At 41.4% G+C, this 57,671-nt stretch carries 55 protein-coding genes (2 of these 55 cut by a window edge); 29 read left to right on the forward strand and 26 right to left on the reverse strand.

Features of this window, described 5'->3' with window-relative positions; all coding sequences use genetic code 11:
• Positions 1 to 165, forward strand: the 3' portion of a protein-coding gene (locus ACOFKR_RS09615) for a polysaccharide deacetylase family protein (RefSeq protein ID WP_419800583.1). The gene continues 726 nt to the left of window position 1, outside the view; the window shows 165 of its 891 coding nt (coding positions 727-891); its start codon lies beyond the left edge, outside the window; its stop codon occupies positions 163 to 165.
• Between the two features lie 110 nt (positions 166 to 275).
• On the forward strand, positions 276 to 482 hold the full coding sequence (locus ACOFKR_RS09620) for a DUF3820 family protein (RefSeq protein WP_419800584.1): 207 nt from the start codon (positions 276 to 278) through the stop codon (positions 480 to 482).
• Position 483: 1 nt separating this feature from the next.
• Here ACOFKR_RS09620 and ACOFKR_RS09625 read toward each other — a convergent pair whose 3' ends face one another.
• Together ACOFKR_RS09625 and ACOFKR_RS09630 are read right to left on the reverse strand one after the other, a co-directional pair.
• Positions 484 to 732, reverse strand: coding sequence for a hypothetical protein (locus ACOFKR_RS09625; RefSeq protein ID WP_419800585.1), 249 nt, complete (start codon positions 730 to 732; stop codon positions 484 to 486).
• Positions 733 to 837: 105 nt separating this feature from the next.
• Positions 838 to 1,455 carry an acyltransferase gene (locus ACOFKR_RS09630; RefSeq protein WP_419800586.1) on the reverse strand — a complete coding sequence of 206 codons (618 nt, stop codon included), beginning with the start codon at positions 1,453 to 1,455 and terminating at the stop codon, positions 838 to 840.
• A gap of 281 nt (positions 1,456 to 1,736) precedes the next feature.
• Here ACOFKR_RS09630 and ACOFKR_RS09635 point away from each other — a divergent pair, with 281 nt between their 5' ends.
• The 7 genes from ACOFKR_RS09635 (at position 1,737) to ACOFKR_RS09665 (ending at position 10,307) form a co-directional block, all read left to right on the forward strand.
• A complete protein-coding gene (locus ACOFKR_RS09635) occupies positions 1,737 to 2,126 on the forward strand; it encodes a response regulator (RefSeq protein ID WP_419800587.1) in 390 nt (129 codons plus the stop codon).
• Positions 2,123 to 3,205 carry a sugar transferase gene (locus ACOFKR_RS09640; protein WP_419800588.1) on the forward strand — a complete coding sequence of 361 codons (1,083 nt, stop codon included), beginning with the start codon at positions 2,123 to 2,125 and terminating at the stop codon, positions 3,203 to 3,205. The genes ACOFKR_RS09635 and ACOFKR_RS09640 overlap by 4 nt, the downstream gene beginning before the upstream one ends.
• 4 nt (positions 3,206 to 3,209) lie before the next feature.
• Positions 3,210 to 3,908 carry a TolC family protein gene (locus ACOFKR_RS09645; protein ID WP_419800589.1) on the forward strand — a complete coding sequence of 233 codons (699 nt, stop codon included), beginning with the start codon at positions 3,210 to 3,212 and terminating at the stop codon, positions 3,906 to 3,908.
• The gene (locus ACOFKR_RS09650) at positions 3,908 to 6,094 is read left to right on the forward strand and encodes a lipopolysaccharide biosynthesis protein (RefSeq protein ID WP_419800590.1); all 2,187 of its coding nucleotides are present in this window, start codon (positions 3,908 to 3,910) and stop codon (positions 6,092 to 6,094) included. The genes ACOFKR_RS09645 and ACOFKR_RS09650 overlap by 1 nt, the downstream gene beginning before the upstream one ends.
• A gap of 16 nt (positions 6,095 to 6,110) precedes the next feature.
• Entirely contained in the window at positions 6,111 to 7,337 is a 1,227-nt protein-coding gene (locus tag ACOFKR_RS09655) for a glycosyltransferase (RefSeq protein ID WP_419800591.1), read from the forward strand.
• 254 nt (positions 7,338 to 7,591) lie between these two features.
• Positions 7,592 to 9,106: an O-antigen ligase family protein gene (locus tag ACOFKR_RS09660; RefSeq protein WP_419800592.1), complete on the forward strand. Its 1,515-nt coding sequence runs from the start codon at positions 7,592 to 7,594 to the stop codon at positions 9,104 to 9,106.
• Positions 9,084 to 10,307 (forward strand): glycosyltransferase, encoded by a 1,224-nt coding sequence (locus ACOFKR_RS09665; protein WP_419800593.1) that lies wholly within the window; start codon positions 9,084 to 9,086, stop codon positions 10,305 to 10,307. Before ACOFKR_RS09660 ends, ACOFKR_RS09665 begins: the two co-directional genes overlap by 23 nt.
• A gap of 103 nt (positions 10,308 to 10,410) precedes the next feature.
• On the opposite strand, the gene ACOFKR_RS09670 is transcribed toward ACOFKR_RS09665, so the two are convergent.
• The 9 genes from ACOFKR_RS09670 to ACOFKR_RS09710 all read right to left on the reverse strand — a co-directional run bounded on the left by ACOFKR_RS09670 (position 10,411) and on the right by ACOFKR_RS09710 (position 23,286).
• The gene (locus ACOFKR_RS09670; protein ID WP_419800594.1) at positions 10,411 to 11,628 is read right to left on the reverse strand and encodes a glycosyltransferase; all 1,218 of its coding nucleotides are present in this window, start codon (positions 11,626 to 11,628) and stop codon (positions 10,411 to 10,413) included.
• Positions 11,629 to 11,674: 46 nt separating this feature from the next.
• Complete coding sequence (locus tag ACOFKR_RS09675) at positions 11,675 to 12,550, reverse strand: alpha-1,2-fucosyltransferase (protein WP_419800595.1); 876 nt, start codon at positions 12,548 to 12,550, stop codon at positions 11,675 to 11,677.
• A gap of 3 nt (positions 12,551 to 12,553) precedes the next feature.
• Positions 12,554 to 13,522 (reverse strand): hypothetical protein, encoded by a 969-nt coding sequence (locus tag ACOFKR_RS09680; protein ID WP_419800596.1) that lies wholly within the window; start codon positions 13,520 to 13,522, stop codon positions 12,554 to 12,556.
• A gap of 21 nt (positions 13,523 to 13,543) precedes the next feature.
• A complete protein-coding gene (locus ACOFKR_RS09685; RefSeq protein ID WP_419800597.1) occupies positions 13,544 to 14,980 on the reverse strand; it encodes an MOP flippase family protein in 1,437 nt (478 codons plus the stop codon).
• Positions 14,981 to 15,265: 285 nt separating this feature from the next.
• On the reverse strand, positions 15,266 to 16,174 hold the full coding sequence (locus ACOFKR_RS09690) for a PorP/SprF family type IX secretion system membrane protein (protein ID WP_419800598.1): 909 nt from the start codon (positions 16,172 to 16,174) through the stop codon (positions 15,266 to 15,268).
• A 21-nt stretch (positions 16,175 to 16,195) separates the two neighbouring features.
• Positions 16,196 to 16,897: a gliding motility-associated C-terminal domain-containing protein gene (locus tag ACOFKR_RS09695; RefSeq protein ID WP_419800599.1), complete on the reverse strand. Its 702-nt coding sequence runs from the start codon at positions 16,895 to 16,897 to the stop codon at positions 16,196 to 16,198.
• 27 nt (positions 16,898 to 16,924) lie between these two features.
• Positions 16,925 to 20,524 (reverse strand): gliding motility-associated C-terminal domain-containing protein, encoded by a 3,600-nt coding sequence (locus ACOFKR_RS09700; RefSeq protein ID WP_419800600.1) that lies wholly within the window; start codon positions 20,522 to 20,524, stop codon positions 16,925 to 16,927.
• Between the two features lie 158 nt (positions 20,525 to 20,682).
• Entirely contained in the window at positions 20,683 to 21,420 is a 738-nt protein-coding gene (locus tag ACOFKR_RS09705) for a hypothetical protein (protein WP_419800601.1), read from the reverse strand.
• A gap of 147 nt (positions 21,421 to 21,567) precedes the next feature.
• Positions 21,568 to 23,286, reverse strand: a complete 1,719-nt coding sequence (locus tag ACOFKR_RS09710) for an ATP-binding protein (RefSeq protein WP_419800602.1) — start codon at positions 23,284 to 23,286, stop codon at positions 21,568 to 21,570.
• Between the two features lie 453 nt (positions 23,287 to 23,739).
• On the opposite strand from ACOFKR_RS09710, the gene ACOFKR_RS09715 reads away from it, so the two are divergent.
• On the forward strand, positions 23,740 to 23,934 hold the full coding sequence (locus ACOFKR_RS09715; RefSeq protein ID WP_419800603.1) for a DUF6496 domain-containing protein: 195 nt from the start codon (positions 23,740 to 23,742) through the stop codon (positions 23,932 to 23,934).
• Positions 23,935 to 23,974: 40 nt separating this feature from the next.
• Positions 23,975 to 24,952, forward strand: a complete 978-nt coding sequence (locus tag ACOFKR_RS09720; RefSeq protein ID WP_419800604.1) for a Gfo/Idh/MocA family protein — start codon at positions 23,975 to 23,977, stop codon at positions 24,950 to 24,952.
• Between the two features lie 248 nt (positions 24,953 to 25,200).
• Here ACOFKR_RS09720 and ACOFKR_RS09725 read toward each other — a convergent pair whose 3' ends face one another.
• Positions 25,201 to 27,333 carry an LruC domain-containing protein gene (locus ACOFKR_RS09725; protein ID WP_419800605.1) on the reverse strand — a complete coding sequence of 711 codons (2,133 nt, stop codon included), beginning with the start codon at positions 27,331 to 27,333 and terminating at the stop codon, positions 25,201 to 25,203.
• A 255-nt stretch (positions 27,334 to 27,588) separates the two neighbouring features.
• Here ACOFKR_RS09725 and ACOFKR_RS09730 point away from each other — a divergent pair, with 255 nt between their 5' ends.
• A complete protein-coding gene (locus ACOFKR_RS09730) occupies positions 27,589 to 27,693 on the forward strand; it encodes a DUF2147 domain-containing protein (RefSeq protein WP_419800606.1) in 105 nt (34 codons plus the stop codon).
• A gap of 50 nt (positions 27,694 to 27,743) precedes the next feature.
• On the opposite strand, the gene ACOFKR_RS09735 is transcribed toward ACOFKR_RS09730, so the two are convergent.
• Together ACOFKR_RS09735 and ACOFKR_RS09740 are read right to left on the reverse strand one after the other, a co-directional pair.
• Positions 27,744 to 28,259 (reverse strand): hypothetical protein, encoded by a 516-nt coding sequence (locus tag ACOFKR_RS09735; protein WP_419800607.1) that lies wholly within the window; start codon positions 28,257 to 28,259, stop codon positions 27,744 to 27,746.
• Between the two features lie 375 nt (positions 28,260 to 28,634).
• A complete protein-coding gene (locus tag ACOFKR_RS09740; RefSeq protein WP_419800608.1) occupies positions 28,635 to 32,591 on the reverse strand; it encodes a Pls/PosA family non-ribosomal peptide synthetase in 3,957 nt (1,318 codons plus the stop codon).
• Positions 32,592 to 32,736: 145 nt separating this feature from the next.
• Here ACOFKR_RS09740 and ACOFKR_RS09745 point away from each other — a divergent pair, with 145 nt between their 5' ends.
• Complete coding sequence (locus ACOFKR_RS09745) at positions 32,737 to 33,951, forward strand: glycosyltransferase (RefSeq protein WP_419800609.1); 1,215 nt, start codon at positions 32,737 to 32,739, stop codon at positions 33,949 to 33,951.
• Here ACOFKR_RS09745 and ACOFKR_RS09750 read toward each other — a convergent pair.
• The 5 genes from ACOFKR_RS09750 to ACOFKR_RS09770 form a co-directional block, all read right to left on the reverse strand.
• Positions 33,923 to 34,513, reverse strand: a complete 591-nt coding sequence (locus tag ACOFKR_RS09750) for a class I SAM-dependent DNA methyltransferase (protein WP_419800610.1) — start codon at positions 34,511 to 34,513, stop codon at positions 33,923 to 33,925. The genes ACOFKR_RS09745 and ACOFKR_RS09750 overlap by 29 nt on opposite strands.
• A 7-nt stretch (positions 34,514 to 34,520) precedes the next feature.
• A complete protein-coding gene (locus ACOFKR_RS09755; protein ID WP_419800611.1) occupies positions 34,521 to 35,270 on the reverse strand; it encodes a PIG-L deacetylase family protein in 750 nt (249 codons plus the stop codon).
• The gene (locus ACOFKR_RS09760; RefSeq protein WP_419800612.1) at positions 35,254 to 36,351 is read right to left on the reverse strand and encodes an acyl-CoA dehydrogenase family protein; all 1,098 of its coding nucleotides are present in this window, start codon (positions 36,349 to 36,351) and stop codon (positions 35,254 to 35,256) included. The genes ACOFKR_RS09755 and ACOFKR_RS09760 overlap by 17 nt, the downstream gene beginning before the upstream one ends.
• 70 nt (positions 36,352 to 36,421) lie before the next feature.
• The gene (locus tag ACOFKR_RS09765; RefSeq protein WP_419800613.1) at positions 36,422 to 36,781 is read right to left on the reverse strand and encodes a hypothetical protein; all 360 of its coding nucleotides are present in this window, start codon (positions 36,779 to 36,781) and stop codon (positions 36,422 to 36,424) included.
• Between the two features lies 1 nt (position 36,782).
• Positions 36,783 to 37,178 (reverse strand): DUF2614 family zinc ribbon-containing protein, encoded by a 396-nt coding sequence (locus ACOFKR_RS09770; protein ID WP_419800614.1) that lies wholly within the window; start codon positions 37,176 to 37,178, stop codon positions 36,783 to 36,785.
• Here ACOFKR_RS09770 and ACOFKR_RS09775 point away from each other — a divergent pair.
• Together ACOFKR_RS09775 and ACOFKR_RS09780 are read left to right on the forward strand one after the other, a co-directional pair.
• The gene (locus tag ACOFKR_RS09775) at positions 37,135 to 38,472 is read left to right on the forward strand and encodes an MFS transporter (RefSeq protein WP_419800615.1); all 1,338 of its coding nucleotides are present in this window, start codon (positions 37,135 to 37,137) and stop codon (positions 38,470 to 38,472) included. The genes ACOFKR_RS09770 and ACOFKR_RS09775 overlap by 44 nt on opposite strands.
• On the forward strand, positions 38,473 to 39,201 hold the full coding sequence (locus tag ACOFKR_RS09780; RefSeq protein ID WP_419800616.1) for a (Fe-S)-binding protein: 729 nt from the start codon (positions 38,473 to 38,475) through the stop codon (positions 39,199 to 39,201).
• Positions 39,202 to 39,291: 90 nt separating this feature from the next.
• Here the strand turns inward: ACOFKR_RS09780 and ACOFKR_RS09785 are convergent, their stop codons facing one another.
• From ACOFKR_RS09785 to ACOFKR_RS09795, 3 genes are all read right to left on the reverse strand, one after another.
• Positions 39,292 to 39,702, reverse strand: coding sequence for a DUF2000 family protein (locus ACOFKR_RS09785; RefSeq protein ID WP_419800617.1), 411 nt, complete (start codon positions 39,700 to 39,702; stop codon positions 39,292 to 39,294).
• A gap of 27 nt (positions 39,703 to 39,729) precedes the next feature.
• Positions 39,730 to 40,632 carry a bifunctional helix-turn-helix transcriptional regulator/GNAT family N-acetyltransferase gene (locus tag ACOFKR_RS09790; protein ID WP_419800618.1) on the reverse strand — a complete coding sequence of 301 codons (903 nt, stop codon included), beginning with the start codon at positions 40,630 to 40,632 and terminating at the stop codon, positions 39,730 to 39,732.
• 378 nt (positions 40,633 to 41,010) lie between these two features.
• Positions 41,011 to 41,754 carry an SDR family oxidoreductase gene (locus ACOFKR_RS09795; protein ID WP_419800619.1) on the reverse strand — a complete coding sequence of 248 codons (744 nt, stop codon included), beginning with the start codon at positions 41,752 to 41,754 and terminating at the stop codon, positions 41,011 to 41,013.
• A 104-nt stretch (positions 41,755 to 41,858) separates the two neighbouring features.
• On the opposite strand from ACOFKR_RS09795, the gene ACOFKR_RS09800 reads away from it, so the two are divergent.
• Together ACOFKR_RS09800 and ACOFKR_RS09805 are read left to right on the forward strand one after the other, a co-directional pair.
• Positions 41,859 to 42,209, forward strand: coding sequence for a winged helix-turn-helix transcriptional regulator (locus ACOFKR_RS09800; RefSeq protein WP_419800620.1), 351 nt, complete (start codon positions 41,859 to 41,861; stop codon positions 42,207 to 42,209).
• A gap of 73 nt (positions 42,210 to 42,282) precedes the next feature.
• Positions 42,283 to 42,435, forward strand: coding sequence for a hypothetical protein (locus tag ACOFKR_RS09805; protein ID WP_419800621.1), 153 nt, complete (start codon positions 42,283 to 42,285; stop codon positions 42,433 to 42,435).
• A 7-nt stretch (positions 42,436 to 42,442) separates the two neighbouring features.
• Here the strand turns inward: ACOFKR_RS09805 and ACOFKR_RS09810 are convergent, their stop codons facing one another.
• The 3 genes from ACOFKR_RS09810 to ACOFKR_RS09820 all read right to left on the reverse strand — a co-directional run bounded on the left by ACOFKR_RS09810 (position 42,443) and on the right by ACOFKR_RS09820 (position 44,373).
• Complete coding sequence (locus tag ACOFKR_RS09810) at positions 42,443 to 43,510, reverse strand: GTP pyrophosphokinase (RefSeq protein ID WP_419800622.1); 1,068 nt, start codon at positions 43,508 to 43,510, stop codon at positions 42,443 to 42,445.
• A 213-nt stretch (positions 43,511 to 43,723) separates the two neighbouring features.
• The gene (locus ACOFKR_RS09815; protein ID WP_419800623.1) at positions 43,724 to 44,203 is read right to left on the reverse strand and encodes a nucleotidyltransferase; all 480 of its coding nucleotides are present in this window, start codon (positions 44,201 to 44,203) and stop codon (positions 43,724 to 43,726) included.
• Positions 44,204 to 44,208: 5 nt separating this feature from the next.
• Entirely contained in the window at positions 44,209 to 44,373 is a 165-nt protein-coding gene (locus tag ACOFKR_RS09820) for a hypothetical protein (protein WP_419800624.1), read from the reverse strand.
• A gap of 153 nt (positions 44,374 to 44,526) precedes the next feature.
• Between ACOFKR_RS09820 and thrS the strand changes: the two genes are divergently transcribed.
• The 8 genes from thrS to ACOFKR_RS09860 all read left to right on the forward strand — a co-directional run bounded on the left by thrS (position 44,527) and on the right by ACOFKR_RS09860 (position 50,629).
• On the forward strand, positions 44,527 to 46,452 hold the full coding sequence (thrS, locus tag ACOFKR_RS09825; protein WP_419800625.1) for a threonine--tRNA ligase: 1,926 nt from the start codon (positions 44,527 to 44,529) through the stop codon (positions 46,450 to 46,452).
• Between the two features lies 1 nt (position 46,453).
• Complete coding sequence (gene infC / locus ACOFKR_RS09830; RefSeq protein ID WP_419800626.1) at positions 46,454 to 47,023, forward strand: translation initiation factor IF-3; 570 nt, start codon at positions 46,454 to 46,456, stop codon at positions 47,021 to 47,023.
• An 18-nt stretch (positions 47,024 to 47,041) separates the two neighbouring features.
• Complete coding sequence (gene rpmI / locus ACOFKR_RS09835) at positions 47,042 to 47,242, forward strand: 50S ribosomal protein L35 (protein WP_040628407.1); 201 nt, start codon at positions 47,042 to 47,044, stop codon at positions 47,240 to 47,242.
• Between the two features lie 76 nt (positions 47,243 to 47,318).
• Positions 47,319 to 47,663, forward strand: a complete 345-nt coding sequence (rplT, locus tag ACOFKR_RS09840) for a 50S ribosomal protein L20 (protein WP_419800627.1) — start codon at positions 47,319 to 47,321, stop codon at positions 47,661 to 47,663.
• 127 nt (positions 47,664 to 47,790) lie between these two features.
• On the forward strand, positions 47,791 to 48,426 hold the full coding sequence (locus ACOFKR_RS09845) for a peroxiredoxin (RefSeq protein ID WP_419800628.1): 636 nt from the start codon (positions 47,791 to 47,793) through the stop codon (positions 48,424 to 48,426).
• A 131-nt stretch (positions 48,427 to 48,557) separates the two neighbouring features.
• Complete coding sequence (locus ACOFKR_RS09850) at positions 48,558 to 48,755, forward strand: cold-shock protein (RefSeq protein ID WP_419800629.1); 198 nt, start codon at positions 48,558 to 48,560, stop codon at positions 48,753 to 48,755.
• Positions 48,756 to 49,031: 276 nt separating this feature from the next.
• Entirely contained in the window at positions 49,032 to 50,018 is a 987-nt protein-coding gene (gene yiaK / locus ACOFKR_RS09855) for a 3-dehydro-L-gulonate 2-dehydrogenase (RefSeq protein ID WP_419800630.1), read from the forward strand.
• Positions 50,019 to 50,131: 113 nt separating this feature from the next.
• Positions 50,132 to 50,629, forward strand: coding sequence for a CAP domain-containing protein (locus ACOFKR_RS09860; protein WP_419800631.1), 498 nt, complete (start codon positions 50,132 to 50,134; stop codon positions 50,627 to 50,629).
• 27 nt (positions 50,630 to 50,656) lie between these two features.
• On the opposite strand, the gene ACOFKR_RS09865 is transcribed toward ACOFKR_RS09860, so the two are convergent.
• Positions 50,657 to 51,811, reverse strand: a complete 1,155-nt coding sequence (locus ACOFKR_RS09865) for an iron-containing alcohol dehydrogenase (RefSeq protein ID WP_419800632.1) — start codon at positions 51,809 to 51,811, stop codon at positions 50,657 to 50,659.
• 164 nt (positions 51,812 to 51,975) lie between these two features.
• On the opposite strand from ACOFKR_RS09865, the gene ACOFKR_RS09870 reads away from it, so the two are divergent.
• From ACOFKR_RS09870 to ACOFKR_RS09885, 4 genes are all read left to right on the forward strand, one after another.
• Complete coding sequence (locus tag ACOFKR_RS09870; RefSeq protein WP_419800633.1) at positions 51,976 to 53,250, forward strand: MFS transporter; 1,275 nt, start codon at positions 51,976 to 51,978, stop codon at positions 53,248 to 53,250.
• Between the two features lie 31 nt (positions 53,251 to 53,281).
• Positions 53,282 to 54,196, forward strand: coding sequence for an oxygen-dependent coproporphyrinogen oxidase (hemF, locus tag ACOFKR_RS09875; RefSeq protein ID WP_419800634.1), 915 nt, complete (start codon positions 53,282 to 53,284; stop codon positions 54,194 to 54,196).
• Positions 54,197 to 54,507: 311 nt separating this feature from the next.
• Positions 54,508 to 57,195: a DNA gyrase subunit A gene (gene gyrA, locus ACOFKR_RS09880; RefSeq protein WP_419800635.1), complete on the forward strand. Its 2,688-nt coding sequence runs from the start codon at positions 54,508 to 54,510 to the stop codon at positions 57,193 to 57,195.
• Between the two features lie 6 nt (positions 57,196 to 57,201).
• Positions 57,202 to 57,671: the start of a tetratricopeptide repeat protein gene (locus ACOFKR_RS09885; protein WP_419800636.1), read on the forward strand. 643 nt of this gene lie beyond the right edge of the window; the window shows 470 of its 1,113 coding nt (coding positions 1-470); it begins with the start codon at positions 57,202 to 57,204; its stop codon lies off the right edge, out of view.

Genomic DNA, 57,671 nt, shown 5'->3' on the forward strand with positions numbered 1-57,671 from the left:
AACGAGCAGGCGATCCCGGAATTGAAAAAACGGGGTTTTATAGCTGCTTTTCAATTGTCGGAAAAACGCGATCCAACAGAACCTTTGTTCACGATCCGCCGGTTGCTGGCCAGCGGTTACTGGTCTGCGCACACTTTATCCAACAATATCCGGCACAGTTTTTAGTTTTTTATGCTGAAAATAATCCTGGCACAACCCAAACTTAAAATATATTTTTTTGAGCGGATGCCGAAAAATTTGATTATCAAAAAATTTACATCTACCTTAAAATCAGCATGAACCCTAAGATATTGACCGATTTGGTAAAAGTGGAAATGCCGTTCGGAAAATACAAAGGGACAAAAATCTGTGACCTGCCGGTTTATTATCTGGAGTGGTTTAAGCAGCAGGGTTTCCCAAAAGGGAATCTGGGAATGTTGCTGGAAACGATGCTCGAAATTAAAATGAACGGCCTGGAATACCTGATTGCGGCTTTAAAATAGCTTAAAATGCAGGCGAATTGCGCTGATCAATCTGGCTGCCCAATTCTTCCGTCCAGCCGGAAAGATAAGGTTCTGTGCCGCTGATCCTTTTCCATTGGCCGTGTTCGTCTTTGTAAATCTCCATCTCCAAAGAACCATCAATAGAAGAAAATGTGTAATGCCGGCCAAAATCTGAACTAGTCCTTTCACTAACCAGGCCATCTATCAAACCATCCGTACCTGCTAAATTTGTTTCAAAAACTTCCATCATATGCTTCTTTTATCGGGTAAAATTCATCAACAGCAAATAAACGATTCTGTTTAAACCTGCCGTATGATTTTTTAGGCGATAAAAGAAGCATTGCGGATTTTCGGCCTAAATTACTTTAACCCAAGCTTTTTGTGTGGCATCGTAACGCTTGATGATCCGCGCCGGGTTGCCCGCGGCAATGCAAAACGCCGGGACATTTTTGGTTACCACGGCCCCGGCGGCAATAATGCTGTGCTTGCCAACGGTAATCCCGGCCGTGATAACCGCATTGGCACCAATCCAGCAGTCATCTTCAACCATAATCGGGGCGGTGCGCACGCCTTGTGCTTGTATCGGCAGGTTCACATCTTCATAATTATGGTTCAGGCCGCTGATGACCACGTTTTGGGCGATGATGACATTGTTGCCGATTTGTACCGGCCCGATCAGTACGTTGCTCATCCCGATGGTGGCGTCATTGCCGATCAGCACATCGCCAACGCCGTTGTTTACAGTGCAAAAATCTTCGATCACGGCGTTTCTTCCCATCTCAAAGCGGTTGAAAGGAAATACATCCAGGCGCACACGGCGGCGCACAATGCTTCCGTGTTTTTTGGGGTGAAGAAAGGGATTTACAAACCATTTTACCCAGGTACGCGGCCGCGCCTGCCCGGCCGGGATAAGCAGCCGATGGATGATTCTTTTTAGTGAAGCATTGTTTTTAACGGCATCTGTGAAGCCCATTGCCAATCTGTTTTAGTTTTTATTCAATTTTTTTTTGATAACCCTCTGACGCATCACACGTACAAGTTTAAGGGCAGGCAGCAGCAGGAAAACTTATTGTCCTATGTTTCAATCACCTAAAAAAGGGTTATAAAAACAGCATTGCCCAAAGCCCGGTCATGCTGAATTATACGGCAAGGCATGATAAATGTTATCAAAATAAATAGAAGTTAAGTAATTAATAGTTAATGTTTTATAGCTAACTACATCAATAAAAAAATCACCATTAGTCAACAAATAAAATGCAGCAGCTTAAAAAACAGATTTTGGTTGTAGATGACGATTTGAGCATCCTCAAACTGCTCAACTTTATCTTGTCTAAAGATTACGAGGTGGTAATGAAATCCAGCGGAATAGAAGCCTTTGCCTGGCTGGAAGAAGGCCATTACCCGGAGCTGATTATTTCTGACCTGGAGATGCCTTATTTTGATGGTACGTCATTTATCCGAAACCTAAAAATAAGCGGTTTTTACCGCGACACGCCTGTAATTGTGCTTTCGGGCACTGATGATGTGCGGCAACAGGTTGAAAACATGTCGTTTGCGGTTGAAGGTTATCTCAATAAACCGTTTAACCCGGCCGGGCTGAAAGACACGATCCAGCAGGTATTTAACATGATAAAAACAGCATGACCTATAATAACAGGAACGCTTACAGTACCAACAAGCTCCGGGTTGCTTATTCCGGCAATGAGCTGACTGATTTTGTGCATGAAAACCTGGGTGATAAATTTCAGATTTTTTCCAGCGGAACAGCCCGGCAATTTAACGATTATCTGGCCGAACAATCTTTAAACTCTTTGCCCGAAGTGATTTTGATGGAGGCCGATGAAGCCGGAAACTGTTTCAAATTGGTCGAAAATATCCGCAAAAACCCTTTGCTTAAAGGATTGATCATCGTACTGCTGTCTGCCAAACCAAACCCGTCAGGGAGGGAAAAAGCCAGAAAAATGCGGATACATGATTATTACGATTATCCGTTTTCGTGCGAGGAACTGAGCGAGCGCCTTGATTTTTTGGTGCGGTTTAAATTCATCAAACCGGATCTGATCAACTTGTCGGCAAAAGCAAACCCTACCTACAAAATGCCGCCCAGCAAACGCATTTTCGATATTGTTTTTTCCTGTAGCTGCCTTTTTGTGCTGATGCCGCTTTTTTTGATTGTTTCGGCATTGATTGCGATCGAGTCCAGAGGGAGCATTGTTTACCGCAGCAAGCGTGTTGGTACCGGTTACAAAATATTTGATTTTTACAAGTTCCGTTCGATGCGGAGTGATGCCGATGCACAACTCATCGATCTTTCAAACCTTAACCAATATACCCAAACGGACAGTAAAGACCGCAAATCTGTTTTTGTGAAATTAAAAAACGATCCGCGCGTAACGCGTGTGGGCACTTTTATCCGTAAAACCAGCATTGATGAACTGCCGCAACTGTTCAATATTTTAAAAGGGGACATGTCTGTTGTGGGCAACCGTCCGCTGCCGCTTTACGAGGCCGAGCAGCTTACTTCCAACGAATGGGCAACGCGTTTTTTGGGCCCGGCGGGCTTAACCGGTTTATGGCAGATCAGCAAACGCGGCCGCGAAGATATGTCTGAGCGCGAACGCAAAAAACTCGATAATTTTTATGCCCGCAAATACTCTTTCTGGTTTGATCTGAAAATTATTATGGGAACATTCCCGGCCCTGTTGCAAAAAGAAAAAGTTTAACAGCATGTACAAACGCTATACTGTTTTTATCGTACTTTTTTGGGTGAGTGCATTGGGCTACGCACAAGAATCCATTGTGCCGGATATTTCTTATCCTTATCTGGATAAACTTATTACTGCTGCAAAAGCTAATTATCCAAGGGTAAAATCTTTAAATTACCGTTTGGATATGGCGCAATCCGGCGTTGGTAAAGCCGCACTTTCGTGGTTTGATATTTTAACGTTTTCGTACATCTATCAGCCCAACAACACTTTAAATTATACCGTTCCTTCCGGCACAAGCACCAATAATAACCGCTTTTTATTTAACGGGATACAATTGGGGGTATCATTAAACCTGGGCACGCTTTTGCTGAAACCGGCCAACATAAAAATTGCAAAAACCGAAGTAAAAATAGCAGGTGAGGAGCGCAACGAATATTTGATCACGCTAACGGCCGATGTAAAAAGGCGATATTTTACTTATCTGCTGCAGCAAAACCTGGTTAAAATACAAACCCAGGCCAACCAGGATATGCAAACTTCGATCAAGCAAACCAAATATAAATTTCAAAAAGGAGAGATCACGTTTGAGGTTTATAATGCTGCTTTACTGAGTTCATCTACGCGTTTAGAACAGAAATTACAAGCTGAAACCAACCTTTTTATTGCCAAAAGCGAATTGGAAGCTTTGGTAGGTGCAAAATTAGAGGATATACAATAATGGAGCTGAACAAATTTTTACGGCTGATTTACCGGCACAGGTTTGTTTTGGTTGCCGTGCCACTGATTGCTTTGGCGGTAACTTATTTCCTGACCAAAAACCTGCCCAATCAGTATTTGTCCCAAACCGATATCTCTACCGGCATTATCGATCCTTCTAAACAGGTTTTAAGCGACGAAAAAAATGTAATCCAGGAAGCACAGGTTAACCAAAAGTTTTCTAACTTATTGGGCAGCATCAAATTAAAAAAAGTAATGGATCAGGTTTCCTACAGCCTGATTATCCATGATTTGACCAGCAGCCATCCCTTCCGGCCAAAAAGTAAACTGTTGAACCAGTTAAATACGGCCGCGCTGACACATGCTTTAAAAATATATCAAGCCAAATACCACCAGCACGAAGCATTAAATTTAGATAACCCCGACCAGGCAGGTTTGGAAAATGTAATTGCTTCGCAGCGTTATGATGAGGAAAGCCTCAAAAAAGATTTGCTTGTTTACCGTGCAGAAACCAGTGATTTTATCCACATAGCTTTTACTTCGGAGCAGCCACAGCTTTCTGCTTTTGTAGTGAACACGTTGTGCAAAGAATTTATCAGCTACAACACGGCCGATCAGCAAAGTGATAAAATAAATGCCAACCGTTTTTTGCAGAAGCTGGTGGTGCAGAAGCTGGACAGCATGAACGCTAAAGTTGCCGCCTTGCGCAATTACAAAATCAAAAACCGGATCCTGGATTTGAAGGACCAGTCAACTTCCTTGTACGCGCAGCTGAATGATTACCGCGACAAACGTTTGCAGGCAGAAAAAGACATTTTATCGTACAACAGCGCAATTGCCAATATCAGCAGCCGTTTTAACCCGAACGACAGGCGGTATCTGGAAGCCAGTTCATCCAAATTAAACGGACAAGTTGCACAAACCCGCGAAAACCTGGCCGCCTTAAACAACAAGTATATACAGAGCAACTTTAATTTAAAGTATAAAAGAAGCATTGATTCTTTACAAAACGTTTTGGATGAACAGTTGAACCAAGTGTCTGACAAATACGCCGTTAACCCTTTGGCCGGAAAAGAAAGCCTGGTGCAGGAAAAAGTAAAAATGGAAATCAGCCGCGATATGTCGCGCTCCGGGTTGCACAACCTGGATAACCAGATCAGCAGTTTAAACGGTCAGCTTCAACGCATTGTGCCTTTTGATGCGGCCATACAATCTTACGAGCGCGACATTGAAGTTGCCACCAAAGAATACATTGACGTGCAAAACCGGTACAACCAATCTTCTATAGAAGCTGACGTAAAAAGTACGTTAAAACAAGTAGAAACAGCCATGCCGGGTGCCATGTTACCGTCCAAAAAACTTTTCCTGGTTTTGTTAAGTGCCGTGCTGAGTCTGGTTTTTTGTTTTATAGTGCTGTTTATTATGTTTTTGCTCGATCAAACCATTCGGGTGCCCATTGATTTGGCCAATGCCTCACAAACGCCTGTTTTAGGGCAACTAAACCTTATTTCTGCAACCAATGTTGATTTTAAACGAATAGGCAGCAGCAAGCAAAGTACGCAGGAACTGCAGCAGTTTAAAAACCTGTTGCGTTCTATTCGTTATGAAATTGATCAGGAAATGCAGCCATCCGAAACAGCCCATGAAGGAAAAGTGCTTGCCATAACCAGCCTGAACCCGAAAGAAGGAAAATCTTTGGTGGCCATGAGCCTGGCTTCTGCTTATGCTATGGCCAATAAAAAGGTTTTGGTGCTGGATGGAAATTTTGAAAATCCATCATTAACCCTTGCTGCGGCAGATAAGGCTTACCTGGAAGATTTTTTAATAAACGACAACCTGTCCGTTCAATCGCCGGGAAACAGTCTGATCAGCGTGCTGGGCACAACCGGCGGAGAGCAGTCTTTACTTGAAAAAAGCAGCGAAAACATCATCCGCAGTAAAATCGGGCTGCTGAAAAAGAATTTTGATATGGTGATTATCGAAACAGAACCTTTAAGCCTGATGAACAAGGCAAAAGAGTGGATCCAGTTTGCCGATAAAGTGATTGCCGTGTTTGAGGCCAATCAAACAATCGATCAAAACAAGAAGATTTACATCAGTTACCTAAAAACTTTAGGCCCGAAATTTATCGGAATGATCATGAACAAAGTAATTGCCAACCCGGAATTAGAAATAAAACAGGTTTAATTTAACGTATTTTTTGATGGATAATCGTGTCATATTGTTTCTCTGGCAAGCTTTGCAGTTGTTGATCGGGTATAACTTGGTTTTTCCGCTGCTGCTTTATTTTCTTTATCCGGCCGCAAGAAACAAGTTCAAGCTCAACAAAGTCTGGAACCGGGTTACCGAGCCGGATTATGGCATTATTGTAACCGCTTATAAGCAAACACATGCTTTGCCAACAGTAATCAATTCGTTGCTTAACCAAAATTATCAGAACTTTATTATTTACGTTGTTGCAGATCAGTGCGACGTTTCCGCACTCAATTTTAATCATCCGAAAGTGGTGGTTTTGAGGCCGGAAACAGAACTGAGAAGCAATACCAAATCGCATTTTTATGCCATCAGCCGCTTTGTAAGGCCGCACCCGAGGTTAACCATTATTGATAGTGACAACCTGGTCCACCCGGATTATTTAACCCAGATGAATATTTTTTTCAGTAAAGGATATCAGGCTGTGCAAGGGTTGCGTGCGGCCAAAAACCTCAACACAACTTATGCCTGTTTGGATGCTGCCCGGGATATTTACTACCATTTTTACGATGGAAAATTGTTGTTTAAAGCTGGTTCTTCCGCTACCTTGTCTGGTTCGGGGATGGCTTTTACAACAGAATTGTACCGCTTTTGCCTGGAAAACCTGGATATCAGTGGTGCCGGTTTTGATAAAGTTTTGCAGGCCGAAATTGTAAAATACCGCCTGCAGATCGCCTTTGCTAAAAAAGCCATTGTGTATGATGAAAAAACCACGCAGCCGGATCAGTTGGTCAAACAACGTTCTCGGTGGATAAACAGTTGGTTCAAATACTCCGGATTAGGTTTTGGACTGATCAAACTCGGATTAAAAAATTTCAGTGTAAACCAGGTTTTGTTCGGGTTAGTGCTTTTACGGCCGCCATTGTTCATTTTTCTGATTTTATCTGGCTTTTGCGCTGTGGCCAACCTTTGGATCATTCCGGCATACACGCTGTACTGGCTGGCCGCATTGGGCGCATTTATCCTGAGTTTTTTTATTGCCCTGCTGCACTCTGAAACCAATTACCGCATTTACCGTGCTTTGTTTGGCATACCAAAATTTATGTTTTACCAGGTTTTATCATTGCTGAAAATGCGTAAGGCCAACGATCGATCCGTAGCTACGGATCATTATTACCGATCAGATATCGACAACATGGTGCAAAGCAATTATGACAAGGCCGGAAATCTCAAATAAAAAAACCCAACAGACACAGAAAAGCCTGCCCGAAATGCTGGCCGTTGCCCTGGCTTTTGTCAGCGTGTTTATTTTTTTTTTCAAACTTCTGTTTTTTTAGAACCTGTTTAAATTTCATATCAGAAAAAACGTAATGCTTCTTTTACCGTATAAAATTTAGTATTAGCATCAATTTTAAATAAAACACTTACCATTTTTTAGGTGATAAAAGAAGTATATAAATCACGTTCAGTAAAATTTAAGAAGGCTCGTAAATGAAAACAGTTCCGGTTTCCAACCAAACCGTTGTCGGCGGTAAAAACCGGATGCCGGAAATCAGAATCAAATCCGGCAACCCGATACTGCGTTTAAACATTTTTGCAATAGCGGCCATGTTGCTTGCCGCGCTGGTTTTTCCGCTTTTAATTGCCAAGGTTGGTTATGTTGCCGGTGTTTTGCTGATCCTGGCAGTAACAGGGATACCTGTTTTGTACGGCGTGGTTGTGTATCCGGAATTTGGCATCATCATTTTGCTGATTGCTGCTTATTTAGTGATGTGGGTGATCCGGATTGGGGTGAACTTTCCGTTAGGGACGCTGATGGACGCCTTGCAACTACTGTTGATTATCGGGTTTTTTATTAAACAAAAAACCAATCCCGACTGGAGTTTTATCAAAACCCCGATCAGTCTGATAATTCTCGTCTGGATCGGTTATAACCTGCTCGAAGCACTCAATCCGGCCGCATCGTCCCGTATGGCCTGGTTATACACCATCCGGTCTGTGGCCGCTGTAACACTTACTTATTTTGTGTTTGTGTATCAAATCAAAACCATCCGGTTTGTGCGCCTGGCCATAAAAGTATGGCTTTGCTTATCGCTTTTTGCTGCAGTTTATGGTTACAAGCAGGAGCATTATGGTTTTTTTGCGTTTGAACAGGCACAGCTCAATGATCCGCTGATGATGTCGCTGCTGTTCATCAACGGTGTTTGGCGCAAGTTTTCTATCTTTTCAGATCCGGTTTCGTTTTCCTACAACATGGTCATCAGCAGTGTGTTGTGTATTTGCCTGATGACGGGCACTTTCAAAACCTGGAAAAAAATAGTAATGCTGTTTTTAGCACTGTTTTTTTTGCTTAATATGCTTTACTCCGGCACCCGCGGTGCTTATGTGCTGGTTCCGGCGGCTTTGGTTTTGATTGCGGTGATTAATTTTAGCCGGAAAGTGATGATGATAAGCATAATCGCCGGTATGCTGATTGGCGTGATGATTTTTATACCAACCGGAAACCCAACTTTGCTGCGCTTTCAAAGTGCATTTAAACCATCAGACGATGCCTCGTACAACGTGCGCAAAAAAAACCAGAAATGCATTCAGCCTTATATTTTGTCGCACCCGATTGGCGGCGGACTGGGCGCAACCGGTGTTTGGGGCGTTCGTTTTGCGCCGCAATCTTTTTTGGCCGCTTTTCCGCCGGATAGCGGTTACGTTCGGGTTGCGGTGGAGTTGGGCTATATTGGGCTTTTTCTGATCTGCTCCATGATGTTTATCATCCTGAAAACCGGTATCAACAACTATTTCAAAATCAAAAACCCCGAACTAAAAGCATATTGTCTGGCCGCAACAGCTATTGTTTTTGTGCTGAACATCGGCAATTTTCCGCAGGAAGCAATTGTACAGTTCCCAGCCAACATATTGTTTTACTTCGCAGCAGCTTTGATCAGCATCAGCTTAAAGCTGGATCAGCAAGTTGTCCAATCCCCGGCAGATGAAACCGCAACTACTTATTAATCAGGATTTCATCATCGTTGGCCAGCAAGCCTGGGACGTAGAAATTGGCAGTAATTGCAAAAACATTGCGCTCGAATTAAGTAAACACAACCGTGTGCTGTACGTCAACCCGCCGTTAGACAGGATTACGCAATACCGCGACCGCTTTGACGAGCGGGTAATCAAAAGGCGGAAGATGATGCAGGGCGAAAAAACTAATTTGATCCGCATCAACCCAAACTTGTGGAACCTGTATCCTGATTGTATTTTAGAATCTATCAATTGGATCAGGAACAATTTTTTGTTTGATACTTTTAACCGCTGGAACAATGCAAAATATGCTAATGCAATCAAGAAAACAATCTCTTTACTTGGGTTTGAAAACTTCATCTTATTTAATGATAATGATGTTTTCAGAAGTTTGTATCTGATCGATTTTCTAAAACCAAAAACAAGTATTTATTATTCCAGGGATTATTTGCTTGAGGTTGAATATTGGAAGTATCACGGGAAAATTTACGAACCGAAGATCATTCAAAAAAACGATTTATGCCTGTCCAATTCTACTTATTTAACCGAATATTGTAAAAGATATAATCCTGAATCTTACTTCATCGGTCAGGGTTGTGATCTTGAATTGTATCAAAATCTTCCTGCTGAAAAACCTGCCGATTTGCCAGATAATGGTAAACCGATGATTGGTTACTCTGGCGTGCTTTGGGGTTTAAGGTTGGATATAGAAATACTATTGTATGTAGCCAGAGCAAAACCTGATTGGAACATTGTTTTGATTGGGCCGGAGGATGAAAATTTCAAACATAGTGAACTGCATCAGCTTGAAAACGTGTATTTTATAGGCTTAAAAGAAGCATCCAACTTGCCGGTTTACATCAATGCAATGGATGTTTGTATCAATCCGCAGCTGATTAACGAAACCACAATCGGCAATTATCCGCGCAAAATAGATGAATATTTAGCCTTGGGAAAACCCGTTGTTGCCGTTAAAACACCCGCTATGGAAATGTTTTTAGCACACCTTTACCTGGCAGAAAACAAAGAACTTTTTTTAGAAAAGATTACTCTTGCGCTGGCCGAAAACAATATAACCAAACAACAGGAAAGAGTTACTTTTGCCCGGTCGCATAGTTGGGAAAATTGTATTCAAAAAATGTATGATACAATTCTAAGTTTAGATACAAATTTTAATAAAATCAACCTTTAACTTTCTGCCTGTATTTAAAATTTGTTTATGCAGATACTTCTTTTATCACCTAAATTTTATGCTGATAAAAGAAGCATGGTACATATAAAATTCTAACTATAATTTACTTAAAACCCTGCTCGGCCAGAATATTCCAAAACCGCTCAACACGGGCTTCCCACGTATTTTTTTCGGCTGTTTTGATCCGTAACTGTTTCTTTTCTTCAGAATCTTCCCTGATCGCCAGATCAATGTTTTGCAAAAATTCTTCGTCCGTTTCTGCAATATAAGCTACCTCGGCAAAACCGCGTATGTCCTGCGAAAAAGCCGTGGCCACAACCGGTTTTCCGGCACTTAAATATTCGTTTATTTTAAGCGGATAAATGCTTTTCGTCAGCACACTATACTCAAACGGAATAATTGCACAGTTGATATTTTGAAGATAAGCAGGCAGTTCTTCCATTTTTTTCTGACCGGTAAAAACAACATTGGGCAAATTTTCCAAACCAAAATCCTGACACAAAGTACTGTCTTTCGGGCCAACCATCAACAGTAATTTATCGGTATGGCACAAGGCAACCTGCTTTAGTAAACCGTAATTAATCCTGGTTCCGATTACGCCAATATAACCAATTACCGGCTGCGATATACCTTCCAGTTCTTTTGGTTTTTGCAAAATTTCATTGAATGCTTTTGCAAACAGCGAAAAATCTGCCGCGTTGGGTAAGCAAAAAACCTTATGGGTATAAGCAGACATCAATCGGGTTAATTCTGTAGAAGTTGCTAAGCTGAGATCGGCTTTTTTAAGGGCTTCTTTTTCCAACCTTACCCCGTGCCTTGCAATATATTTTTCCTGGGTCATGTCATCTATTGTTTGATAAATGCTGATGGCCGGTGCAATTGCTTTCGGAAAACTACGAAAGAAATAAGGATCAAAAGAATTGATAAAAATGTATTCTTTTACCTGATATTTTTTAATGGTTTTCTTTAAAGCAGCTAATACAACTTTATCATTTAAACCGGATAAAAACTGATACATCCAACTATCATTTAACCAATTGATTGGAAAAGTTAATTTGGGTATAACAAGTGTAAAGTTGTCTTGTGACCCTTCAATTTTACGAAAGCTTTTTTTGCCAAACAATAATGATGTTAAACGTGATTTTACTTTGTTGCCCTGCTTAAATTCTTTAATTATATCTTTTGCAGAAAATGGATGATCGATATAAAAAACACGATTTTTTTTAGAAAATTCTTTTGCCAAACAATATCCAACTGATGAATACGGATTGTCCCATCTGGATTGTGCTATAATAAAAATATCATATTCTTTTACAGACATTTTCAGGTTGTTTACTTTATTGCTTGTATTCGTAAATTATAAATATTCAAATTTTAATCCAGGTATCCGGAATCAAATCTTCTGTGTTCCAATCCGGCTGATTTTTGTAAAACCGGGCAGGGGCAATTACCAATTTTTCAATACTTGGATTTAACCATGCGCCCCACCAACTGTATGAACTATTGGCCATAATATGATGTTTGCAAGTGCTCATCAGCTGCAAATCATCAATATCCGTATCATTTCCGGTGGTTTTTACAAAAACATCATCCGAAGAAAACGGAAAATTATTTTCAACCCAGTCCCGATCATCACTAAAAATAAAAAACCGATAATTATCAAATTTAGATTTTATAATATCTATTGCTTTTAAATAATAATCCAAACCAATAAAACCAAAACTTTTGCTAAACTCTGGATGGTTTACATAATCGCCTCTCCTGATATGGATTGAAATTGGATTTTCAGCTTGTTGAATACTGTTTTTATAAGCTAAAAAATCAACTTTAAAATTCGGTTTAAAAGAAAGTTCTTTTCTGATGATACTGCCAATTATGGTAAAATATTTTTCGGATTGCCAGAAGCCTTTCAAATACACAAATATTGCTTTTGCATCAAAAATAGTTCTATCAAAATGATGGTGTTTTTCATTGACTAATTGAAAAAAAGGCTTGCAAGTTCTGCCAGGAAAAAGCTTGGTACTTTTAGATAATAACACAAGTAATTTATTGTTGTCAAAGGTTTGTTCATCAATATTAAAAAAATTTAATTTGCAGGTCCTTAAAGTGTCTGTGGTATATTGATGATCGAAATAACGGGTATCCAGATATAAAGAAGAATTGGTTTTTATAGCAAGACTTTTGGCCGCGGCATATTGAAAAAGTTGGTTCCCTAAGCCACTTGTGATTTTAGAAATAACCATAAGTTAGTAATAACGTTCTAAGTAATCAAAAACTTCGGATGCTTCTTTTGCATGTAAAATTTTTGCATTGGATAATTTGGGGAACAAGTTTTCATATTCATTAAACAAAGTTTCCATTCCCCAATTTGGGTTGGAAAGAATAATGTTTGTACCCCCAAAACAACTTGCAAAAGCGGCCGTACCGCCATGTATGGAGATAAATTTATCGCAGTTGGCGTAAACCTGCAATTGTAAATGATTGTAGTTGTTTAACGTAGATTGATGTTGAAGATATAAATCATTCATCAGTATCACTTCAGGATGGTTTTGGCTGATGAAAGTATGTTCATCTAAACTTAAAATTTCACTGTTGTCTAATACTATTTGTCCGGATAATGGCCGGTTGTAAATAATCTGATAGTGCTGTTTGTATTTGGTTATGATTTGATCTAAAGTTGGGACATCAAAAAAATTTATCGGTGGCTGGTCCCATTCTATGTTGTATTTATTTGCAATGATAAGCAGCGGTTTATCATATACAAATTGGTTATTTTGATAGTAAGATTTATACGGAACTTGTAACCATTTTTTAAAACTATAGGTGTTACTGTGCGTCATGTTTGGCACGTTGTAATGTTTATAAGTTTCGGTCCAAATTCTTTTTTCAAATTTTTCTTCGTGATTATTGCTGAAAAAATAAAGTTCTTTTGTGTAACTGCTGGAGATGGTTTTATCCAAAGTACCGTTGATATGATGCCAGTAAGCAAACGGGATCACGTACCGTATTTCCTGATCAAACTCGCCCTGATAACTGATTACTTTATATGGTTTTTTATGATGGTAATCTTTCAATAAATATTTGATTTGCAATATTTTACAAAAATAGTTATCGCGTACAAAGTATTTTAAATCAGCCCTGATTTTTGGATACTTTGCTGCTGCAAAAACATATAAAAGTTTTAACGAAAAGGTTTTTAATGCTGTTTTTACCACTGTTTTTTCAGAATAATTTTATCAAATGGTTCTCTTAAAGTTTTTTATTTCAACGATGGAATATTTAAAAAAGATCGTGAGCAGCAAATAGATGAAACCTCCGATTACAATTTCGGCAGTTGTGTTGAGCAAACCGCTGTACCCTATAAAACCTTTATAAAAATAAACCACCAATACCATCAACACACAAAACAAAACGGGTTTGTAAAAATTGGCTAAAAAATCTTTTAAGTAATTACCAATTAAATATTGTACAATAAAAAAATTCAAGATGGTATTAACCATTGTGGCCAGCAAAAAGGCCGTAGCAATGCCGGTAACGTTCCAATATTTGCCCAGATAATAAACCAGTGGAACTTTTACAATTAAAGTAATCAGGTTTAAATAGAAAAGTAAATTTGGCCTGCCCTTGGTATAAACCAATGTAAACAAGGGATGGCTGAGGCAACTGAAAACGCTTACAAATACAAAGATTTTAATCAGAGGAAAAGTTGGTGCCCAGCCCGGGCCATAAATCAAAGGCACCACACTTTCGGCCGTGATATACAAACCCGCCAGCAAAGGAAGGTTAAAATAACTGATCAAATCCAGTATTTTCAGGTAATATTTTTTAAGTTCAGACGGGTTTTCTTTCATCCTTGCAATCAGCGGAAAGGCAACTTGCAGGATGATCGGGTTGATTTTGATCACCGGAAAAATGGCAAGCTGGTAGGCAAGCGTGTAATAACCCAAAACTTTGGCACCCAACAATCGGCCGATGATAATATTGTCCCAGTTGCTTTGGATAAAACCGACAATACCTTCCCCAAAATTAAAAACCCCGAACCTTAAATGTGCTTTGATTTCTGAAAAAGAAAAATGCAAGTTTGGCCAAAAAAATTTCCTACCGAGGATAACTTGTAAAACGGTTTTGCAAAAATCTGTTGCCAGACCACCATACACTAATGAAAGTTCTTTAAAGCCATGATAAGCCAAAAATATAGTTAAAGATACGCCGATTATATAGCCTGCAATATCAGTTATGGCAATTGATTTAAAGTTAAGTTCTTTTTGTAGCATTGCCGAAAATACAGTGCCAAAAGAAGTGATCAGGAAAATACAGGAAGCCAATTGTATAACTTTTGCCAAACGGATTTCGTGGTAGAAACTTACAATTAAAGGCGAAGAAATATATACAAGTAAAAAGATAATTGTGCCCAGAAATATCCCCAGGAAAAAAATGCTGGATAATGTTTTTTTGTTGGTTTCCTGTTTGGAAATGATGGCGTTTGAAAACCCAAGATTGGCAAATAAACTGAAAAATATGATTACCGTGTTGCTGATGGCAACAATGCCAAAATCTGCTGGACTTAATAGCCGGGCCAATATAGAGATTTGCAGAAACTGTAACGCAGTTTGTAAGATAGTTGAAAAAGTAACCCAGGAAACACTTTTAACAGCTTTTTTTTGATTGCTCATATCAATTACAAACACGCAAAGGCAACAAACCAACGTTAAGCCCTGAAGAAGAAATGCTGTTTTTAGCACCTATTTTTTCGCCCCGAACCAGCCTGAAATGTTATAAATATAACAGCAGCATTGCGCTTCGTTATACTTTCAAAAATCAAAAATGGTTACAAAGTTTGTATGGTAATGAAAGAAAGCCTGAAGTAGCGGAACTTGTAAAATTGTTAAAGTAAAACGGGCATTTTTAATTTTAAAACAAATCAAAAAAAGCCCGGACACAGGTAAATTTCCTGAAAACTATTTGTTTAATAAATGCAATCGCAGGTTGAGTTCAAAGTTGCCATTGGTATAATTGTTTATGGCGGCTGTTTCTGTGGTGTAAAATGCCAGGATAGAAAACGTGTTTTTATTTAACCCGAAACCGAAAGTTGCACTTTTTGTAGAATGATAAATCCCCTGAAAAGACAACTGATTGTTGGCCAGCATCAGGTTTGCACCGACGTCCAAAATATTGGTATAACCTTTTACGCCACGAAACACAACTTTAGGTTCGAGCGAAATTGCATTAATTGTTTCTCCGAAATCAAACTTGTAACTCGCTGCCGTAAAATAGATTGACCGATCTACGGTGTAATAATTATACTGGTTAAAAACGCTTCGTAAATTGGGCAAAGCAAACTGCAGGCTCAGGTTGTTGCTGGTGTAGGAAGTGCCAAAATCCCCGTCCAGGTAGCTTTGCCGTTCGTTATAACGGGCAATAGACAGATCGCCCGCATCGCCGGAAACCTGATCCAACGGTACGCGCTGGGTTAAAATCCCGGCCGAAACACCAAAGTTCAGTTTCTGGTTGTTTTGCCCTAACGGGATATGGTAAGCGTAAGTTGCCACCGCGCGGGTTGATTTGAGCAAGCCGGACTGATCGGCATAAACATTTACGCCAAACGCAGCTCGGCCAAGCAAATAATCTGCAGAAATGGCCTGTGTTGCCGGTGCACCGGGGATGCTGCTCCATTGTTTGCGCACGTTTAAGTTAATGTTCAGGCCTTCATCTATGCCGGCCATTGCCGGGTTAAACAGGTACTGGTTTTGAAAATACTGTGCAGCCAGCGGGTTTAACTGCGCTTTTACATCGGTTTGCAGCATTACAATCAACAGCAAAACAGCGATGGCAATGCTTCTTTTAGGGTATATTTTTTTGTGGTCCATTTCTCGTTTTTCTTTTTTTGATCAATCCCGGACGATGGTGATAAAACCTTTAAAAACCAGGTCTTCACCTTCCCCAAAATCAACCACGTAATAATAAGTTCCTTGTGCAAGCGGGCCATTGTTATAAGTTCCGCCCCAATCGTTGTTATAGTTTTTTGCACTGTAAACAACATTGCCCGATCTGTCCATCACCTTAACCGTGTTGTTGGGGTACTGCTCAATGTTTTTGATGATCCAGGTATCGTTGCGGCCATCACCGTTCGGCGTAATCATATTGTTGGCATCCAGGCGGTTATTGTAGGAGGCAAATCTGCCTGAGGTGGCTTTCCCTTTTAAAACAACAATTTTGCTGTCTGCACCTGTGCTGATGTTTACAACACTATCTGCATAATTGCCAATTCTGGTTGGTTTAAATTTGATATAAACGTTTTGTTTTGAAGCCAGTTCGGTGCTGTCAAAGCTGATTGTAGAATTGAAAACCACACTGTCCTTTGAAATAAAAAACGGCGGATTTGTACTTACCGTAACCGTGGCAGTTAAATGCATACCGCGGATGGTAAAAGTTTGCACGGCAGAACTGGTGCTGACTTTTTGTGCCGGAAATTCGATAGTTGCGGCCGGAATGGTTTGGCCTGAAGCGTTTGCAGTAAAGTAGGTTGATGCAGCGGTCATAAAAATAATCAGGATGCTTCTTTTATGGCACAAAAATTTGGTAAAATACACGGACGGGTTTTAGTATGGATAATAAATCTAATCTCTGATAATGGTGATATAGCCTTTAAACAAACCTAAGCCTGCGCCAAAATCAATTATGTAGTAGTAGGTTCCTTCAGTTAGCGGACTGTTGTTGTAAGTGCCGTTCCAGTCGTTGGTATAACCATGTTTTTGGTAAACCAAGCGGCCTGCCTTGTCAAAAACCTTCACAATATTGTTTGGGTAATAATCAATGTTTTTAATCACCCAGGTATCGTTTTTGCCATCGCCATTTGGGGTGATAACATTATTGGCCACCAGCTGGTAATCATCTTTTACAGTAATAGTTATGGTTTGAGCACTGCTGCAGCCGGCCGCATTGGTGGCCGTAACTTTATAAGTTGTGTTTGTTTTTGGGCGAACGGTTAACGTGGCAGTATTTTGTCCGCTGACAACATCTGTAGCACCGGGCCAGGTATAACCCTGACCGCCGGTTGCCGTTAAATTAACCGTTGTGCCTTTAGATATTTCCATGCTTTGGTTACTGCTGATCAACACATCGGGCAAAGCATTAACCTGAATGGTAAGTGTTTGGGTAAATGTATCATTGCCGCCATACAGCGTGCCGCCATTATCTTTAACAGTAATTGTAATGGTTGCCAAACCAGTTGTATTGCTTCCGATATGGTAATTTATAGTACCCGTTCCGTTGCTGCCTGCCGTTATAGTAACACCATCAATCAAACCCGGATTAGAATTGCTGATGGAAAGGGTAGTGGTTTGCCCGCTTTCCGGCCCGGCAGTAATGCCACTTAACGTAATGGTTTGCAGACTGTTGGTATAGCAAACGTTTTGATTGGCTACCGCGTTTAAGGTTGGCGGCACATTGCCAAAAGCATAGCGCGTTAAAATGGGATAATGATCGGTTGTGGTATTGCTGTAATTGCTTACCAAACCGGCCACACTGTTCAGCACTTCGGCCGTGCCGTTTACATACAGCGTGTTCATGGTTTTGGATACAATTACGTTATCAATCACGCTGCTGTAGCTTACGGTAGATTTTTTTCCAGCGATGCTGAGCGGCAAGGTCAGCGGAAAATAGTTTGCCGGATCATTGGTAAAAGAACTGTACGAAGTTGTTGGCGGGGTAATACCGGCCGTAACTGTTTGATTCAAATCATCATTAAAATCACCTAAAACCACAAAGTTTTTGCCCGGATAATTGGCATCTAAAACCGCTTTCAGGTCATCGGCACCGCTTTTTCTTCGGTTGTATGAAGTTAAAGTCGGGCTGGTATTGGCTTTGGCATGGATCAGCACAAAGGTTACATGCTTGGTAACGCCGTTTAAAGTTACATCGGCATCCATTACGTAAGGAAACCTGCCGCTTGACCAGTAGTTGAAATCCGGACAATTCTGCGCTTCCGTACAGCGTAAAAAATCAGAAATTTTTACGTTTTGAAACATCGCCGTTTTGTAAACAAAAGCCAGCTTTTGTGCCCCGCCATAATCCGGATCGTTGGCATTGTCTGCATAAGAACCAAAATCAGATACAACCATGCTGTAACCCGGCATGGCGTTAACAATGCGCTGCAAACGTGCAATGTCCACTACTTCCAGCAGGCCAAAAATATCAGCTTTGATACTGCTTAGGATGGTTTTGATATTTGCTTCCTGCAGGTTTTTGTCTGTCGGGCCTAATCCGGCCTGCGTGCTGCCAAACCACTCGATGTTGTAATTAACCACTTCCAGCGTATTATCGGGGTTATAAGTATTGCCTGAAAGCGGTATGCTGATGCTTGCCACGCCGGGAGAAGCGATTCCGATGTTTCCCGTATAATTAACCAATGCTTGTGTCGGGCTAAAACGGACGGTTACCGGTTTTGTAGTGCCCGATGCTTCGTTTACCGTATAATTTATGGTGGTGGCAAATGTAATTCCGTCTTTGGATAAAGTATAGGCCGGATTGTCGGCAGTAAGCGTAACATTGCCCGTTAAATTACTGAAAGAAGTGTTAAAGCTTTGGCTTGAAGCAGTATTTTGTGGTTGATAAGCAAAAGAAACACTTGTTGGATTGGTGAAAATTGCAGGCGGCGGCGCAATCGGAGAATTGTACAGGCTGATGTCGTCCAAAGTCCAGCGTGCACCGTCTTCAGTAGTCGAATTATATACAAAAGCAACATAAACGCCCGCTTTTTTGTAAGCAGATAAATCGATGTTTCTCGTTTGCGTCCAAGTATCGCTGGCCTGGCTGGGGAAAGGTGCATCAATATCTGTCCAGGTGGCCAAAGCCGGGCTGCCATTTCCGCTGTAATCCGTAGAAACCCGAAGCTTTAAAGTAGAGCCATTAAAAGCAGTACGGCTCCAGAAAGAAAACAGCGGATAATTAAAACCCGTCATGTTAAGCGCGGGCGAGATCAGCCAGTCTTCATTTGTATTGTTGCTGCCACCGGCATAACCGTTGATCTGCACACCGTATGGAAAAGCGTTTGAGCCGGTTGGCGCACTCGGGTCGCGGCCAAAAGTAGTACATGCCCAAACCTGTGCTCCAGCCACACTGTATTGTGTCCAGCCATCTGCAAGTGCAGCGGTGCCGGTACAGTTGTCAAAGTTATAGAGCAGGTTGTTGGGGTCAACACCCGTGCCGCTCAGGTTAACGGTAGAAGTGGCAGAACCTACACTCGAATTGGTGATCGTTCCGCTAAAATTACCTGTAGCTGTTGGATTGAATTTTACATATACTGTTTTTGCGGCGGATAATTCTGCGGAAGTATAAGTTGCTGTTTCAGAAAAAGTTACATTGTCTTTTGATATGGTAAAAGGGGCATTTGCCGTAATCGTGCTGTTGCCTGTCAGGTTACTTCCGCTCAACGTATAAGTTTGTGCCGCAGATGTTGTGTTGATGTTTTGCGCCGGGAAACTTATCGCCGTAGGATTGATGTTTAATGTTGGCGTTCCGATCGGTGTGTCCGTCCAGGTTAAGCTGAAATCATCAATTGCAGATGTTGGCCGGTTGCCGGAAAAATCGGTTGTTTTCAGGGTTACAATCCTGATCCAAACGTTTTGATTCTGATTGTCCAGCGCACTGTTAAAATTTACGGTAACTGTGTTGTTGCTGAAATTGCCTCCGCCGGTAGTCAGTGTTCCGGTAGTTGTCCCTGCTGAAAATGTAGTTGGATTTGTGCCAAAACCATATTCAACCGCCCAGGTGGCCACACGGGGAGAGGCTGCATCCAAAGATTGCAGTTTAAAACTCAGCTTAAAACCTGTGCGCCCCGTGGTGTTTAAAATTTGGGCTACAAACGCACCTCCCGGATCGCCCAGAGTACCGGTTTGCCGCAAACCTAAAGCCCGGTTTGTAGCATTGCTTTGATTAACGGTCGAGGCCGTGCTGCCCAAACCATCCGCAGAAGCTAAGTTTTTAAAAGCACCGCTCGTGTTGCTCCAGTTTGTGGCGGCGGTAGTTAATGTTGCCGGTGTGCCGAGTGAAGAAGCCGTTGCACCGAACCTAACCGTGAAACCTTCAGGCAAACCGCTGGCAAGCCCGTCAAAATTTTGAAAATAAGAACCTGAAGTACCGAGTACAATCTGTGCAGATAACGACCGACAGGTTAAAATCAGCAAAAAGAACACTAAAGCTGGTAAATTTTTTTTCATAAAAGCAACTTATCTTTCAATATGTTAATTTTTTTGCTAAAAATAACATTGCCAAATGAAAATTCGGGTAATAAAAAGTTAAGAAATTAAATTTTTTGAAAAAAACGGCAGATCAGGCGGCATATAATCCGGGCAATGCTTCTTTTATAGACCTAAATTCAGTTTTGATTTTTATAAAAGCTGATGTATCTGCTCTGAAAAAACTGGAAACTGTTGAAATCGCGGCTTAAAGTTGTGATGGGAGCCTGGCCTATTTTTAATCCGTCGGTGATATTTTTAATTAGATTCAGGTTGGTTTTGACCAAAAAATAAATAATGCTGTAAGCAATCGTGTACTGGTCGGAATAAGTGGTTTTATCACCGGCCCATTTGGTTTTGTTGTTTAAAAATGTGGGCAGGTGCAAGGTGCCTTTTTCGGCCATTTCTTTAATACGTTCAATCCGGCCCGTTACCGGCGTATAAAATATCTCGTTTTTATCTACAATCAATGATCCTAAATAAGTGGCCAAACCTTCATCAAACCATTGCGGTGGATCGGTTATATTTTGATGAAGGATGGCGTGGCTAAGTTCGTGCAGCAAAGCACTGTTAACGTGCTCTGTTTTCAGCACATATACATCATGCGTCCCGGCTAAAAAGTAACCGTCTGCACCAGCGTTTATGGCGTTTGTACCGTCAGGTGTTTGCAAAAAATCTTTTTTTCGGCCATAAACCCGTACGTTGATGGTCAGGCTGTCGTTTTTTTGGGTTTCAAAAACAGCATTGTAAAAAGCCACTTCGTAACGGGCTATTTTTTTGATCGATGCGGTATCATCTTTACTTAAACTGCAACGTATTTTTTCGATTTTAAGGATTTGTGCCGAAGATTTTTCTCCGCAGAAAAAAAACGCGGACAAACAAAAGAAAATGAAAAACGGTTTAGGTAGCCAACAAACTTTTGTACCGTAAAAAAATTTGTTGACTGCTGGCATACTGTTTTTACCGGTAAATTTTACGTCGGCAAATGTATCAACCCAAAAACGTTTAACAAACCTTAATGGGTTTTATTGCAGGTTCAGAGCGGGTACTAAAGCGTATTTTAAAATCTGATCAAGCAAAACCGGTGCCTGAAAAGGTTTCATGATGCAATCTTTAAAACCAATGGCCTGTAGTTGGGCAAGCGTTTCCGCATCCACCATGGTTGCTGTAAAAGCCAGGACCGGCAGGTGTTGCCAGCGCTTTTTTATCAGTTCGATTGTTGCATAACCGTCCATCACCGGCATTTCCAAATCCATCAAAACGATATGGAACGAGGCCGGGTTTTCTGTTAAACAGGCAATGGCTTCTTCACCGTTAAAAGCACTTACCGTTTTTGCCTCAAAACTGTCGAGCATCTTTCTGGCAATCAGCATGTTGATGTGATTATCTTCTACCAATAAAATTTTGGTACCACTTAAAGTTGCCGGGTTTATGTCGATTGCTTTTTTGGGAAGAACCTGATGAACTGGCAGGCTGAAACTGATGTTGAAACTAAACGTGCTGCCAACACCTTTTTCGCTTTTGAGTTGCATTTTACTGTCCATCAGGTGCAATATTTGGTTGCAGATGGTCAAGCCAAGACCGGAACCGGTGATTTTCCGGGTTTTGCGGTCGTAAACCTGACCGAACGTATCAAACACGCGCTGCTGATCTTCTTTTGCAATGCCATTTCCGGTATCTTCAACACCAATTTTCACCTCAACGCTATTGCTGTTTTTACCGATGATTTTTGCGGCCAGTTTAACATAACCCGTGTTGGTAAATTTGCCTGCGTTGGACAGCAAGTTGTTCAGGATCTGGATAATCCGGACATCATCGATCATCAAAACCTGATCCAGTTCCGGGTCGATATCCAACAGCAGTCGCAGGTTTTTTTCTTCAAACAGATTGATAAAAGGCATCACTGATTTATCCAGCAGTTGTTTCAGGTTAACTTCTACCGGATGGATTTCCAATTTGCCGGCTTCGATTTTATTAAAATCCAAAATATCGTTTACCTGAAAAAGCATCTGATCAGAACAATATTTCAGGATGTTGAAATATTCCTGCTGGCCGGGCAAACCATCAGTTTTTTTAAGCAGGTTAACTGCCCCGATAATACCGTTTAAAGGCGTGCGCAATTCGTGGCCCATTGTTGATAGAAACTGGGTGCGGGCATCTATGGTATTGTTTTTTTGATCAATCAGCTGCTGCAGGTATTTTCGCTCTAAAGAAATATTGATGTAGGCAAAACACATGGTGGCCGCAACGGAAGAAACAGCATTTATAAAAAATAAACGCGATCTGTTCAGTTCAGAAATGTACGTCCAGGGCTGATGGAAAACACCAATCAAAATGCAAACAACAAAGCAAACAGCACTTATTACAAAATACATTAACACCCTGTTTACAAATGTTTTATGGTTACCTAAAACTATTGGGATAGAGATTATGGCCGGAAAAAAATATAAATACTGCCCTGTGCCATACCCTTCATTGGCAGCAAAAACAATAAGCGACAAGCCTACATAAGCAACGAGCGGCAGTTTAAAATTTCGGGAAAAAATTTTGGTGCGTAGGTAAAACAACAACGCCAGGCCGCAGCAAAAAGCAAATACCAGCAGCCCGTTTTGGTACAAACCCAGCAAAGCGTAAACTGTAGCCAAAAAAAAACCAATCCCGACAGTTGTTAAAGCAATTAAATCAATACGCTTGCTTATCTCGCTAACGTTGTGCAGAAGATAATCCGGGTTATTGCCTTTCATTGCGGTTTTGTACGGTAATTTCTGTATAAAAGTTGCTTTTCAGTACAAAAGGAAGCATAAATAATCCGTTGATTTTGACTGCTGTCCAACAAAAATAGCAAGCTTTGCATCAGCAGTTTCAAACCTGATCAATTTATAAACATTTGGCTTTTTAAGAGTGAAGTTATTGATCGATCATTATCCAGAAGCATCGGTATCTGCTACTGGTTTGCAATGCTTCTTTTATGCCATTAATTTTTGATTTTTGATTTTTGTGGTTGAAAAAGATATTAAATTCCACCAAATTTTGGGTGGTAAAAGAAGCATACAGAAACTTTGGACCAAAATCAAGCAATACTTATAATCCGATATATTATTTTGATCTGCTCAAAATAACGTAGGGCCACACTTTTTCTCGGCAGGAAACAAAACCGGAGCGGGCGGGTTTATCGGGCTGAACCAACAACTATTATCATGGCAAAATATTCTAAAGAAAGTCAGGAAGATGTGAAAGATGCTTTGCACGAGATGAAAAAAGGCGAACTGAAAATCGGCAAAAGCAATAAAAAAGTAACCAACCCAAAACAGGCCATCGCAATCGGCCTTTCTGAAGCCCGTAAAGAAGGCGAAAAAGTGCCGGAACCTAAAAAATCAGCCAAGAAAAAGTAATTTTATACCGATAAAAACAGCATTGATCATTTTAAAACTAATGCAAAAAATAAACTGGGGCATAATTGGCTGCGGCAACGTGACGGAGAAAAAAAGCGGACCGGCGTTTAATAAAGTGCCCGATTCCGGATTAGTTGCCGTAATGCGCCGTGATGCCGCCAAAGCCGAAGATTATGCGCGCCGCCACCAGGTGCCAAAATGGTACAGCAATGCCGATGAACTGATAAATGACCCCGAAGTAAATGCCATTTACATTGCCACGCCGCCACTGCAGCACGAAGATTATGCTATCCGCGCAATGGCTGCCGGAAAGCCGGTTTATGTAGAAAAGCCGGTTTCGGTTTCTGCGGATGCGGCAAAACGAATGTTGCAGGCTGCCGAAAAATACCGGCAAAAAATTGCTGTTGCGCATTACCGCAGGCAGCAGCCGGTTTTTTTAAAGCTGAAGGAATTGCTGGCCAACAAAGCGATCGGTGAGGTGCGTTTTGCAGATTTGAAAATGCTGCAGCCACACAAATCAAAAATAGTTGCGCCCTCAGAAGAAAACTGGCGCGTAAACCCGGCCATTTCCGGCGGCGGTTTATTCCATGACCTGGCACCGCACCAGCTTGATTTGATGCTTTACTTTTTTGGGGCGGTAAAAGAAGCATGTGGTTTCGGGCTGAACCAGGGCGGGTTTTATCCGGCAGACGATCTGGTCAGCGGCAACATTTTGTTTAAAAACGGCGTTGCCTTTAACGGTACGTGGTGCTTCAGCGTTGCTGATGGCAGGCAAAAAGATATTTGTACCCTGATCGGCTCCGAAGGCGAAATCAGTTTTCCGGTGTTCGGGATGGAAATCACCCTGAACAAAAACGGAAAGGAAGAAAAACTGACTTTTGAGCCATTGCAGCACGTGCAGCAACCCATGATTGCGCAAGTAGTTCAGTATTTTCTGGGGCGAAGGGACAACCCAAGTACCATCCAAAACGCCATTGAGTCAATGGAAATTATGGACCGCTTTACGGCAAAAAAATGAGTTTATAACTTTAGCGGCAATTCGATATCGTTTGTAAAAAACCGATGCTTCTTTTAGCACTAAAAATTTGGTGTTCGTATTTTTTAATCTGAAAAAATCAAATTATGCTTCCCAGTTTTTTAGGTGATAAAAGAAGCATTGGCTGATAAATCCGGTAAATTAAAACAGGCTTTAATTCAACAAAAAAACCCCTTTCAGAAAAAACTGAAAAGGGTTTTTGAAATATACTGTTTTTATCGGCCTAAAACTTACTTGCTGTAAAGGTTTGAATTTACACGGTAACCGCTTGTTAAATTGCTGTACCAATCGGTAAAGCTGTTTCCGCCCGAAGCTGCCCATTCGGCAAAATGCGGATAAGCATCGGTTATTTTAACGGTTTCTAAAGGATATTTAAAGGAAGTATCGTTAAAGCTAATTGCCCAGGGCCAGTTTTCCCTGGAAGTGTAATAGCTTCTGCCGTTGATCAGGGAAGCATCGTCTGCAGCACCAAAAAACGCGGTTGTGGCTTTATCTGTTGGCGCGTAACCCGGCAAATGCACTTCGTAACCTCTGCGTAAATTACTGATCAGGAACGGGTTGATGGAAGAAGTGCTCAAACCGGAAACAGAAACCGGGTTTACAAAGGTAACCAGCACAGAATCCGCCGATCCCTGAACTTTGTTTTTTGCATTAAGCGTGTTGATAAAGTAGGAGTTGTCGGGGTTTTTGATCATGGCTTCGTGGTTATCAAACGGAATAATAACCGCTTTCCTTTGGCCTGCCTCAACACCATTGCCGGCAAACTGAATGTAATTGCTGATGGTACGCTGGCCAGTCACTGATTTTACAGTCGAAGCATCAAACGGCAACTGCACGCCAAAACCATTATGGTAAGAAGCTCCTGCTGCCACAACATTATATAACCCCTGCATGGTAACTGCCTGTGCCTGTGCATTTAAAATAAACGTGTAGCGGTAGTTTACAACCAAATCGTTCATGTCATAATCGCCTTTTGTTGGCCAGTTATCTTCAAAGGCCAGTTGGGCAAAACCGTTTTGCGACGGAAAATAAAACACATAAGCCCGTGTCGGATCATTCGGGAAAGCATCGTAAACATCCAAAACGCCATCGCCATCGGTATCTCCATTTTTGTCAATCTGCGCTACACCTGCGTTTGATACCGCTGTAACGGGGTTGGCACTGGCGTAAAACACAATGTCGTTAAAATCATTGTCAGAATTATAATTACTTGGATTGGTTGACGGGGTTTCGCGGTTTGTATCTTCAAACCCAAACAAATAAAGCTTGTGCACATCATCATACAAAACCACCGAATGTTTTCTTAAAGCAGCGGTACTTTCAGGGTTTAACCTGCTGTCTGAGTAAAATTTTTGTTTGTTTAGATTTACCCCGTTGCCTGTCCATGCATCTTGCAGCACTACAAAAGCAATGGTTGTGCCTGCATTAAAAGTCCCTAATTTAACTTTATCACCTGATCTTAAACCGCCTCCGGAGCCTACACCGGAAGCATTCGGGAACACCATCGTGATTTTATTGATCCCGTTGTTACTGGTTCCACCGGAAGTGGCACTTGGCGGATTATTGGTATTGTAAGTATAATAAGCCAGGCTGTTTTGATAACCGGCACCTTCTGATACATAGGTTATCCAAACATCTGCCGTAGCGGTAACATTGATATTGGACGTGGCCGAACTGCTCAGATATTCCGGATGTTTGCTTGCTACAGATTGGGTTTCCGGCAGCGATGCATTGATATAGGTCAGCAAAGAATTATCGATCACGTCCGGCGTAGCTTCCAGGTAAACCGGGCGGCCCAAATTTGTTGGGTAAGTTGAGGTATTGACCACTGCATCTGCCGTGGCTGTGTATGGAGAAGGATAGGCATATTCGGTAGAATTAAAACCCAAAGTACCCAAAACACCGGCAGAAGGGGCACTGTTATTGGCCGCATCAGGTACAACGTCTCCGCTGTAACCTGTTGTGCCACCGATAGTTGCCGTTACTGCACTGTTGTTGATATTTACTTTTACGTTGTGCATCAGGCCGATGTAGTTCGGGTCTAAAATTAATTGTGTAAAAGAAGCATCCAGGTTTAAGGTGGCTTTTAAGTTTCCGCTTGCATCGGTTACGCCCTTATAAATGGCATCCCCGGGCGTGGTACCGGTAGTGGCATAAACGCTTACAACGGCACCGGCAACAGGCTGGTTATTGTTGGTCAGCAGTTTTAAATTCAGGTTCACATCTTTAGCCGTTTTGAAGCTAAAACCATTTGGGGCGATTTTGCTGATATTACTTTCGTCCTGACCGGTTGAACGGTCTTTTTTGCAAGACGAAACGACCGCAAAACCGGCAATTCCCAATAAATAAATAAATTTTTTCATAAGCAGTAAAAGGATTTTTCCGGTCTCTTTTACGCTTTTTGAAAGAACTGGGTTGGGTTAAATTACTTTCGTCACGTTCAGGCTGGCATTAACTATAACGGAAAACAGGCACAAATCCTGGTTTTACACTGATTTTTTACCGATAAAAGAAGCATCGGCAACAGCTTGAAAAATTAATCAGAACGTTTTTTCCAAGGTAGATAAAAGCACAAATTTGACGCGCTTCGGATTTATATAATAAAGCCTGTAATTTCAATGTCCGGCAAAGCTAAGTTAAATCTGCGCGGCTACATCGGTGTTTCGCTTTTTGGCCGCACCGAAACCTGGAAGAGGGAAAAACAACAGCAGTTATTTAATTAAACAATGCTTCTTTTACCGGTATAATTTTAGTGTGGTAAAAGAAGCATTGGTTAATTATCGGCATTCAATCTTTCCCATTTTACATAATCTTTTTGTTTTTTGGTGTTGGTGATCGGGCCTTCCATCCAATTCAAATCATCATGCAATTTCAGCTTGTAATACACATAAAATTTGCCTGAAGGGTAAGCTTTATTTTGCTTGCGGAAACTGATTTCCTGCCCGTCAAACAAAATCCGGTCTATTTTATACTTGTTTTTATTGGTGCAAACCACGCTGATTTTTCCGGCATCATCCAACTGGATTTTGTACAGATCATTGTAGTTTACGTTGGTTTCTACACCTACGCCCCAATGTTCTTTCCATTGGCCAACCAGGTTTTGTTTTTGGTTTGATGTTGATGGATTTTTATCCGTTACGGCTGATGGACCAGTCCTTGTGGCCGTAGCTTTTTCCGCATTACCAGAAGCCGCCGAGGAAGTTGAAGTTATCGTTTGACTTTTTTCCTTTTTGTCATTTGTGCACGAAAACACCGTAAGTACGCCCAATAAAATATATATTTTTCTCACTTTATCTGATACAGTTTTTGGTAAAGATAAGCTTCATTTTCCTTACCTTAAATTTTTGACCGGATTTTGAAAAAACTTTTGACCGCAGTCAACGCCATTACTGAAATTAAATCAATTGGCTTTGGTACTTCTTACATTATGATTAGGGCTTGTTTGAATTTATGTCAAAAAAAACATCATGCTTCTTTTATGCCCATAAATCTTGCTTTTCAATTTTAGGCCGATAAAAGAAGCATGGATATTTCCGTTTTTTATAGGATAAAAGAAGCATTGAAAAATAGATTGGAAAAATTTAAACAGGATCCAACAGCAATAAATCCTTCTAAAATTTAATTAAAAAACGAAAATTCACATGCTTCTTTTATCGGCATAAATTTAGGCTGGCTGCACCGGGCTGCCGGTCCAGTCGGTCCCGGGGGCCAGCCTTTCGCCTTTCATCACTAAGGATAAAGCTTCTACTTTGCAATCCGTGCCAATTTCGGTATCGTATAAAATAATCGTACCGGCACCAACAGAACTGCGTGCACCGATTTTTACCGTGCCAACTTTCATCACCCGGTCTTCAAATAAGTGTGTTTGCGGACCGCAATCTTCGTTCAACGCAACGTCATCACCCAGGGAAACCATGTCAAACTCGGTAATATCGGTAGTGTTCATCCAAACGCGTTTGCAAACTTTTACACCCAAAATACGCATGGCAATGGGCAGCCAGGGCGTACCGCGCATGTAATCCAGCAAAAACGGGATCGATAAAGCTTCATAAGTGGTGGTAATGGCTTCGCTCCGCCAAACGCTCCAGGTCCACATCGGGCGTTGTTTGATTTTGAATTTCCAAACCAAAGCGTACTTTAAAATTACCGTCGTAAAAAAAGCAGGCAATCCCATAAAACCCAGATAATACAACGGGAAATACAGCAGGATTTTGTACCAGGGATACTTCGTTACCAAATCATGTGCGTAGGCGATAAACAGAATGGAGAAAATAATAATTGCAGTTTCCGGCAAAATGATACGGATAAATTCCACTATTGAGCGGGCCAGAAAACGTAAAGTTGAAGGATCGGAAGTCAGTTCTGCCGAAAAAGGATTGCTTTCCTGGCGGCGCGGCAAGGCAATAGCGGGCGAACCAAACCAATCTTTTGACTGGTTCTTTTCCAATTCGTTTGGTTCCGGCGGGATGGACAAAACACCGATCAGCATGTTGCCCGGCAAATGATAACCTTGCGGGATGAGCGCACTGTTGCCTACAAAACTGTTGTTGTCGATCTCGGTATAATCCAAAATCAGTTGCTGTCCGCGCACGTCAGATTCGCCCAAAGTAACCGCATCGGCCACAAAAGCACCGCTGCCGATTTTTAGCAAAGGATGCGTAACACTGCTGGCGGTAGAAATTTCGGTGTTTTTCCCGATTTTGGCACCCAGCATCCGAAAGAAAGCCGAAACATAAACCGTGGCATAAATTGGATGCAGCACAATCAAACTGATGGACATTAACTGATCGGCAAACCATTTCCGGTAATAAAACAAACTGTAAACAGGATAGGTGCCAGGCTTGATGCCACGCTGCAGCAGGCGCGAAAGCACAACCGTTTCCAAAGCGAAAAGCACAATGTACACTACTGCCAGCGATGGTACCAGCACCATGTAAGTAAAATCGTAATCATCGGCGGCGTTGTCCAGCTTGTTGATGGCAATAATGGTGGGCAAAATCGGCAGCAAAATCACGAAAGGAAAAACAATCAGCGACAAAGAGAACAGCAATTTATATTTATTTCTGGTTGGGCCCGAAACAAATAGTGGCTGCGGCAGATCTTCTACACGTTTGGTTTCTTTTAAAACAGCCGGGCTGCCGCGCCAAACTTCACCGGTTTTAACGATTGTTTTTTCCTGCAGATAGCTCAAATCCTGTAGTTCTGTCCAAGGTTCCATCACTACGCCGCCGGAAACAACAGAGCCCGTGCCGATATAAGCATGATCGCCAATAGTGATAGAACGGACTTTCATCAAACCATCTTCTACCACCACGTTATTTAGGTTTACACCGGAACTGATGCTGACATCGCTGCCAATTGTGATTAAATCTTCGGCCCCGACAATAAATGTGCTCAGCTGGGCATCGTCAGCAACTTTCATCCCCAGCAATCTTAAGTAAACCGGATATAAAGGCGTGCCATTTAAAAACTGAACAGTGAGCAGGCGTTGTACCGTTTTGGCAAACCACCATCGGAAATAATAACTGCCCCATAAAGGGTAATCGCCTTCTTTGATTTTGCCGAGCACAAGCCATTTGGTGCCAATGGAAACGAAGGAAAACAGAAATGGGATAAACGCGAACATCACAAGTGCTGTAAGAATAGCATAACTCAAATGGTCGGTAGCCTGCTCAACATAATAATAACCGAGGTAAGGCACAAAAATTTGTACCGCAAAAACAGTATAAATAAAGCCGAGCGCAAGGGTTTGCGCCAGCCAGCAGGCATAATACCGGGAAGGTTTTATTTTATGGAATTTGCGTTCGGGCTTTTTATCAACGGGTGTTTGCTGCTCCCAAACTTCGGCCAGTTTTTGTAATGGGCGATGCAGGTAAATATCGCGTAATGAAGCTTTTGGCACACCTCCTTCGCGCCGCAGCCTCGAAACCAAACCGGCAGCCAGCAGCGAGTGGCCGCCCAGGTCATCAAAAAAATCCATCGACAAATCAATGGTTTTGTTAGGGAAAGTTTTCCGCAGCAGATTAAGCAATCGGATTGCCAGTGGCGCGTTCATGTCCAGCGTTTCTTCGGCGGCGGTGTTGGTGTTTTCCAGTAAAGATCCTGGCGTAGGCAGGGCTTTGCGGTTTACTTTTCCGCTGGGCATACGCGGCATTTCGGGAAGCTGGACGATGGTTGCCGGTACCATGTAGGAAGGTAAAACTTTGGATAGTTCCAGCCGGAGCAGGTTTTCTTCCAGTTCAATGCCTCCATCGGTTACCACATAACCAACCAGTTGTTCCTGTTCAGCTGCATCTTTTTTTACGGCCACTGCTGCCGCAGAAATATTTTGCAACCCGGCCAGCTTAGTTTCGATTTCGCCCAGTTCAATCCGGTAACCCCGCAGTTTTATCTGATCGTCAAATCGCCCCAAAAACTCAATACTGCCATCACTTTTAATCAAAGCTGCATCACCGGTGCGGTAAATGCGGTCGCCGGGCAAATCTGTCAGCGATGCTGTTTTTAGCACAAATTTTTCCTGGGTAAGCTGCGGCAGCTTCATATAGCCCTGTGCCACGCCCGGCCCGGATATCACCAGTTCGCCGCGCTCGCCAAATGGCAACGGGTTTAGTTTTTCATCAACAACGGCCAGGTTGTAATTGGGCAGCGGATCGCCGATGGTAATGGCATCGCCTGGTTTTAAGGCGGCAAAAGTAGCACTTACCGTGGTTTCGGTTGGGCCATAACTGTTGTAAAAAATGCGGTTTTGGGTTGACCATCTGTTTAAAACCTGCACTGTGCATGCTTCGCCACCGGCATTTACCAAACGTAAAGTTGGGATTTCATCATCCATTACGGCCAGCAAACTTGGTACGGCGTGCAGCACAGTTATTTGTTCGCGGTTAAGCACATCGCTCAGTTCATCAATGGCTTTAGAAGTTGTATTATCGGCCACCCAAAGCGTGGCCCCGGCAAAATAACTTACCCAGGTTTCCTCGCACCACATATCAAAAGAAACCGAAAAGCCCTGGTAAACGCGGTCCGTTTCTTTGATGTTGAGCACGCTTTGCTCAGACCGGACCAGATGGCAAATCTGCCGGTGGCCGATTGGGATACCTTTTGGTTTGCCCGTGCTGCCGGAAGTGTATAAAACGTAAGCTAAATTATCCGGGCCCGGGCCTTCGGGAACTGTAATTTTTTCTGTTGAGGAAGGTTGTGGCCGAACAGAAAGCATGGGGAAACTAAGGTTCAGTAAATCCTCAGAAATATAAGCCGATGCTTCCACTTCGGTAAAAATCGTTTCCACGCGTTCTGCCGGGATTTCCCGATCTACCGGAATATAGGCTGCACCAGCTTTTATAACGCCCAAAATAGCTGCATGAAGCTCCAGTCCGCGCTTGTGCCAGATGCCCACATGATCGCCTTTTTTGATTCCGTTAGCGGCCAGATCGGCGGCAATGGCATCCGTCCAGCGGTCTAACTGCTGGTAACTGAGGCTGTCATCGCCAAAAACCAATGCTGTTTTTACAGGGTATTTTTTTGCCGATTGCCGAAAAAGATCGGCCAGGGTTTCTTCACAGATAAAATCGGGGCGAACAGTACCTTTAAGGATGCTCAGCTGGTTTGCAAGAGTGATTGGCATAATATGGAGACGGACAGCTACCGTAAAGGTTTGCTGTGCGATATTAGAATAATTTATTGTAAAATTTCAACAATTATAACAGATTTTGGTTATTGCCCTGTACTGTTTTTAGCAACCTAAAAATGATTTTTCATCTACCAAAAAATTGAGTTATTTACAAATGTACGCTGACTGTATTCAGGTTAAAAATATTTCTACCGATTATAACTGTTTGTTCAGCCATATCAAAAACCCTGCTGAAGGTTTAAAAATTTCTGTAATTGTACCGGCCCGTGATGAGGCAGATAACATCTGCAAAACCCTGAATGCACTGCGGCTTCAAAAGGATGAAAACGGTTTTGCGCTGAACCCTCAGCTTTATGAAGTTTTGGTTTTGGCAAACAATTGCACAGACGATACTTTTGAAACTGCACAAAATTACCAGCAAAAATATCCTGATTTTTCTTTGCATGTAGCCCGGGTCCAGCTTCCGCCGCAAAAAGCAAATATTGGTTTTGTGCGGAGGCTTTTGATGGACGAAGCTTACCGCAGGTTGTGCCAAAAACCGGATCACGAAGGTATAATTGCTTCTACAGATGGTGATACACAGGTAGATAGCTGCTGGGTTTTTCATATCATACAGGAAATTGCCAAAGGCTGCGATGCGGTTGGCGGCCGTATTTTAACCCGTAAAGAGCACTGTATATCACGTTTGTATCACCTGCGCGATGTGGCCTACCGAAGTTTGCTGGCCCAGGCCGAAGCCTTGCTTGACCCGGAAGCGCATGATCCCTGGCCGCGGCATTATCAGTATTTTGGGGCGAGCATGGCCGTAACCTGCAGCACTTATCATCAGGTTGGCCGTTTGCCGCAGGTGCCTTTTTTGGAAGACAATGCTTTTTACCAGGCTTTGCAGCGGATGGATGCGCGCATCCGTAAAACGCCTGCGGTAAAAGCTTATACTTCCACGCGTTTGTCTGGCAGGGTGGCCATTGGTTTTTCCGAACAGTTAAAAAAATGGTCGTGCTATGATGAGCATGGTTTTAATCAGGAGGCGGAGCAGGCAAAAGCCTGGCTGATCAAGTTTAAAAACAAAAACCTGCTTCGTCAATGCTGGCGTTCCTATTTGGCCAATGGCTTTTATGAGGAAGAACTGCTGCAGCAGATTGCTGAAGATTTTTTCTTAGACCCAAAATGCCTGCACCTGGAAATCACAACCAATGTTTATTTTGGCGAACTTTGGGAAAACGTCCGCAAAAAAATCAGTAAAGGTAAATGGGGGAAAAGCTGGGAACTGGTGCACATTTCGGTTGCCATAAAAGACCTGAGGGCGTTTGTAAACAACCCGATCCTCAACATCTCTCAAACAAATCCAGCCTAAACTTTTCTTCCTGCTGATGATATAAATGTTGCAGATGCTGTTTTTGCAGGCATAAATCCATGAAATAATTATGCACTTCATCGCCGGTTTGCGGGTAATCCGGCACAAAAGGCGTCCAGTGCACCAACAATAATTGTCCGCCGTTGTCCAGGTGTTCTATCATTAAAACGGCCAGTTTTTCAAGGTCATTTTTGCTGAGGTAATAACCAACTTCCGAAAGCAAGATCAGGTCAAAATTTTCCTCAGGAAATTCTTGCGGCACGGTCATTTTTTCAACCTGTACCTGCGGGAAATTTTTTAAACGGACTTTGGCTTTGGCCAGTGCCAGATCTGCCACATCCACAGCTAATAATTTTTTGCTGCGCGATGCCAGTTTTTCACTTAAAACCCCAATTGAGCAGCCAATCTCAAACACATTTTTATAAACCGGATTTGGCAATGCGCTCAAAGTTGCTTCGTACTTTTGCTGTTCGTACGGACTGTTTTCAAAATCCCAGGGATCTTCATTCTGCTGATAAACGCTATCAAAATAATCAGAAGAAAGCGAATTTTTTTCTGGCATGATCAAATTATTTTTGTTCGATAAAAAGCTCGTCGGTATAATCAAAATGAGCCAGGATTTCGGGCGATAAAATAAACCCTTCCGGGTCATCATCGATCAATCGGCTAACTTGGGAAACATGCGCGGCAATTGCTTGTTTTTTTTGCTGAGAAACATATGCTGTTTTTACCCTATAAATTTCAGTGTGCTGATTTACAACCAGATCGGATTGTTTTCCTAATTCCCAAATCCAGATTAAATATTGCAGGATGCGGGGTTTTTGATGAAGTAAAGCCACCGCCTGGTTTAAAATCTGCCATGATGCGCGATGATCCGGATGCGGGTCTTTTTCCCAGGTTACCAAAATCGTGTCCGGCCTTAACTTATTAAAAATCTGCAGCATTTGCAAAACACAAGCTTCAAAACCAGCCTGCCCCGGATTTGGCACGGAGCGGTCTTTTATCCGCATAAAAGAAGCATTGGCAGCATCAACCCCCAAAATATTTAAAGCTTTAACTGCTTCTGATTCACGTAGTTCCCGCAATTTTTCTGCCGGGTATTTTTTAGAATTAGGGTGAGACAACGTACCATCGCTCACAAAAAGCACATAAACCGGCAAACCGGCTTTCCGCAGCAATGCAATTGTGCCGCCGCAGCCCAAAGATTCATCATCCGGATGAGGCGCAATCACAAAGGTTGTTCCGAAATCTGATAAATTCACCAGGCTGATTTCCTGCGCTTGTAGCTGCCAGTTTTGGCGTTCAGTTCCAGAGATCATCGGTTTTTTCCTGGTTTAAAACATAAGCACCAATGCCGGTTAAGGTTGCATCCGGTGCGGGCTGCCGTAAATAAAAAGTTAAATCCCGATGGATGCGTTCCAGCGGGTTTGGCCGCATTAAGCCGCGCGCGCCAACGCATTGCTCAGACAAATGCATCACGCGTGTACAAATTTCGGCTATTGCCGTGCGGGCCATACCAGTATAAACCATGATTTTTTCTGCGGAATTTGATTCTTTTATCCAGTTATCGGTATTGTTTCCTGCCTGGTTCAGCCAGGAATTCCCACTCTCAACCAGATAAGTCATTTCAGCAATCCTGGCCTGCTGAAAAGGGTCGTCCGTTCGGCCAAGCATCCGCAGAAACCCTTGTGTTTCGCTTAAAACAGCTTCGGCACCGCCCAATTGCACTGCCGCAAAACGAATGGCTCCACCACTAAAATACGGTTGTTGGTAATACTGGTCTGGCTGGCCCAATAGATCTTTTTCCTGTATTTCCACTCCGGTAAAATCCATTTTAAAACTCGCCGAAGCACGCATCCCGAACGGTTTCCAAAAACTGGAATCAACAGCGATCGGTTTAACTTTTTCTGTCGGGACGATGCACATTTGCCAGCCTTTTTTATCCGCAGAAATTAGTTCGCCGGTAATCAGCGGACGGTCAATCCAACCAGCGCCGGAACAAAAAGTTTTGCAGCCTTCCAACCGGTAAAAACCATCGCCCAGATCATGGATTTTTATACCATTATCGGCCTGTGTATTCCAAACGCTAAACAGTTTTTTTTCTGATTTTACTTCTTTAAACCAATGTATTTTTTGGCTTTCATTTCCGTATAAATCAATCAATTTCAATGCGTTAATATGGCCTTCATAAATCCTTCCAACAGATAAATTGGCATTGCCAACCCTTTTGAGTAGTTTCAGAACCGATGCTGTTTTTATCGGGTATTTTTCAGTGTCGGCGATTGTATTCCCTAATAAGCCTGCCGCGGCCATCCACTTAAATTCCTGCTCCGGGAACGCGCCTTCTGTATCAATTCCGGCTGCATTTTCTTTGATGTTCTGGTAAAGCTGATCTGTCAAAACGAAAAATATTTTATGCTGATTGTATTTTCGATATACCTTATCCGAAGCTGATTTGTTTGCGGGCAATTTATTCAACCGGCCTGTTCATCACCCAAAAATAAAAGCAGCCGCCGATAACGTAAAGCAAAGCATCCGTCCAATCCCCGGTAAAAATTTCGGGATGGTATTTGGGCAGCAGCCACTCAAAAACCACCGATAAATAAAGCACGATGAAAATTACGTGGCCTCGCTTTAAAACATACGTGCTTCTTTTATAGATAAAAATCCGCTGAAACCACAAACCTAAATTTGCAATGACGGGCACAGCCAGAAAATCTGCCAGGTGTCCGTTTAAATACAAAATAGGATGATGCGTGATCCTGGCCAGATACAAAACCGCCCAGGCCGCGCAAAAAACAACAAACCAGGGATTAAGCAGCGTTTTCATATCAGGCAGACAGCATCCCGATTAACCACAACAAGGTGCTGATAAAAACCACAAAACCAATTTGGAAATAGTAAAAAAACTGACGGGCAGGCAGTAAAAAAGTTTTCAGTTTTACCACAAACGGGCTATCGTTTTCGCGGATAAACAAAAAATCCTCTTCCTTTTGTACTTCTTTTTTAATTTTGGTCTCTACGGATTTGGTAAAATCTTCCACCTGCAAAAAGCCGTTGCAGTACAAACAGCGGTCGTCCATCCGGCCGAGCCACAACGTCCACTCATGGCAGTGCGGACATTTTATTTCCTGTTTGATACTCAATTTTTGTTGTGTTAAATTATACCTATTTTGCAGCAGTATGGAGATCAAAAATAACAAAAAGACCATCCGGGCATGGGCCATGTTTGACTGGGCAAATTCTGCTTACAATTTAGTCATCACCTCAACCATTTTCCCGGCCTATTATACTGCTATTACCACAACGAAAGAACAGGGCGATAAAGTTTTTTTCTTCGGAAAATCTTTTGTCAACACGGCACTTTCCAACTACGCGCTGGCGGTTGCTTACCTGGTGATTGCTGTTTTAACGCCCATTTTAACATCCGTTGCCGATTATAAAGGCAACAAAAAAATATACATGCAGTTTTTTACCTGGCTTGGCGCGCTGGCCTGCTGCTGTTTGTATTTTTTTAAGTTGGATACGCTCGAACTCGGTGTTATCTGCTTCGCCATTGCGGCAATCGGTTACTGCGGCGGCCAGGTTTTTTACAATTCTTATTTGCCCGAAATCGCTTCAATCGATCAGCAGGACAGCGTAAGTGCCAAAGGTTTTACTTACGGCTACATCGGCAGCGTGCTTTTGCAGATCATTTGTTTTGTGTTTGTGTTATCGCCCAAAACCTTTGGCATTACCGATGGCACATTTCCGGCCAGGTTAAGCTTTTTGCTGGTTGGTTTATGGTGGATTGGTTTTTCCCAAATACCGTTTAAAGTGTTGCCAAAAGGAAGCCCGAACTTTGATAAACTGAACCAGCAGAAAGTGCACAACGGTTTCCAGGAATTGAAAAACGTTTGGCAAAAAGTAAAGCGTATGCCGTTACTGAAACGTTTTTTACCGGCATTTTTTTTCTATTCCATCGGTGTGCAAACCATTATGCTGGTGGCGGCCAATTTTGGGGAAAAGGAACTGCATCTGGGCACTGCTTCTTTAATTTCGATCATTTTAATTATTCAATTAGTTGCCATTGGCGGTGCTACATTGATGTCTAAACTGTCCGAAAAATATGGCAACGTCCCGGTGCTGATGGCCGTGGTTTTGCTTTGGATTGTGGTTTGCATTTTTGCCTATTTCATCACCACGGCTACTCAGTTTTATGCTTTAGCGGTGATTGTTGGTTTGGTGATGGGCGGCATCCAGTCGCTTTCCCGATCCACCTATTCCAAGTTTTTGCCCGAAAACATTCCGGATACGGCTTCCTTTTTCGCTTTTTATGATGTAACCGAAAAAGTGGCCATCGTTGCCGGTTTATTCGGTTTTGGTTTTATTGAAGAACTGACCGGCAACATGCGCAATTCGATACTGTTTTTAACGATATTATTTATAGTCGGGCTGATATTATTGTTTTCTTTACGCTTGGGCGAAAAAAATATCGGCCAAAATCCTGAATTTTACGCCCTTGAAAATCCGGAACGTTAAATGAAAGTTGAACTATTTGTCCCTTGTTTTATCGATCAGCTTTTTCCGGATACTGCTTTTAGCACCATAAAATTGCTGGAAAAAGTGGGTTGCCAAGTGATTTATAATCCTGCACAAACCTGCTGCGGCCAGCCTGCTTTTAACGCCGGTTTTTGGGACGATGCCAAAGCCGTGGGCAGCAAGTTTCTGGAAGATTTTAGCGATCAGCATTTTATCGTTTCGCCATCGGCTTCCTGCACCGGCATGGTCAAAAATTATTACAACGATCTGTTTACCAACACGGCCGTGCACAACAAATGCCGTTCGATCCAAAGCCATATCCACGAACTTTCGGATTTTTTGGTGAACGTAATGGAGCAGGATTATTTTGGTGCCGAACTGGAAGGAAAAGCCGTTTACCACGATAGCTGTGCTGCTTTACGCGAATGCAAGATCAAAGCAGAACCCCGAAAATTATTAGAAAAAGTACATGGATTGGAACTGATGGAACTGCCCGACAGCAGCACCTGCTGCGGTTTCGGCGGTACGTTTGCCGTCAAGTTTGATGCGATTTCTACCGCTATGGCCCAGCAAAAAGTAGATCAGGCGATGGCTTTGGATGCCGATTATATTATTTCTACCGATGCTTCCTGTTTGCTGCATTTGCAAAGTTATATCGATAAACAAAATTTACCCATAAAAACAGTACACCTGGCCGATGTTCTGGCTGGCGGTTGGGGGAATATTTGAGGTGGATTTTTAGGTGGTAAAAGAAGCATTGCCCGATACAGAATACTTTTTTTATATGGCTTGTTGATCGGTCAATTTCTATCCTTTTGGTTAGGGATGAAGTTTTAACTTTTCTACAGCTTTATCTACTTTTTTGCTTTCGCCATAAATTAAAATACCAGCCAAGTTTAAATTATCATCATTCTGTTTTGCAATTTCAATCAAATTTTGTTCTTCGTTTTTGGTTACAAATAACTCTTTGGTGTAAATGCCAATTTGTAGTTCCCTTTCTTTGGCCCTGTTAAAAGCCCTTTGTAATTGTTCCTGAGTTTCTGCAGCATAAACCAAAACGGGCTGTTTCATAAATGGAAGATATGCTGTTCCCGATGCAGATACTAATGCGGCACCATGTATATCCGGAAAGGCAATAGCCATAGAACTGGCCAAAAAAGCTGTTACATTTAATTTTTGCCAAGTAGCCAAATCGGCCAAAATAACTAAAGCAATTTTATTTTCGTGCATATTTTAAATGAATAAAAAGTTCATATTTTACTTCAAATCAACCGACATTTGGATATTGCAACGTTCGTAAGGTGAAGCATGGCCAGCTACCTTTTGAAAACCAAGTTTATGATACAGGTTAATGGCAGGTTTTAAGATGGTGTTGCTTTCTAAATATACTTTTTTTGCGCCCATTGCACCGGCTTTTTTTAAAGCAGCTTGTCCCAGTAAAAAGCCAATGTTTTTTCCCTGCGCTTTCGGTGAAACTGCCATCTTAGCTAATTCATAATCGTATGTAGGACTGTCCATTTTCAACAACGCGCACACACCAACTGGTTGATGATCGTATAAAGCAACTATAATTTGTCCCCCGTTATTCAAAATATATCCCTCCGGGTCGTCCAATGCTTTGTAATCGGCTTCTTCCATTTTAAAATATTTTGAAATCCACTCTTCATTAAGCAACTTAAATGCTTCTGCATATTTCGGCTTGTAATCAACAATCTGTACCTTATCGCTTTCGCGATGTTTTTGTTGGTCTTTTACCCGTTGCAACAATGTTTTTTGTTCTAACAAAAATTCCCATTCTTCAATAGCTTTCCAAAGGTTGTGCGTAGCCAGGGCAGAAATTTGTTCAATAGCATTGTTTACATCTTTGTATTGGTCTTGAATTTTGAAAGTAATTTCCATTCCTTTTTCGGAAAGGCTAACGATGTTTTTTCTACCGTCTGCAGCATCTTTCTTCTCCGTAATCAAACCGTTTTTCAACATTTCGGTAATAATTTTACTTACAGAAGGATGGGAGTGGCCAATTTCTTTTGCAATGGCCGTAATTGTTTTTTCCTCACCTTGAGAGAGTACAAAAAACACCGGAAACCATTTTGGCTGCATTTCAATTTGATAGAGCTTATAAATTTGAACTGCATCTTTGGTAATCTTTTCGGTTAACATTCGTAGTCTGCTACCTATTGCGGTTTTACCTGCTTTATTAAAAAATTCCATTAATAATATTAGATACGTAATGAGTAACGTAAAGCTATTAGATAAAAATTAAATAACAAAATTGAATATTGAAATATTTAAGTGTAGCTTTTTTGAAGCTAATGATATTATTTCTACTGATGCTTCCTTCATTTATAAGATTATATTGATAGGAACAATTTACCGATAAAAACAGTACACCTGGCCGATGTTCTGGCTGGTGGTTGGGGGAATATTTAAGGTGGATTTTTAGGCGATAAAAGAAGTATCATAACTATCTTATCTATTACAAGCACATAAAGCGGCCTTTTGCCGCTTTATGTGCTGTTGATAATTGTTGTTGCTGATTTACTTCATTGCATAATTGAGGTAGCCACCATCAATTTTTATTTCTGTCCCTGTAATAAAACTTGCATCGTCGGAAGCCAGGAACAGCACTGTTTTAGCAATTTCATTAGGCTCGCCCAGTCTTTGCAGGGCTGTAGCGGCAGCTACATGCACTTTGGCTTCCGCAGGCAAGGCTTTCTCTAATGCTGCTGTTGCAATCGGTCCAGGACTGATTATATTTACACGGATTTTTCTTTCCGCCAATTCGTTTGCCGCAATTTGGGCAATTTTATTTAATGCTCCTTTTGTTGATGAGTACACGCTTGATCCCAAACTTGCAGCTGTTGCGTTCCCGGAGGAAGTAAACACTACCGCCGCTCCGTTTGCTAAATGGGGAATTAGCTTTTGCAACGTGAAGAAATGCCCTTTTACATTGGTATTAAACTGCGCATCAAAATCTGCTTCTGATACTTGCTCAATCGGGGCAAACATAGCTATCCCTGCATTCAGAAAAAGAACGTCTAATGTGTTTCCGCTTTCTGCAACTGCTTTTTCCAAAACTGCAATGCCGGCCAGATTTGCTGTGTCTGAAACCAATGTTTTCAATTTCGGGCTGCTGATTTCTGCGGCTGCTTTTTGTAAATTGCCGGCACTTCTACTTGTAATCCAAACGTTTGCTCCTGCGCTGATAAATGCTTTTGCAGTTGCTAATCCAATTCCTGTGCTTCCGCCGGTAATGACTACATTTTTATTTGTAAAATCCATTTGTTTAATTATTTTATTGTTACAATGCAAAATTAAAAAAGAAAATTTACTTTAGTAACTTTGTAACGAAAAGTAACAGTAACCTTTGCGTAACCAAGTAACTTATGGCTGACCAGGAATGTAAAAAAGAACACAAAAGAGAAATTATGGCTGTTCACGATGCGATGGACATACTAAGCGGTAAATGGAAAATTTCGATCATTTCCTCTATTTGCTATTACAAAGAAAGAAGGTTTTCTGATATATTAATTGATGTAAGCGGAATATCAAACAAAATGCTGAGCAAAGAATTAAAGGAGCTGGAAACGAACCAACTGGTTAAACGAACTGTTTTAGACACCCAACCCGTAATTGTTAAATATAACCTAACGGAATACGGCAGGACACTACAGACTATCATAGACAACCTTTCTGATTGGGGAATAGAACACCGAAAAATAATTAGTGGCAAATAATCATTAGCAATATGTTCAAATGATTGTTTGTACATAATGATTTTTTTAAAAGTCAACGAAGCATTTTCTGCCAATGTTGATAGAAGAACTACTATCGAGAGTTGTAAAAAAACCAGGGATTTATTCTGTTTTTGCCCAAAATTATTTTGTAGGTGACAAGAATAATTTACCGCTAAAAACAGTACACCTGGCCGATGTTTTGGCTGGCGGCTGGGGAAATGTTTAAGGTGGAATCAATAATATTCAGACGTCTCATATTTTTTATATAGGTTTAAAAAAGAATCTAAATAACCAAAGTCAAATTTTGCCTCAATAAAATAATTTTTTATTGCATCCTCATTTTGTGTTCTCGATACCAAAAAATTTAAAAAATAAATAATTGGAGTATTCCATAAAAGTTGTAATTCGGAATTAAGGCGATCATTTACATAGAATTTTAGAAACTTTAGAAAAGATTCTTTTTCAGCTGTTAATCTATCTTCCAATTGTCCGATTGTATCAAACTTACAATATTTAATACTTTTTATGAATGTATCTGATAACGCTTCTTGAGGCAATAATGGATGTTGTATTTTTTGTTCAATAATACTTTTAGCTGATTGTAAAATAGGATTCGTCTTTAAAAAGGAAGTTATAGATGCTTGATTAATATCCACAAATTTCGGTTCTGTTTTAATTAAAGTTGGAACATTAATTTCATAATTAGCCAATTCTGTTTTTAATCTATCAAATTCAATGTCAGCTGTTTCCAGCAAAGCTGAAACCCTATTGAACGATCTTTTATACTGCTCGGGTATTGATATTTCTCCTTTATAACCTAAATCGTGTTCAATTTCTGCCCAAGCATGTTGTAATATTGATCTAATTTGTATTTCACACTTTAAATCTTTATAACGTTTATATTCTTTAAGATTTATTCTACTACCATTTAAAGAAACAACAACATGTAAAGATTTATAGCCGAATCGATCAGCTTGTAATTTTCTTTTATCTATAGAATTTTCTACATCTTTTATAAATTCTTTTCCAATTAATTCAGCAATCGGATCAATATCGCTTTCTAAATAAGTTATAATTCTAATTCCAATAATATCGGTGATATCATCAATTGATTTGTATTTACCATTTTTATCATCTATTTTTTTGGATAGACTTTCCAAAGATTTAGTTCTTCCAACTAACTGATGAACCACTAACCTTTCTGTAGAAAGTAAATCATTTAACAGATTGATGATTCTCTCTCGAAAAGCATGATAAGTTTTTGTATTCTTTTTATAATCTTCCAGTATCGATTCTTTCATATTCTGAAATCAGGTATAAAATCTTTAAAAGTAATCAAATTATCCTACTTTTGCCCAAAATCACTTTGTAGGTGATGCATACTGTTTTTACCACATAAAAATCTCAATCATAGTTGTAGATGATTCACTTAACACTGCCGGACGGCTCTGTCTAATTTTAACAAAATATTAAACCAAGTTTTAGCGGATAGAAGAAGCATTAAATTTTACTTTTTAAAAATCTTCCCTTAATTTTTTAATCTGCTCAAGTGCAACCACATCGACTTGATCTTTCGGTCGGTTAACTATTTTTTTGTTTGCAATCAACTGGTTAAGATGCAGGAACGGAACTTTTACTTCATCAATATCAGCAACAGAGGCCATTCCCAAACATTCGTCAAAACTATAACCTTCTAAACCTTTCATATCAATTAAAATATCCAAGATTAGATTGTTATTTAGATGAAATTGTGTCCATCCTGGCACAAATTGCATGTGTTCTATCATTGGGAAATCACTCATTTCACAAGTTACAAAAGCTTTGCGTAATTGCTTTCTATTTTCAAGCGTATCTTTTATCCAAATATCTATGTCTCCAGTAAAACGTTGATATCCGTGCAAGTTAACGGCAAAACCACCAACCATAATGTATTTTACATCATGTTCTTGTAACGCTTTCCAAAAATTTAATATTTCTTCATCAAAAATATCCACAACTGTTATTTCGCGATAAAAGGTTTATGAACGATAGTAGCCCGGTTCATTGTTTGCTGGATTTTATATAAACGCGTGCACATTTCAAAACGTTCTTTATAACTTAATTTCAAATTGGCTTTTAAACGTTCCAATTCAGCAGCATCCATTACTGGTTTAAAGTTTTCCATACTTTCAAATATAAGCGTAAATCTCCATACTTCTTTTACCGGCATAAATTCTTCCTGCAAAAAATCCCTCTTAAAACCTTACTTTTGCCCAAAATCACTTTGTAGGTGATCTATACTGTTTTTACCACATAAAAATCTAAATCATAGTTGTAGATGATTCACTTAACACTGCCGGACGGCTCTGTCCGCGAGTACGACAAAGGCATTACTGCGATGCAGGTTGCTTTGTCCATTTCTGAAGGTTTGGCGCGAAATGTATTGGCCGCCGAAATTGACGGCCAGGTTTGGGACGCCAGCCGCCCGATTGAAAATGATGCAAAAATCCGTTTGCTGACTTGGAACGATGCCGAAGGAAAAGCAACTTTCTGGCATTCTTCCGCGCATTTAATGGCTGAAGCTTTGGAAGCTTTGTATCCGGGCGTAAAACTCGGCATTGGCCCGGCCATCGAAACCGGTTTTTATTACGATGTTGATTTTGGCGACCAGGATTTTTCTTCGGATGATTTTGAAAAGATCGAAGATAAAATGGCAGAACTGGCGAAAACTAAATCAGAATATATCCGCAAACCGGTTTCTAAAGCAGATGCAATTGAATACTTCACCGAAAAAGGCGATGAGTATAAATTGGATCTGATCAAGGATTTGCCGGATGGTTCTATTACTTTTTATTCTCAGGGCAACTTTACGGATTTATGCCGCGGTCCGCACATTCCGAATACTTCTTTTATCAAGGCAATTAAGCTGATGAGCGTGGCCGGTGCTTACTGGCGCGGTGACGAAAGTAGGAAGCAACTCACTCGTATTTATGGTGTTACGTATCCAAAACAAAGCGAACTAACTGAATATTTAAAGTTTTTGGAAGAAGCCAAAAAACGTGATCACCGGAAGTTGGGCAAGGAATTAGAATTGTTTGCTTTCTCCGAAAAAGTGGGAATGGGTTTGCCTTTGTGGTTGCCAAAAGGTGCAGCACTTCGCGAAAAATTAGTGAGGTTTCTGCAAAAAGCACAGGAAGAAGCCGGTTACGAGCAGGTAATTACGCCGCATATCGGACATAAAAATTTGTATGTAACTTCCGGTCATTATGATAAATATGGAGCCGATTCCTTTCAACCGATCAAAACACCGCAGGAAGGAGAGGAGTTCTTCCTGAAACCGATGAACTGCCCGCACCATTGCGAAATTTACAAAACCAAACCACGTTCTTACAAAGATTTACCGGTTCGTTTTGCAGAGTTCGGAACGGTTTACCGTTACGAGCAAAGCGGCGAATTGCATGGATTGACCCGCGTTCGTGGTTTTACACAAGATGATGCACACTTGTTTTGCAGGCCGGATCAGGTAAAAGAAGAGTTTAAAAAAGTAATTGACTTAGTGCTTTACGTTTTTAAAGCGTTGGGATTTAACGATTATACCGCACAAATTTCTTTACGCGATCCGGAAAATAAAACTAAATACATTGGTTCTGACGAAAACTGGTTGTTAGCCGAAGCTGCAATTATTGAAGCTGCACACGAAAAAGGTTTGCCAACAGTGATTGAATTCGGCGAAGCTGCTTTTTATGGGCCAAAGCTGGATTTTATGGTAAAAGATGCTTTAGGCAGAAAATGGCAACTGGGGACCATCCAGGTAGATTACAATTTACCGGAACGTTTCGAGTTGGAATATACCGGAAGCGATAACCAGAAACACCGGCCGGTAATGATCCATCGCGCACCTTTTGGTTCGCTGGAACGTTTTGTAGCGGTTTTAATTGAACATTGTGCCGGTAATTTTCCGTTATGGCTTACGCCGGAGCAGTATTCAATTTTACCCATATCGGAAAAATATGAAGATTATGCAAAAAAACTTTCAGATACCTTAAAAAAATCCGATATTCGCGGTCTTATTGACTTGAGAGATGAGAAAATCGGACGAAAAATCCGGGATGCTGAGGTCAAAAAAATACCGTACATGTTGATCGTTGGGGAAAAGGAAGCGGCAGAAGGAACAGTTTCTGTGCGTAAACACGGAGAAGGCGATTTAGGCAGTATGCGGATTGAAGATTTTGAAACATTAATAAAAAAAGAAATAAATATATAACTTGGCATTAAACAAACCAAATTTCAGCAGAGGTCCGCGGCCTCCTTTTAAAAAGAAAGAAGCTGAACACAACATCAATCAGTTTATCAGGGTCCCGGAAGTTCGTTTAGTTGGCGACAACGTAGAACAGGGGATTTTTACCACCCGGCAAGCTTTGGCCATGGCCGAAGAACAAGAACTGGATTTGGTAGAGATTTCGCCGAACGCTACGCCGCCTGTTTGTAAGATTATAGACTACAACAAGTTTATTTACGAGCAAAAGAAAAAGCTGAAAGAAATAAAGAGCAATGCCAAGCAAACCGTTATCAAAGAAATCCGCTTCGGCCCGAACACAGATGACCATGATTTTGAATTTAAGCTGAAACACGCACAAAAATTTCTGGAATCCGGTGAAAAAGTCAGGGCATACGTGCATTTTAAAGGACGAGCAATTGTGTACAAAGAGCAGGGTGAAATCCTGTTGCTGCGTTTTGCGCAAGCCGTAGAAGAAGTTGGAAAAGTGGAACAATTACCAAAATTAGAGGGTAAACGAATGTTCCTGACATTAGCGCCTAAAGCAGTAAAAAAATAAATTTTTAACAAAAAGAGTATGCCAAAAATGAAAACCAATTCCAGTGCAAAAAAGCGTTTTAAGCTTACTGGAACCGGCAAAATCACCAGAAAAAATGCTTACAAGAGCCATATTCTGACTAAAATGTCAACCAAACGTAAACGTGCACTTGGCCACACCAGTTTAGTATCTGATGCGGATTTAGGCAACGTAAAACGGATGCTTTGTATCGGTAAATAACACAAATTTTTAACCAGGTATTCGGGTCTGCAAGCTTTCACTTAACTGAAACACCCACTACCAAAATCACAACAAAATGCCACGTTCAGTAAACGCAGTAGCGTCCCGCAGACGCAGAAAAAAAATAATGAACCTCGCCAAAGGTTATTGGGGTTCGCGCAGCAAGGTTTATACTGTTGCCAAAAATACAGTTGAAAAAGGCTTACAGTACGCTTATCGCGACCGTAAAACCAAAAAAAGAGAGTTCAGGGGATTGTGGATCCAGCGTATTAACGCAGGTGCACGTCAGTACGGTATTTCTTATTCTCAATTAATGGGGAAACTGAACGGCGCAAAAATTACTTTGAACCGCAAAGTTTTGGCCGATCTGGCGATGAACCATCCGGAGGCTTTCAAAGCTGTAGTTGATTCTATAAAGTAAATTAAAGCTGCTTTAGCTTGAAAAGGGAACTCCGATGAGTTCCCTTTTTTTATGACTTATAAATTTGCAGGACTAATAAATCTCTACTAACTTAGTATAGTATTTTAATACATTAAATTAAAAAATTATGAGTTTACGATTGGGTGATCAGGCACCAAATTTTCAGGCAAAAACCTCTTTAGGGGAAATAGATTTTTACGAGTATTTAGGAAAAAGCTGGGGCGTTTTGTTTTCGCACCCAGGCGATTATACACCGGTTTGTACTACAGAATTGGGCAAAACGGCAGCATTAAAAGATGAATTTGAAAAGCGAAATGTAAAGGTGATTGCTTTGAGTGTAGATGATATTGACTCGCACCAGGGCTGGATCAACGACATTAATGAAACGCAGGATGTGGAAGTAACTTTCCCGCTGATTGGTGATAAAGACCGCAAAATTTCTGAAGCTTACGACATGATCCACCCAAACGCTTCTGTAAATGCAACCATCCGTTCGCTGTTCATCATCGACCCGAATAAAATTGTAAAATTGATCATCAGCTATCCGGCATCAACCGGAAGAAATTTTCAGGAAATTTTGCGCGTAATCGATTCACTGCAGTTAACGGCTTATCACAGCGTTGCCACACCTGCCGATTGGAAAGACGGAGAAGATGTAGTGGTTTTGCCATCTGTCAAAACAGAAGATATTCCATCTAAGTTTCCTAAAGGCTTTACCGAAGTAAAACCATACTTGCGGATGACGCCACAGCCTAATAAATAGGTTTTCAATTACTGCTAACGAATACTGTTTTTATGCCTATAAAAACAGTATCCGTTTTTTGTTTTAAATATTTTTTGTTTTACAGTTTAGTTTTTTAAATTAAACCACTAATTTAATTATACCTAAATGCTATGAAAACTGGAAAAGTAAAGTGGTTTAACACTCAAAAAGGTTATGGTTTTATCGTTACCGATGATGGTAAAGATCTTTTCGTTCATTTTAAAGATGTTCTGGGTGGGGTGAACGCCATTAAAGACAACGATAATGTTGAATATGAAGTTGAAGAAGGAAGAAAAGGACTGCAGGCTGTAAACGTGAAAAAAATCTGATTTAAACATATACTGGACCTAAAATCAAAAGTCTTTCATTTATACTGAAAGGCTTTTTTTATGCCCGAACTTTTGGTTTGAAGATTGAGAACCAATTCAAAACTGTCCGATGTATTTTATATACTTCTTTTATCACCTGAAAAATGATAAGTTTTATTTAAAATTGATGCGGACACTAAATTTTACAGGGTAAAAGAAGCATTGCATTTTTTCCGATATAAATTTTTAACAAGCTCTGATCATGCCTGAAAATTCATCTCTAACACCGTTCAAAAAATGATGCAGATATCTCATCAGCAATTAAAGTCAACCTTTGAAAATGTACTTTTAAAAACCAATTTTAGTGCGGTAAAAGCAGCATTATGTTCGAAGATTTTTGCGGACAACAGTCTGGATGGAGTGTATTCGCATGGCCTAAACCGCTTCCCGGTATTTATCGAACATATAAAAAGCGGCTTGATAATACCGGAAGCAGAGCCGGAATTACTGAGCGAAAATGGTTCGCTGTGCCATTACGACGGCCATTTTGCACCCGGAATGTATAACGCAACAATAGCCATGCAAAAGGCAATTGATATGGCCAAAATAAATGGGATTGCCTGCATCAGCATAAAAAACACCAACCACTGGATGCGCGGCGGCACGTATGGCTGGCAAGCTGCAAACGCTGGTTGTATCGGGATTTGTTTTACAAATACCATTGCCAACATGCCGCCCTGGGGAGGAAAAGAACCGCGTTTGGGCAATAATCCGCTGGTGATTGCGGTGCCGAAAGCCGGTGGCCATCTGGTTCTGGATATGGCCATGTCGCAATATTCGTACGGCAAATTGCAGGAACACGAACTTAACCACGAACAGCTTCCGTTTGCAGGCGGTTATGATACAATAGGAAATTTGACAACCGATCCCCAAAAAATCAAACAAACACAACGGGCTTTGCCGATTGGTTTATGGAAAGGCTCAGGCTTGTCATTCATGCTTGATGTGTTGTTAACGGCTTTAAGCGGAGGAAAATCAACCAGCGAAATCACAACTTCTGGTAAAGAATCCGGCGTTTCGCAAACGTTTATTGCCATTTACCAGCCTGATCTGCATCAAAGTTTGATCGAACAAATAATAGATTTTACAAAAAGCAGTGCAACCGATGGGAATGATGGGAAAATTCGTTATCCGGGAGAAAAAACCCTGATCACCAGAAACAAAAACCTGATGGAAGGAATACCGGTTGACCCAAAAATATGGGAACAGGTTTGCAGACTTTAACTTAGAAATACCTTTAAACTTTTTAATACGTTTGACATCCAAAAGGTTCAAAATTGATGCTGCGCATGACAGTCCGTTTAAAACTTTTCCTACTCTTTATTTTGTTTTTTTGTGTGTCTTTTTCGGAGGATGCTTCTTTTACCGGTAAAATTTTCAGTTTTAAAGCTGAAGTGTTGGATCGGATAAACGCAGTCAGGGTTCGCGGTTGCAATTGCGGCAATCATTTTATGTCACCCGTTGCGCCCGTAGTTTGGAATGATCAATTAGCGGTTGCCGCGGCCAGGCACGCACAGGATATGTTCAATCAGCATTATTTTAGCCATGAAAGTAAAAACGGCGATCATATCCAGGACCGTTTTCAGAAAGCCGGTTACGGCACGGCAGGTTTTCAGCGTTATGTCATCGGCGAAAATATTGCGCAAGGGCAGCAGTCCGTCGGGCAGGTAAACCAGGATTTATTTAAAAGTGAGGCACACTGCAAAAACCTGATGAACCCGGATTTTAAAGAAATCGGTGCTTATGTTTACAACAATTATTGGGTAGAGGATTTTGGCGGAAGATATCCGTTTGACCGTGATGTGGCTTCCTCTAAACCCAAACAGCAGCACTAAAATTTTACCGGTAAAAACAGTATCGGGTCACCACATCAGTTCAAGCAGCGTTTCATAATCTTTGTCCGTCATTTTGTAATTGCTCACCGTAATTTTATTTCGTTGAAAACTAAGCAGGATTTCCTGTTTCTGTGTTTCATTTACGCCAGCTTCTGATAACCGTACCGGAACCTGGACGTAGCGATAAAATTCTTCCATTTTTCTGATAAAACTGGTAGCCGTGGCGTCATAATCAAAGCCATCCAAACCAAAAACCTGCTTCGCCAAAAACTTGATCCGGCTTAAATAACGGTACTGGTGCATTTTTAACCAGGCACATAAAACAATGGCCAGCGATGCACCATGGCCAATTTCGCAGCACATATCCAAAGCAAACGCAATGCAGGTAATGCTTTTATCGGTATAATTTCTGCCGGCACTCAGCGTATCGTTTAAAGCGATAGTTGCCAGCCACATCAGGTTGGCGCGCAGCTTGTAATCCTGCAAATTGCCGGTAATTTCTTTTCCGTTTTGGATAGATAAACGGATCAGATCCGCCGTGATATAATCGGTTAAAAGGGCATCGCCTTCGTTTAAAAACTGCTGAACGGCATAGGCAATCGTAATGGAAACACCCAGCGTTGTTTGTTTCAGCGGAACAGTAAAGGAATAATAAGGATCCAGAAAAGCGGTTTTCGGGTAGATTAAATCATGACTGAATTCTTTTTTTACCCCGGATTTTTGATCGCACAGAACTGAAACATTGTTCATGACCGAACCGGTGGAGGCAATTGTTAAAATATTTAAAACCGGTAAGGCTTTTTCGGGCGATGCTTCTTTTACCATGAAAAAATCCCAAACAGAGTTTTTGCTGTAAACGCCTAATGCGACAGCTTTTGCCGTATCAATTACCGAGCAGCCACCGATGGCAATAACCACTTCGGCCTGATAATCTTTTGCTTTTTGCACAGCCGCGTCCGCATCCTGATAAGTGGCATTTGCTTTTACGCCCGAATAAGTAACATGTTCAAGCCCGGCCATGTTCATTAATGAAACAACCCTGGCATACAAACCGTTGCGTTTTGCAGAATCCTCGCCAATGATCACCAAAGCCTTTTTCCAGGAAAGTTCTGTAGGTAGCTGATCTGTAACTTCCCGCCCGAAAATAACTTTTGTAGGATTATACTGCGTAAAATTTTCCATCAGGCTAAGATAAACCGAATTTTGAAAATTTAAAGTCTGCTTTTAAAATGTGCTGGCGGGCCATTGCTTCTTTTATCATACTTTATTCAGAACAGCAATTGCCTGGCATCGTTTGAAATAAATATATTTACAGCCGATATAATTTTGTAAATCATACTTTTAATATGCCATCAGCATCTGCAAATAAGAGGAACATCATCTTTTTGGTCATCGTTGCCGCACTCGGTTATTTTGTGGATATCTATGATCTCGTGATTTTTTCGATTGTGCGCTTGCAAAGTTTTAAAGATATCGGCGTAAAACCCGAAAACATGCGCACCGATGGCGAATTTGTGCTGAACATGCAAATGGGCGGCCTTTTGCTTGGCGGTATTTTGTGGGGCGTTATTGGTGATAAATTTGGCCGGATCAAAGTGCTTTTCGGTTCAATTCTGCTCTATTCTGTTGCAAATGCTTTAAACGGATTGGTGCAAAACGTAGAAATGTACGCGATCGTCCGTTTTGCGGCAGGTATTGGTTTGGCCGGAGAACTGGGTGCCGGCATTACTTTGGTCAGCGAGACCATCAGCAAAGATAAACGCGGTTACGGGACAATGATTGTTGCCGTAGTTGGCCTTTTCGGTGCTGCTGTTGCGGCTACCGTTGCAAAACATTTTACCTGGCAAACCGCCTATTTTGTGGGCGGCGGATTAGGGGTTATCCTGCTTTTTTTACGTTTGGGGACTTTTGAAAGCGGGATGTTTAAACAAGCCGAACACAGCAGCGCAAGCAGAGGGAACATGCTGATGTTGTTTACCGATCGGAAACGGTTTTTTAAATACCTGTATTGTATTTTGATGGGCGCGCCGCTTTGGTTTGTCGTCGGGATTTTGGTTACCCAGGCCCCGGAGATCGGTAAAGCACTGCAATCACCAACAGTTTTAAGTGCCGGGACCGGGATTTTATATACTTATTTTGGCATTGCTGCCGGAGATTTGGCGGCTGGTATGCTGGCACAGCTAACCCGGTCGCGCAAAAAAACGATGATGCTTTTCCATGTTTTGTCGTTGGTCAGCGTATTTATCTACCTAAAAACAGTAGGCATTACCGAGCAACAATTTATATGGCTTTGTTTATGTATGGGTTTTTCCTGCGGATATTGGGCCACTTTTGTCACCATTGCTTCAGAGCAGTTTGGCACCAACATCCGGGCAACGGTTACCACTACGGTGCCCAATTTTGTGCGTGGCGCACTGATCCCGATTACTTATATCTTTGAAAAAATCGTAGCTCATTATGGCATTATCAATAGTGCACGCATGATGATGGTGGCTTTAATTGTGATTGCATTTTTCTCCATTAATCAACTGAAAGAAAGTTTCGACAAAGATTTGGATTATTTAGAAATTGATGAACTTAATCCAAACACAAACAATCCGGTCAACGTATCAATTAAATAAATTTCCATTTGGATAATTAAAATTTGTGCTGATGATTACGAAAGAACAGATTGCAGAACGATACCGCCTGATCCAGGATGAAATTTGTGCTGCTTTAGAACATATGGACGGCGGCGCAACTTTTGAGCAGGAAGTTTGGGAACGGAATGGCGGCGGCGGCGGCCGGACACGCATCCTGCAAAACGGAAACATCATTGAAAAAGGTGGTGTAAATTTTTCGGCTGTAGGTGGTGAGTTGTCCCATGTCCTGAAAAAATCCCTGAACGTAGATCAGGATGATTTTTTTGCGACCGGTGTTTCCATTGTCATTCATCCAAACCATCCGCTGGTGCCGATCATCCACATGAACATCCGTTATTTTGAAATGCCATCTTCTGTTTTTGGCGATAAACCGTTGCGCTGGTTTGGCGGCGGGATAGACCTCACACCGCATTATATCGTTGAGGAAGATGCACGGTTTTTCCATCGGCAGCTTAAAAATTGCTGCGATAGTTTTAACCCCGAATTTTATCCCCGTTTTAAAACCTGGGCAGATGAGTATTTCTGCATCAAACACCGAAGTGAAATGCGCGGGATTGGCGGTATATTTTTTGACCGCCTGGCCGCCAATGAAGAACTGAGCTGGAACGAAATATTTGAATTTTCGCAAGCTGTTGGCCGCACTTTTATCCCGATTTATGCAGAGTTGGTGAACCGCAACCGACATAAAACCTTTAGCCCGGAACAGCAGGAATGGCAATACCAGCGCCGTAGCAGATATGCCGAATTTAATTTGGTTTACGATGCCGGGACAAGATTTGGGCTGGAAACCAATGGCCGGATCGAATCCATCCTGATGAGTTTGCCACCGCAAGCCCGCTGGGTTTATAACTATCAACCCAAACCCGGAAGCGAAGAAGCCAAAACTTTAGGTTTGCTGCGCAAAGGGATTGACTGGGCAGGCTGATGAGATCCTTCTTTTATCGATCAAAAAAACCAAACTTGCTTTTTTAAAGTTTTCTTCGGATTTTCTCTACACAAGTTTTTGGTTGATAAAAGAAGCTTCGACCCAAAAACCGAACTCGATTTTTCAAGATTTTCTTCAGCTTTCTTGTACACCGGTTTTATACCGATAAAAGTAATATCTGATCTTCTTTTTCCGCTGTGATAATTGCTTTTTGATACTGTTTTTATCGGTATATTTTCGTAATTTCGCGTGTAAAATCGTGATATTTGGCAGGTTTGCCAGGTATTATTTTAAGAACCTATAACACAAAAATGGCCGAAGAAACAGGGAACGAACAACAGCCGGAAGACAGAATAATTCCGATCAATATTGAAGATGAAATGCGCTCTGCCTACATTGATTATTCTATGTCGGTAATCGTTTCCAGGGCTTTGCCCGATGTCCGCGACGGTTTGAAACCGGTACATCGCCGGGTATTGTTCGGTATGCTCGATCTGGGTTTAAATGCCACCAAACCTTATAAAAAATCTGCCCGTATTGTGGGTGAAGTAATGGGAAAATACCATCCGCACGGTGATTCATCGGTTTATGATACGATGGTGCGTATGGCGCAGGACTGGAGTTTGCGTTATCCGCTGGTTGATGGACAAGGGAATTACGGTTCTATTGATGGCGACAGTCCCGCTGCCATGCGCTACACCGAAGCCCGTTTGCGGCGGATTGCAGAAGAAATGCTGGCCGATATTAATAAAGATACGATTGATTATCAGCTTAATTTTGACGATTCGATAGAAGAACCAACCGTTTTACCTGCCCGTATCCCTAATTTATTAGTTAATGGCGCGTCCGGCATAGCAGTAGGTATGGCCACCAACATGGCACCGCACAATCTTAGTGAGGTGATTGATGCCACAATGGCTTATATCGATAACCACAACATTGAGGTGAGCGAACTGATGCAGCATGTTAAAGCACCGGATTTTCCGACAGGCGGAATTATTTATGGTGTGGAAGGCATCCGCGAAGCTTTTGAAACAGGCCGTGGTAGAGTAGTGCTTCGTGCAAAAGCCGAAATTGAAACTTACGGCCATGACCGTGAGCGGATTATAGTAAGCGAAATCCCTTATCAGGTAAACAAATCGATCATGATCAAGGCAACAGCCGATCTGATCAATGATAAAAAAATTGAAGGCATTTCTGATATCCGTGATGAATCCAACAGAGAAGGTATCCGCGTTGTTTATGAGATTAAAAAAGATGCAAATGCGGCCATCGTTCTAAATAATCTGTACAAATATACTTCGCTGCAAACCTCTTTTAGTGTCAACAACATTGCGCTGGTAAAAGGCCGGCCAATGCAGTTGAACCTGAAAGATTTGATTGCTTATTTTGTAGAGCACCGCCACGAAGTTGTGGTCCGTCGCACCCGCTTTGAACTGGCCGATGCTCAAAAACGCGCTCACATCCTGGAAGGTTTGCTGATTGCATTGGATCATCTGGATGAAGTAATCAGGTTGATCAGGAATTCTGGTACGCCGGACGAAGCCCGCGAGGGTTTGATCGCGCAGTTTGAATTGAGCGACATACAAGCCCGTGCAATCCTGGACATGACACTTCGCCGTTTGACGGGATTGGAGCGCGATAAAATCAAAGCTGAATATGCCGAACTGATGAAGCAGATCGATTACCTGAAATCAATTTTGGCGGATGAAAGTTTGCGGATGGAGATCATCAAAACAGAACTGCAGGAAGTTAAAGACAAGTACGGCGATAAGCGCAAAACCGAAATCATGCATTCCTCCGCAGAAATGATGACAGAGGATTTTATCGAGAATGAAGATGTTGTGATCACGATTTCGCGCGAAGGTTATATCAAACGCACGCCGCTAACGGAATATCGTACGCAAGGCCGTGGCGGCAAAGGTGCAATAGGCAGCAACAGCAGGGACGAAGATTTTATCGAACATTTGCTGATTGCCTCAAACCATAACTACATGTTGTTTTTTACGGAAGCAGGCCGCTGCTTCTGGCTGCGTGTTTTTGAAATCCCGGAAGGAACGCGTACTTCCAAAGGCCGCGCCATCCAAAACATCATAAATATTCCGAAAGAGGAAAACATTAAGGCATACATCAAAATTATCAATTTGAAAGACCGGGAATACCTCGAAAACAATTTTATAATTATGTGTACTAAAAAAGGTATCATCAAAAAAACATCGCTGGAAGCTTATTCCCGCGTGCGTTCCAACGGTATAAATGCCATCAATATCAATGACGGCGACCAGTTACTGGAAGCACGCCTGACAACTGGTAGCAGTGAGATTTTAATGGCATTGCGTTCCGGCCGTGCCATTCGTTTTAATGAAAGAACCGTCAGGCCGATGGGCAGAACTGCAACCGGCGTCCGGGGGATTTCTTTGGACAAGGACAACGATGAGGTTGTAGGAATGATCGCTGTGGACGATAAAGAAACTACGGTTTTAGTTGTATCTGAAAAAGGGTACGGTAAACGGACTGATATTGAAGATTACCGTGTGACCAATCGTGGTGGAAAAGGAGTGAGAACGCTGAACATTACTGAGAAAACAGGTTTATTAGTGTCCATAAAAGATGTAACCGACAAAGATGACCTAATGATCATCAACCGTTCGGGCATCATTATCCGTATCGCCATGAATACTTTGCGCTCAATGGGCAGGGCAACGCAAGGCGTAAGGCTGATTTCTTTAAAAGAAGGGGATTCCATCGCTTCTGTGGCCACCATAGAAAGGGAAGAAGAAGTTACTGCTGATATTGAAGAAGCAATCGAGCATTTGCAAGATGCAGAAAACCCGATGATGGATGGTCCGCGTACTACCGAATCTGAAAATGATGAAATTGTGCCGGAAGAAGATTTTGATAACGAAACAGAGGAAGAACCGGAAACAGAATCTGACGATGAAACATCAGCAGACAATGATTTTGATGAAGATGCTGACGAAAACGAATTTGAAAAATAAATGTTAATGATGGCCCGGAAGCTTCTTTTATCGGTACTTTTTTTGGTTGGGACTACATCTTTCGGTTTTTCGCAGTCCGAGCAACTGAAAGATGTATTTAACAACCTGGCTTTTTACAACCAAAAGCATGATTTAAAATTTTTAGCTGAAGCAAAAAAAGCAATCGATAAAGTTATCGTAACCAAATCTGATTCGGCAAACTTGTACAAAAGTATTTACAGAGCGGTGGTTTACACAACCATCCTGTCTTCAGATTCTGCCAATACGCTAAAAATGCCGGATAACTTTTTGAGTAAAACAAATATCTATGTTGATACTTTGCTCAAACGGCCAAAAGTATTCTCCTATTCTTCAGAGGTCACTTATATTAAGCGGAACCTGGCCAATACTTATATCAGAAAGGGATTTGCTGATCTGCAAAAAAATAGTTATCAATCTGCCATTACCAATTTTGATAAAGCCAGGAATATTGTCCC

It is taken from the genome of Mucilaginibacter sp. (assembly GCF_965201005.1).
In the GTDB taxonomy this organism is placed as follows: Bacteria; Bacteroidota; Bacteroidia; order Sphingobacteriales; family Sphingobacteriaceae; genus Mucilaginibacter_A.

Coding starts and splice junctions, on each gene's coding strand:
- ACOFKR_RS09810 (WP_419800622.1), bottom strand. CDS start 43,510: ATGAAAGAATCGATACTGGAAGATTATAAAAAGAATACAAAAACTTAT.
- ACOFKR_RS09725 (WP_419800605.1), bottom strand. CDS start 27,333: ATGAAAAAATTTATTTATTTATTGGGAATTGCCGGTTTTGCGGTCGTT.
- ACOFKR_RS09800 (WP_419800620.1), top strand. CDS start 41,859: ATGGCTGACCAGGAATGTAAAAAAGAACACAAAAGAGAAATTATGGCT.
- ACOFKR_RS09645 (WP_419800589.1), top strand. CDS start 3,210: ATGTACAAACGCTATACTGTTTTTATCGTACTTTTTTGGGTGAGTGCA.
- ACOFKR_RS09730 (WP_419800606.1), top strand. CDS start 27,589: ATGTCCGGCAAAGCTAAGTTAAATCTGCGCGGCTACATCGGTGTTTCG.
- ACOFKR_RS09670 (WP_419800594.1), bottom strand. CDS start 11,628: ATGTCTGTAAAAGAATATGATATTTTTATTATAGCACAATCCAGATGG.
- ACOFKR_RS09785 (WP_419800617.1), bottom strand. CDS start 39,702: ATGCACGAAAATAAAATTGCTTTAGTTATTTTGGCCGATTTGGCTACT.
- rpmI (WP_040628407.1), top strand. CDS start 47,042: ATGCCAAAAATGAAAACCAATTCCAGTGCAAAAAAGCGTTTTAAGCTT.
- ACOFKR_RS09780 (WP_419800616.1), top strand. CDS start 38,473: ATGAAAGTTGAACTATTTGTCCCTTGTTTTATCGATCAGCTTTTTCCG.
- ACOFKR_RS09685 (WP_419800597.1), bottom strand. CDS start 14,980: ATGAGCAATCAAAAAAAAGCTGTTAAAAGTGTTTCCTGGGTTACTTTT.
- rplT (WP_419800627.1), top strand. CDS start 47,319: ATGCCACGTTCAGTAAACGCAGTAGCGTCCCGCAGACGCAGAAAAAAA.
- ACOFKR_RS09795 (WP_419800619.1), bottom strand. CDS start 41,754: ATGGATTTTACAAATAAAAATGTAGTCATTACCGGCGGAAGCACAGGA.
- hemF (WP_419800634.1), top strand. CDS start 53,282: ATGATTACGAAAGAACAGATTGCAGAACGATACCGCCTGATCCAGGAT.
- ACOFKR_RS09720 (WP_419800604.1), top strand. CDS start 23,975: ATGCAAAAAATAAACTGGGGCATAATTGGCTGCGGCAACGTGACGGAG.
- ACOFKR_RS09625 (WP_419800585.1), bottom strand. CDS start 732: ATGATGGAAGTTTTTGAAACAAATTTAGCAGGTACGGATGGTTTGATA.
- ACOFKR_RS09675 (WP_419800595.1), bottom strand. CDS start 12,550: ATGGTTATTTCTAAAATCACAAGTGGCTTAGGGAACCAACTTTTTCAA.
- ACOFKR_RS09715 (WP_419800603.1), top strand. CDS start 23,740: ATGGCAAAATATTCTAAAGAAAGTCAGGAAGATGTGAAAGATGCTTTG.
- ACOFKR_RS09870 (WP_419800633.1), top strand. CDS start 51,976: ATGCCATCAGCATCTGCAAATAAGAGGAACATCATCTTTTTGGTCATC.
- ACOFKR_RS09690 (WP_419800598.1), bottom strand. CDS start 16,174: ATGGACCACAAAAAAATATACCCTAAAAGAAGCATTGCCATCGCTGTT.
- ACOFKR_RS09655 (WP_419800591.1), top strand. CDS start 6,111: ATGGATAATCGTGTCATATTGTTTCTCTGGCAAGCTTTGCAGTTGTTG.
- ACOFKR_RS09635 (WP_419800587.1), top strand. CDS start 1,737: ATGCAGCAGCTTAAAAAACAGATTTTGGTTGTAGATGACGATTTGAGC.
- ACOFKR_RS09845 (WP_419800628.1), top strand. CDS start 47,791: ATGAGTTTACGATTGGGTGATCAGGCACCAAATTTTCAGGCAAAAACC.
- ACOFKR_RS09630 (WP_419800586.1), bottom strand. CDS start 1,455: ATGGGCTTCACAGATGCCGTTAAAAACAATGCTTCACTAAAAAGAATC.
- ACOFKR_RS09765 (WP_419800613.1), bottom strand. CDS start 36,781: ATGAAAACGCTGCTTAATCCCTGGTTTGTTGTTTTTTGCGCGGCCTGG.
- ACOFKR_RS09820 (WP_419800624.1), bottom strand. CDS start 44,373: ATGGAAAACTTTAAACCAGTAATGGATGCTGCTGAATTGGAACGTTTA.
- ACOFKR_RS09665 (WP_419800593.1), top strand. CDS start 9,084: ATGAAACCGCAACTACTTATTAATCAGGATTTCATCATCGTTGGCCAG.
- ACOFKR_RS09700 (WP_419800600.1), bottom strand. CDS start 20,524: ATGAAAAAAAATTTACCAGCTTTAGTGTTCTTTTTGCTGATTTTAACC.
- ACOFKR_RS09850 (WP_419800629.1), top strand. CDS start 48,558: ATGAAAACTGGAAAAGTAAAGTGGTTTAACACTCAAAAAGGTTATGGT.
- ACOFKR_RS09660 (WP_419800592.1), top strand. CDS start 7,592: ATGAAAACAGTTCCGGTTTCCAACCAAACCGTTGTCGGCGGTAAAAAC.
- ACOFKR_RS09805 (WP_419800621.1), top strand. CDS start 42,283: ATGTTGATAGAAGAACTACTATCGAGAGTTGTAAAAAAACCAGGGATT.
- yiaK (WP_419800630.1), top strand. CDS start 49,032: ATGATGCAGATATCTCATCAGCAATTAAAGTCAACCTTTGAAAATGTA.
- ACOFKR_RS09790 (WP_419800618.1), bottom strand. CDS start 40,632: ATGTTAACCGAAAAGATTACCAAAGATGCAGTTCAAATTTATAAGCTC.
- ACOFKR_RS09650 (WP_419800590.1), top strand. CDS start 3,908: ATGGAGCTGAACAAATTTTTACGGCTGATTTACCGGCACAGGTTTGTT.
- ACOFKR_RS09770 (WP_419800614.1), bottom strand. CDS start 37,178: ATGGCCCATGCCCGGATGGTCTTTTTGTTATTTTTGATCTCCATACTG.
- ACOFKR_RS09740 (WP_419800608.1), bottom strand. CDS start 32,591: ATGCCAATCACTCTTGCAAACCAGCTGAGCATCCTTAAAGGTACTGTT.
- ACOFKR_RS09755 (WP_419800611.1), bottom strand. CDS start 35,270: ATGATCTCTGGAACTGAACGCCAAAACTGGCAGCTACAAGCGCAGGAA.
- ACOFKR_RS09620 (WP_419800584.1), top strand. CDS start 276: ATGAACCCTAAGATATTGACCGATTTGGTAAAAGTGGAAATGCCGTTC.
- ACOFKR_RS09865 (WP_419800632.1), bottom strand. CDS start 51,811: ATGGAAAATTTTACGCAGTATAATCCTACAAAAGTTATTTTCGGGCGG.
- ACOFKR_RS09775 (WP_419800615.1), top strand. CDS start 37,135: ATGGAGATCAAAAATAACAAAAAGACCATCCGGGCATGGGCCATGTTT.
- ACOFKR_RS09750 (WP_419800610.1), bottom strand. CDS start 34,513: ATGCCAGAAAAAAATTCGCTTTCTTCTGATTATTTTGATAGCGTTTAT.
- gyrA (WP_419800635.1), top strand. CDS start 54,508: ATGGCCGAAGAAACAGGGAACGAACAACAGCCGGAAGACAGAATAATT.
- thrS (WP_419800625.1), top strand. CDS start 44,527: ATGATTCACTTAACACTGCCGGACGGCTCTGTCCGCGAGTACGACAAA.
- ACOFKR_RS09640 (WP_419800588.1), top strand. CDS start 2,123: ATGACCTATAATAACAGGAACGCTTACAGTACCAACAAGCTCCGGGTT.
- ACOFKR_RS09710 (WP_419800602.1), bottom strand. CDS start 23,286: ATGAAAGGCAATAACCCGGATTATCTTCTGCACAACGTTAGCGAGATA.